We start from the raw sequence: 55424 nt of genomic DNA on the forward strand, positions 1-55424 counted from the left end.
CGGCCCGACCGGGACGCCGCGAAACAGGGCGACGCCGAGCACCGTACCGACCAACAGCCCGGCCACCAGATGCGGCTGGGAGCCCATCAGCGAGACGCCGCGTCCGCCAAGCCACGAGACAAACACCCCGACCGCAATCGCCAGCAGCGATTTCCAGTTCATAAAGGAGTGGATCAGCGTCGATGGCGGCAGCGTGCCGCTGGCGATGGGCGCCATCACGCCGATAGTCAGAATGATGATCCCGACGGTCAGGCCCTGCTTCTCAATCCAGGGAAAGAAGGCGTTCAGCGGCGTGACGCGCACGATAATCAGCACGAGGATGGAGATTGCTACGGTGGTGTTATGACTGATAAAGCCGAGCGCCGCCAGACCCAGCAGGATCAACAGGGTGGTATCAAACATGTACAGAGGTCCTTGCCAAAAAAAGAATGCCAAAAAATATCCTGCTGACTCTACGCATCGTGGCGTGAATAAACAGGATTTTTACGCCATGCGGCGGAAATCAGGGCCGATGCCCGGTTAGCTAAGACGGCGAAAGGTCGCGATCTCCGGTCGGGCGATATGTAAATAGTCTTCGGTATCGAGAATGATCGATCGGTCCAGGCGCCCGGCGTTAAAGGCGATTTGTGGGAAGCGCTCAAACAGCAGCGGGTCGGCCACCAGCCGCAGCGCCGGATGGAAACTGAAGGGGGGAATGGCGCCGAACGCGCAGGCGGTGAGCGCTTCCACTTCCGCCGGGCTGGCCAGCGAGGCTTTGCTGCCGCCGATATGCCGGGCCAGGCTGGCGAGGTCGGCCTGCCGATCGGCGGCGAGGATCGCCAGCACATGCTGGTTGACGCCGTTTCCTTTGACTTTACAGACTAACGCTTTCGCGCCCTGGCCAAGCGCGGTGCCGCGGATCGCCGAGACGGCTTCGCACTGGCCGACCGCCTCGTGCGCCATCACCCGATAGCGCGCCTGATGTTCGTCGAGCAGCGCGCACAGCCGCTGATGGATATTACCTTCTACTGCTTCAAGCATAGCGTCCTCCTGACTTCATAAAGCAGCCAGCTTAGCGCTGTTGCGCCGGCCTGCCAACGGTGGGCCGGCAAATTCACTATTCACTCATTATTGCTTCACAGTGCTGTGGTGCAATCCCGCAGGGCTGGATGAGTTTTGTAAATAAAAAAAAGAATGATTTTCATTTTCAATCGAACTTTTTTTATTTCGCTCAGTCTCTATCGGACGACACAGAATATTAATGATTGCCGTAATGAGGTTAGGATGATGCACGATGCAACCATGCAGGGCTCCCCACGCAAGAAGTTTAATAAAATAAGGGAGCTCAACAGACGGCGAAATTACTTTACTAAGAAAGTACGTAATGCCCTGCGGGTGGGCGTGGCGAAAGCGCTCTGGGATCGCCGACGCCGTCAGCCGGTGGATTTGTCGTCCGCGAAAACCGTCTTACTGATGCGCAATGAGGGGGCGGTCGGCGATGTGGTGGTGGATTCCGCGCTGGTGAAATGCCTGCATCAGTCAGGCTATATCGTTGATTTCCTGCTGACGACCTCTAATAGCCAGGTGATGCGTTATAACCCGCGGATCCGCTATATTTATGAAGCTGACCCGGTTACGTCAGCCGATTTTTTGCGAAAATTTAATCATAACGTTCCCCGCGATGTTATTAATGAACTGGCTAATAATAAGTACGATATTATTATTGACCCTTCGCTGTTCGATATTCCCGTGCATCGCCTGCGGCTTTTCCGACAAATAAAAGCGAAATCGGTGCTCGGGTTTAATAAATGGCCGTCGATTAAGCATTACTCCCACTCTTTTGATTTTGACTGCCAGCGCTGGCACGTGACGAAAACGTTCGAGCTGATCGCCGATTATCTCAAACTGGACACCCGCGGGCTGGACGCTTACGACCTGGCGGTGCCCGGGCCGATTATGCAGGAGGTGGCGCAGTATCTGGCGTCGCTGAGCAGAAAAGCGGTAGTGATTAATATTTTTGCCGGCCATGGCGACCGCAGTCTCTCGCAGACGCAGTTGGCCGAACTGCTCGACAAGCTGCTGGCTCGCCATCCGGGGATCGCGGTTATTCTGCTCGATCACCGGCGTGAGATCCGCATCCCGCTGCCGCCGGAGGTGGTGATTAACCCATTTAACACGTTACACCATGCGATGGCGCTGATCGCCCTGGCGGAGCTGATTATCTCCCCGGACACCTCGGTGGTGCACATGGCGGCGGCGTGGAACAAACCGCTGATCGCGGTCTACAAGGACGTTCTGCTTAATAATCGGCTGTGGGCCCCGGGCTATGACAACGCCAGACAGATTATTGTTAAATGCGGGAAGGTGCATGAGCATCGCGAACTGGCGGATAGAATTATAGCGGCGCTACCGGAGACGCTGTGAGGGCGATGAGGAAAGGCCGGCAGGCATGCCCGGGAAGCTCACCTGCTGGCCGTATGCAAGAGCCAGCAGGTGAGCGAAGGTTGCATTGCCAGTCTGCAACCGCCGCTATTGTACTGTTGCCCGTGGCTCTGCCACATCCGGGAAAGCTCTTAAAGAGGGGGGGCGCCGCGACTAACGGGCGGCATTACTCTTCAGTGAGCCACATGTCCGCCTCTTCAAACATCTCCTGCACCGTGCGGCTGATCAGCTCTTTTTCATGCTTGCTGGCGTCGGTGTTGATCGCCGGCAGCGTCATCATCGGCTTCACGCGCACTTCCGCCTCCGGGAAAATGCGCTGCATGCGTTTGGTCAGCTCGTTAAGAATGGTCTCTCTGGCGCCCGGCAGCCCGGCAAAATTGCGCTTGTCATAAATCAGTTCCACAAACATCTTCTGTCCTCTGTATGCTGATCGCGGGCGTTAGTTTTACTGTATTAATGTACAGTGTCAAGCGAATGCCGCGGCGCGGCGCATCTACCCCCTCGCGCGGCGGGCGGGCTGCGCGCAAAAGCAGCAAACGGTTCGCGGGCGCTGAAGAGGACCCCCATTGACATCAAGGAGTTATTTCAGTGCTGGCGATTGATAGCTGGAGCCGATATTGACCGGCAAAACAGGCAAAACTACTGTATATATATTCAGTATTATGTGGTGGGTTAAAAAATGAACTTTTACACGCCGGTTGAGCTACGTCAGATTGTCTCCTTTCCCTTTTTTGCCGACCTGGTGCAGTGCGGCTTTCCCAGCCCGGCCCAGGACTATGTCGAGAAGCGAATCGACCTCAACGAGCTGCTGGTGCAGCATCCCAGCGCGACCTATTTTGTCAAAGCCGCAGGCGACAGCATGATCAATGCCGGCATTGACGAAGGCGATCTGCTGGTGGTGGACAGCGCGCGTAAAGCGGAGCATGGCGATATCGTCATTGCCGCCGTCGGCGGCGAATTTACGGTAAAAAAGCTGCAACTTCTGCCCCGGGTGCAGCTTAACCCGATGAACCCGGCCTATTCGCCCATCGTGGTCGGCCGCGAGGAGACGCTCGATATTTTCGGCGTGGTGACCTACATCATCAAGGCGGCGGGTTGATCATGTTCGCGCACTGTGATGTGAACGCCTTTTATGCGAGCTGCCAGACTGCATTCCGGCCAGACCTGAAGGGGCGGCCGGTGGTGGTGCTGTCGAACAACGATGGCTGTGTGATCGCCCGCTCGGCGGAGGCGAAGCCGTTTGTGAAAATGGGCGAACCCTACTTTAAGCAGAAGGCGGCGTTTCTTCGCCACGGCGTCGTGGCGTTCAGCAGCAACTATGAGCTGTACGCCGACATGTCCAACCGGGTAATGACCACCCTGGAAGAGCTCGCCCCGCGCTGCGAAATTTACAGTATCGATGAAGCCTTTTGCGATGTCAGCGGCGTGCGCCACTGCAAAGATCTGACCGACTTTGGCCGGGAAATCCGCGCCACGGTGCAGCAGCGCACCCATCTGACGCTGGGCGTCGGGATCGCCCCGACCAAAACCCTGGCGAAGCTGGCCAACCACGCGGCGAAGCAGTGGCAGCGGCAGACGGGCGGGGTGGTGGATTTATCCTGCCCGCAGCGGCAGCGGAAGCTGATGGCGCTGTTGCCGGTGAGTGAGGTCTGGGGCATCGGGCGGCGGATCGGTAAAAAGCTCGAGGCAATGGGGATCGGCACGGTACTCCAGCTGGCGGAGAGCGATATCCGCTTTATCCGCAAGCACTTCACGGTGGTGCTTGAGCGAACGGTACGGGAGCTGCGCGGCGAGCCTTGCCTGGCGCTGGAGGAGTTTGCTCCCGCTAAGCAGGAAATTATCTGCAGCCGCTCGTTCGGGGATCGCATTACGGCCTATGAGGATATGCGCCAGGCGATCTGCAGCTATGCCGCGCGGGCAGCAGAAAAGCTGCGCGGTGAGCATCAGTACTGCCGGTTCGTCTCCGCCTTTGTCAAAACCAGCCCCTTCGCGCTGAATGAACCCTATTACGGCAACAGCGCCTCACTGAAGCTGCTGACGCCGACGCAGGATTCCCGGGATATTATCGCCGCGGCGACAAACTGCCTGGACGCCATCTGGAAAGCGGGGCATCGCTATCAGAAGGCCGGGGTGATGCTCGGCGATTTCTACAGCCAGGGCGTCGCCCAGCTGAACCTGTTCGACGAGCTTGCCCCGCGGCAGAACAGCGCCAGGCTGATGCAGGTGCTCGACCAGCTGAATGCGAAAAACGGCAGGGGGGCGCTCTATTTTGCCGGCCAGGGGGTCCAGCAGCAGTGGCAGATGAAGCGAGAGATGCTATCGCCGCGCTACACCACGCGATACGGCGACCTGCTCCGCGTCAGATAACGCGCGCTATCCCTGCACCGCAGACGGAAAAACCGCCGCCAGCCAGTCAATAAAGACGCGGAGCCGGGGCGGGACGTGCCGGTGCCGGGCATAGACAACGTGAAAAGGATAGGGGGCCGGGCGCCAGGCGCTGAGGATCTCCACCAGCTTGCCGCTCGCCAGCGCCGGTTTCAGCGAATAGGTAAAGGTCTGCACAATGCCTAAGCCCGCCTCGCCGGCGGCAATATGCGCGTTGCTCTCATTGATGCCGAGATGGTGCTCCGTCTTCAGCTCGGTGCTGACGCCGTGACGGGCAAAACGAAACGGAAACGCTCTGCCGCTGGCCGGCGACAGGTAGCTGATGAGCCGGTGGCCATGGTTCAGTTCATTCGGTGAGGCGGGCGTACCATAGCGCTGAAGATAGCCCGGGGTGGCGCAGGTAACCAGCGCCGCCTCGCCGATTTTACGGGCAATCAGCGTCGAGTCTTCCATCGGTCCGCCGCGGATGGCGCAGTCAATATTGCCGCCGATCAGGTCCGAGGGCTTATCGGCCACTTGCAAATCGATACGGATATCCGGCCAGGTGGTCATAAAGTCCGCCAGCAGCGGGATCAGCACATCGCGCGCGGTCGACCCGCCGATGGCGATCCGCAGATGGCCCTTTGGCTTATTGCGGGCGGTATTGAAGGCGGCGTCGATCTCTTCCAGGTCTTCCAGCAGGCGCCGGGCCTTTTCATAGTATTCCCGTCCTTCCGGCGTCACGGTGATACGCCGCGTAGTGCGCTGCAGGAGAGAAACCCCAAGATGCGCCTCCAGTTGCTGAATGGTTTTGCTGAGGGTGGCGTTGGGCATATTCAGCGAGTCCGCGGCGCGGGTAAAGCTGCCGGCTTCGACAACGCGGGTGAAGGCTTTAAGAGCTGAAAACCGGTCCATTATTCGCTTTATCCTGGTTACTGGAGGTGATTATCCACCGAGGGGAAGAGTGTTTTTCAGATTAGGCCATTTTTCCGCCTCGCCGGGACGATTACAGTGCTTTCCATACCCGGCGGGGCGCTTTCGCGAGCCTGGCCTGTTTATACTCTAACCAAGGAAATGCACCATGAGCAAAAAACTTGCGGATAAAGTGGCGTTAGTCACCGGCGGCAGCGCCGGGATTGGCCTGGCGTCGGCGAAAGCGCTGGCGGAGCAGGGCGCGAAGGTGTACATCACCGGCCGCCGTCAGGAGGAGCTGGATGCGGCGGTAAGATTCATCGGACCCGCCGCCCGCGGGATCCGCGCTGATGCCGGCGTGTTAAGCGACCTTGACGCGGTATTTGCGACCATTGCCGACGAGTCCGGCCGGCTGGATGTACTGTTCGCCAATGCCGGCGGCGGAGACATGCTGCCGCTCAGCGCCGTTACCGAAGCGCACGTTGACCGGATTTTTGCCACTAACGTGCGCGGGGTGGTGTTCACCGTGCAGAAAGCGCTGCCGCTGCTCACCGACGGCGCCTCGGTGATTTTGACCGGCTCTACGGCGGCGGTAAAAGGGACGGCTAACTTCAGCATCTATAGCGCCAGTAAGGCCGCAGTACGCAGCCTGGCGCGCTCCTGGGCGCTGGAGGTTAGCGACCGCGGGATCCGCATCAATGTGGTCAGCCCGGGGCCGGTACGTACCCCGGGTCTGGGAGGGCTGGTGGCGGAGGCGGATCGCCAGGGCTTGTTCGATGCTCTGGCCGCCGGCGTACCGCTCGGGCGGCTGGGCGAGCCGGAGGAGATTGGCCGGACGGTGGTGTTTTTAGCGTCGGATGAGTCGAGCTTTATTAACGCCGCAGAGATCTATGTCGACGGCGGGCTGGCGCAAATCTAAGCGCCGGCTGGCGCCAGGCGAGCCGTCCCAGCGGAGACCGGGGCGGCTCGCCGTGTTGGCGATCGCTGACGCACCCTCCGGGGGCGGCTTATTGCGCGCCCAGCTGTTTCATCAGCGTCAGGTTATCTTCAATATGCCAGTTGGCGGTAATTTTACCGCCGCGGATCTGATAGATATCGGTGGCGATAAAATCGATATTTTGTCCCTTACCCTGCCGGGTGCCGAAGGTCCCGGTAAAGCGGCCATGAAAATGTAAGTGTGAGACCACCCGGTCACCGGCCACGATCATTTGTTCGACATCACAGCGTAAATCCGGCACCGCCTGGCGAAACGCTCTGGAGGCGAGGATCGCCCCTTCCGGCCCCTGTCGGCGACCTTCCGGGGGCGTTTTATCGATAAAATTCTCCGCCAGCGCCGCCCGGGCCAGCGCGGCATCACCGGTATTCCAGAACGTGGCATACTGCCTGGCGACATATTCATTGGCGGCGCGTGTGGCTGCGGGAAGGCTGTCGTCAGCGATGAGTTGCGCCGGCTTCAGCAGATCCTGTTGGGCTGCATACGCGGAGCCGGACATTGCGACAAGCAGCAGCGCGGTGGCGCAGCGATGGCGCGTGAGGCCGCGTCTGGCCTGCGTGCGGGCAACCGCGACACCACGGCCGGCAGGTAACATTTTGCGGGTCATTTTCACTCTTTATGCTCCGTATAGAAGGGATAGTCGGTATAGCCCGCCGCCGTGCCGCCAAACAGCGTGCCGGGATCGCTGACGGTCGCCAGCGGCCAGCGGTGCAGAAGCCGCTGCGGCAGGTCGGGATTGGCAATAAACGGCCGGCCGAAAGCCACGAGGTCGGCGAGACCGGCGTCAAGAATGCGCTCCGCCTTCTGCTGATCGTAATTCCCGGCCACGATCAGCGTGCCGCTGAAGGTCGCGCGCAGCGTGTCGCGGAAGTGTCGGGGAACGGCTGGGGCATCGTCCCAGTCCGCCTCCGCCAGATGGATAAAGGCGATGCCCTGCTGTTCGCACCAGGCCGCCAGGGCAAGGATGGCGTCGATCACCTGCGGGTCATTCATCCCGCGCTGGGTAATGAAGGGGGAAAGGCGGATGCCCGTCCGCTCGCGGCCGATTGCGTCGCCGATGGCGGTCAGCACCTCCTGGGCAAAACGGATCCGGTTGTTCAGGCTGCCGCCGTACTCATCGGTACGCTGGTTGGCGGTCCGCCGCAGGAACTGGTCGATCAGATAGCCATTGCCGCCGTGTACTTCCACGCCGTCAAACCCCGCCGCGATCGCATTGCGCGCCGCCTGACGGTAATCGGCGACAATACGCTGGATATCCGACCGGGAGAGCGCCCGCGGCGGTGAACAGTCCACCATCTGGCCCCGGCCCTGCTCATCCACCACCCAGACCTGGGCGTCCGGCGCCAGCGCCGAGGGGGCCACGGGTTGACCATCCGCATGAAAACGGGCGTGCGACATGCGTCCCACGTGCCAGAGCTGAGAAAAAATAACGCCGCCGGCCTGATGTACGGCTCGGGTCGTCAACTGCCAGCCGGCAATCTGGTCTGCGGAATGCAGGCCGGGCGTCCAGGAATACCCCTGTCCCTCGGGAGAGATTTGCGTCGCTTCCGTAACGATCAATCCCGCGCTGGCGCGCTGGCGGTAATACTCCGCCATCAGCGCGGAGGGGATATTTCCCGGCTGCAGCGCGCGCGCCCGGGTCATGGGAGCCATGACGATACGGTTTTTCAGCGGCAGCGTACCGATGCGATGACGATCAAAAAGTGAGAGCGTGTTCATAGTGGTGTCCCTTGCGAAGTGGAATGGAAATCACTTTACAGTCGGGAGCTGATTTTGATAATTAGACGAAAAATAGATTCACTTTTCGGGATATACGAAAAATGGGCAAGCTGGAAGATATGGCGCTGCTGGTGGCAGTCGCCGAAGCGGGGGGACTCTCCGCCGCCGGCAGACGGTTGTCACTTTCGCCGGCCACCATGACGGCCCGCCTGAAGGCGATGGAAGAGCGTTACCAGACCCGCCTGTTCCATCGCTCGACGCGCGCTATCACCCTGACCAACGCGGGGGAAGATTTTTATCATGCCGCGCGGCGCGTACTGGAGGAGGCGCGCCACGCCGAGTCGTTGCTGACGCAAAAAGAGGGCGTCCTGAGCGGCGATATTCGCCTTTCCGCCCCCTCCGACTTTGGCCGACAATACCTTAGCCCGGCCATCGTCGACTTTACCCGCCGTCACCCGGAAGTGACCTTTTCCGTCTACTTAGGCGAGCGCGTGGAGGATCTGGTCGCCAACCGGCTGGATATGAGCATTCGCGTCGGTAATCTGCCGGACAGCAGCCTGGCCATCCGCCACATCCGTCCTAACCACCGGGTGCTGGTGGCCTCGACGGCTTACCTTGCCGCCCGTGGAACGCCGGCTTCGCCCGAGGCGCTGCATCATCACCGCTGCCTGGCGCTGGAGCGGCATGGTGTGGTGATGAACGAGTGGCGCTTTGAGGAGGCGGGAAAAGAGCAGATCATCCGGGTGACGCCGGCGATGGTCTGCGACGATGGGGCGCTGCTGCGGCAGTGGGCGCTCAGCGGGTCGGGGATCGCCGGTAAATCATGGTGGGATGTGAAGAGGGATGTCGAGGAGGGGAGGCTTCAGGTGCTGTTTGCCGATCGCTTCACCGGATTTAGCCCTTTAGACCGCAAGGAGGTTGGGCTGCAGTTTGTCTTTCCCCAGCGAAAGCTGCAACCGCCGCAGGTGTCGGCGTTTATGGCGTTTTTTATCGACTGGCTGGAGAAGTGACGGGCAGGCGGTTCGCCATGCTCAGGAGCGCAAAGGATGGCCCCCGGGTGTTAGACCAGCCTATAGAGTCTTGATCTCAAATATGATTAGATAGCTTTCACTTAAAACCAGTCAGTGGCTGCCATGAATCTCAGGGAAAAAATCATTAATGAATTCGGCGGGTTGTCGCCCGAGCTGCAACGCGCCGCCGAGTTCTCACTGCAAAATGCCAGTCAGCTGGTGGTGTTATCAATGCGTGCCTTCGCGGCGGAAGCCGGGGTAAAACCGGCGACGCTGCTGCGTCTGGCGCAGCGGCTGGGCTACCGCGGCTGGAGCGAGCTGAAAAGTGATTTCATTGACGATCTGGGGCTGCGCAATGATACATACGTATCAAAAGCGGAAAAAATGATGGCCCGCGGGACGCAAACGCAGCTGTATAAAGAGGTTTTTCAGGCGCATCAGGCGAATCTGACCTTTACGCAAAATGAAAATGCCCAGGAGATGGAGCAGGCGGTGACCTTGCTCGATAGCGCGGAGAATGTCTATATCTGCGGATTCCGCGCCAGCTTTCCGATCGCGTGGTCGCTGTTCTATGTCTATCGACTGTTTAACCGCCAGGTGTCATTGATCGATGGCCTGGCCAGCAATATCGAAGTTTTTACCCGCGAACTAACCGCCCGGGACTGCGTCTTACTCACCAGCTTTGCTCCCTATTCACGCGAATCACTGGATGTTTTACAGGCAGCCCGGCAGGCCGGGGCGAAGATCCTCGCCATTACCGACTCGCCGGTTTCCCCCTTAGCGCAGGCGGCAGACTGCACGCTGCTGTTCTCCATCGACAGTCCGTCATTTTTCCCTTCCGTGGTCTCCGGCATGGGCCTGGCGGAGTGCCTGCTGGCGATGCTGGTGGTGCGCCACGGTCGGGAGGCGGTGAGTAAAATTGAAAATGCCGAACGCTATCTTATTGAGTCTGGCGCCTACGTGATCCCCGGTAAGTCCTGATAAATGATTCAAATGTATCAATTATAAGAATAAAGGATGCATTTATATCTTTAATTCGTTGACGTGATCCAAATGGATCCTGCAAGATACGCTCAATTCATGTAGCGGATTCAGGAGCAGAACCCAGTATGAGTCATGTCATTCACCGCAGCCTGCGTAGCACGCCGATGGTGGCTTCACGTGCGCAAGGGGCCTATATCTTTGATGCCCAGGGAAAACCGTATCTTGATGCCTGCGGCGGGGCGGCGGTTTCCTGCCTCGGACACGCGCATCCTGATGTGCTGGCGGCGATGCACCGCCAGATCGATCGGCTGGCCTATGCGCATACCAGCTTTTTCACCAGCGATGCCGTCGAGCAGCTTGCCGAACATCTCACCCGCACGGCGCCCGGCGAGCTTAACTACGCCTACTTTGTCTCGGGCGGTTCTGAGGCGGTAGAGACAGCGCTGAAGATGGCGCGGCAGTACTTTGTGGAGATCGGCCAGCCATCGCGCACCCGCTTTATCGCCCGTAAACAGAGCTATCACGGCAATACGCTGGGCGCGCTGGCGGTGGGGGGGAACGAATGGCGCCGTCGTCAGTTTGCTCCCTTATTAATGGATGTTATCCGCGTCTCCGCCTGCAATGAGTACCGCGATCGTCGGGCTGACGAGACCCAACAGCAATATACCGAGCGCCTGCTTAATGAGCTGGAGCAAGCCATCCTTGAGGCCGGCCCGGAAACGATCATCGGTTTCTGTGCCGAAACCGTGGTGGGGGCGACGACGGGAGCCACGCCGCCGACGCCGGGCTATCTGCAAGGGGTCCGCCGCCTGTGCGACAAATACGGCATCCTGTACATCGCGGATGAGGTGATGTGCGGTATGGGGCGGACCGGGACGCTGCATGCGTTTGAACAGGATGACGTGGTGCCCGATTTAGTAACCATCGCCAAAGGACTCGGCGGAGGCTATCAGCCGATTGGGGCGGTGCTGGCGAGTGAGACTATCGTCTCCGCGCTAAAGGCGGGCAGCGGGTTGTTCCAGCATGGTCACACTTACATTTGTCATGCCACCGCCGCGTCGGCAGCCCTGGCGGTGCAGCAAGTGATCGCGCGGGATAATTTGCTGGACGCCGTCAAACAGCAGGGCGCCTATCTGCACAAGGCGCTGCGCGAGGTGCTGGGGGAGTTACCGCATGTCGGTGATACGCGCGGACGCGGCCTGTTTGCGGGGGTCGAGCTGGTGCGTGATAAAGACGACAAAACGCCGTTCGATCCTTCCCTGAAGCTGCACGCTGCGATCAAAGCAAACTGCATGGCGCGTGGACTGATGGTCTATCCCATGGGCGGCACCATCGATGGCCAGTCTGGCGACCACATTCTGATTGCACCGCCGTTTATCATCACCCCGGCGCAGCTCGATTTTGTGGTCGATACCCTGAACTGCGTGATCCGTGAAGAGACGGGGAAATTATGAGCAATCGTTTACCGCCCCTGGCGGAACAGGAATGGGACGTTCAGCAGCGTCAGTTAGCGGAAGAGATTATCAACGGACCGCGCGGCGCCTTGCTGCCGCCCTTTGAACCGCTGCTGCGGAGCCCCGAGCTGATGGCCCATGCCCAGCGTATGGGGGAGTACCTGCGCTATCGCAGCGCGCTGGGCCAGCGTCTTTCTGAACTGGCGATTTTGCTGACCGCGCGGCACTGGTCGCAGCCGGTTGAGTGGGCGATCCATGCGCCGATAGCACGCGAGAAAGGGATCGCTGCCGCGGCGGTGCAGGCGATTAAGGAAAGGCGCCGGCCCGTGGATCTCCGGCCCGATGAGCAGACGGTCTATGACTTCTGTCAGCAGCTGCATCAACAGCAAAAGGTCAGCGATGAGACCTGGCAGCAAGCCATTGAGTTATGGGGCGAGAAGGGCGTGGTGGATCTGATTGGAATAAACGGTTATTACAGTTTTCTCTCCATGGTGATGAACAGCGCCCAGACGCCAGCACCGGCTACCTCTGACTCTCTGTTTTCTGCATAAGTTATCGTTTTTATTCGGGCGCATAAAACTGCGCCCGGTATATCAGCTCTTGTTATTGGTTCTTCCGGCGAGATATTTCGCAGGGTGACGTTCGTTGTAGGCTATTTCACTGACGCTGAGGGTAATTATGAGTGGATTATTTAAGAAATTAAAGCTGACGCTGGCATTAGTTATTTGTTCAGCCAGTTTTGTTACAGCAGCAGAAGATAAAATAACGGTGGGTGTCGATACTGCCTTTGTTCCATTTGAATTTAAACAAGGCGATAAATATGTCGGCTTTGATATCGATCTGTGGGACGCGATTGCGAAGAAAATGCATATCAGCTACGAATTAAGGCCGATGGATTTCGGCGGCCTGATCCCCGGTCTGCAGTCGCGTAATCTGGACGTGGCGATGGCGGGAATAACGATTACCGATGCGCGCAAGCAGGTCGTGGACTTCAGTGAAGGATATTATAATGCCGACCTGTTAATAGCCGTGAAAAGTAATGATAATTCCATTGTTAAATTCAGTGATTTGACCGGGAAAAAAGTCGGCCTTAAGCAGGGGACGGCGGCGGCCAGCTTTATGAAAAGCAAATATAAAGCGAATTATATCGAGTTCCCGAATATTGATAACGCTTACCTTGACCTGCAGGCCGGTAATCTCGATGCCGTCGTTCATGATTCGCCGAATGTCCTTTACTACGTGAAGACGGCGGGTAATGGCAAGGTCAAATCCACTGGTGAGACGGACAGCATTCTGCCACAGCAGTATGGCTTTGCGATGCAGAAAAACAGCAGCCTGACGCCAAAAGTCAACCAGGCCCTGCAGGCCCTGCGCGCCGATGGTACCTACGACAAGATTTACGTAAAGTGGTTTGCTAAACAGCCGAAATAACCCTGCCAGGTCGGAGCGATCCGACCTCATATTTTCTTTACGGGTAGAAGCATGAACTTTGACAGTCGCTATATTTGGGATGCATTGCCGCTGCTGATGCAAGGCTTGCAGCTGACGCTAATTATTTCGTTATCAGGTTTGTTAGGTGGATTAATCATTGGCTTGCTGGCCGGGACCTGCCGCGCATTAGGCGGGACAATATCCAAAACGGTATCGCTGGTGTTTGTGGAATTAATCCGCGGGACGCCAATTATGGTGCAGGTGATGTTTATCTATTTCGCCCTGCCGATGGTGTTGCCGGTACGTATTGACCCGGTTCCCGCCGCCATTATCACCATTGTGATTAACTCCGGGGCTTATATAGCGGAGATCACCCGGGGCGCGATTCTGTCGATCAATAAAGGATTTAAAGAAGCCAGCCTCGCGATGGGGTTATCGCCGCGCAGCACCCTGTGGCATGTCATTATGCCGCTGGCTTTTCGGCGGATGATCCCGGCGTTAGGCAATCAGTGGATTATCAGTATTAAAGATACCTCGCTGTTTATTGTGATTGGCGTGGCAGAATTAACCCGTCAGGGACAAGAGATTATTGCCGGCAACTTTCGGGCGCTGGAGGTGTGGACGGCGGTGGCGATGATTTATCTGTTTTTGACGTTGTGCCTGAGCTTCCTGCTAAAACAAGTTGAGAAAAGGATCCATATTTTATGAGCATGGTTGAATTTAGCGCGGTGGCGAAAAACTTCGGCGCCACTCAGGTGCTGCACGATATCAATTTAAAGATTGAAGCGGGCGAGGTGGTGGTGATCATCGGTCCTTCCGGCTCGGGAAAATCGACCCTGCTGCGTTGTATTAACAAGCTGGAAGAGATCTCCTCGGGCACGCTGCTGGTGGCGGGCATGCATATTACGGATCCGCACGCGAATGAGTGTGATATTCGCCGCGAAGCCGGTATGGTGTTTCAACAGTTTCATTTGTTCCCGCATCTGACCGCCCTGGAGAATGTCATGTTCGGTCCGCTTCGCGTGCGCAAGCAGAGCAAGGCCACAGCGCGGGAGCAGGCGCTGGCGTTGCTGGATCGCGTGGGGCTGCGTGAACGCGCTAACCACTATCCTGCCGAGCTCTCGGGCGGTCAGCAGCAGCGTGTGGCGATAGCTCGCGCCCTGGCGGTGAAACCCAAAATGATGTTATTTGATGAGCCAACATCCGCCCTCGATCCTGAACTGCGGCATGAGGTGTTAAAGGTCATGCGCTCGCTGGCCGAAGAGGGCATGACGATGGTGATTGTGACCCATGAGATTGGCTTTGCCAGAGAGGTGGCTTCCCGGTTGATTTTTATTGATGGCGGCACTATTGCCGAAGATGGTTCACCTGAGGCGCTGCTCACGGCCAGCAGCAATCCGCGTCTGCAAGAGTTTTTGCAACACGTATCCTGAACATAAGTGAATAATGACAATATGAAAACAATCGCAATCCGAGGTTCCGCTTTTGCGGTCGGTCAGCAGCTTGGCGCGTTTGGTCGTGAGGCCTGGCAGACAAAAATCAGGCAAACGGCGCTGTGGCAAACGGTGGCCGCCCTGAAAACGACGGAACAGACCCAGCGCATGCGCGCAGCCGTGCAGGCTCAGTTCCCGCTGATCTGGCAGGAGCTGGAGGGCATGGCGGAGGGGCTGCAGGCGCCGGTGGATGAGGTGTTCGCCTGGAACTGTCGCGGCGATCTGGTGCGTTCGACGTCGGATGGCTGCACCACCCTGGCGGGGAGAAGCGCAGAGGGCGAGTTGATCATTGCGCACAATGAAGACGGCTTCCCGCAGCTGCGTGAAGACTGCGCCATCGTCAGCATAACCCCGGACGTGGGCCTCGCCTTTACCAGCTTCGCCTATCCCGGCTCCCTGTGCGGACATACCTTCGCAGTGAATGAGAAGGGGATAGTCAATACGGTCAACAATATTCGCGCCGTGCATCGTCCGGACGGGATGCCGCGCCAGATTCTGGCCCGTGCCTCACTGAACGCCACCACCTTAGAGGAAGCCGTCACTCTGCTGAGCGCCACGCCGCGCGCGGGCGCGTTTCACCACACCCTGGGCCAGATGGGCGATAGCCGTCTGTTTAGCGTGGAAGCCACCGGCTCCGGCAGCTCGGTGCTCGCGTTGTCCGCCACCAGCGGGCATGCCAACCATCTGATCCATCCCCAGCTTGCGGTCATTGAACAGATCGTGACCGGCAGCTCCGGCTCGCGCCAGCGGCGCCTGGACGCGTGGCTGGCGACGGACCCGCCGCTGGATGGCGTGACAGCGAAAGCGATGCTCTCCGACCAGCAGGATCCGTTGTTACCGATTTACCGGCTGTCTCCCGACGATCCGGATGAGGAAAATACGCTGGCGACGGCCATTTTTACCTTGAGCGCGACCCGCGTCGTGTGGCAGGTCTTCACGCTGGACCGTGAAAACGCGGTTTTACAGGGCAGCGTTTAGCGGCCCGAGGGCGCTTTCAGCAGAGCGATCAGCAGCGTACTGCCCACCATGGTCCCCGCCGCCAGCCACACCATTCCCGACAGGCCAGCTGAGGCGATCAGCTGGCCGCCGACAAGCGCCCCGGTGCCGATGGCGGCATTAAAAATGGCCACGTAAATGGCTGACGCCGGCTGGGCGACCGCGCCCGCGCTGCGCAGTAGCCAGGTCTGTAAGCCGACGAACACAATCGCGATGCCGGCGCCCCACAGGGCTAACAGTAGCCCGCTAAAACAGAATGGCAGTGGCGCAAAACGGGCGGTGCCAAGGATCGCCAGCGCGCCCCCGCTCAGCAGCAGCGCAGCGAAAATCAGCCCCTTCAGATGACGATCGATGAGCTTCCCCGCGATAACGTTACCCAGCAGCCCGGAAACCCCTGACAGCAGCAGCAGGCCGGAGAGGGCGGTCGCCGGGACTCCCTGCAGATTTATCAGCAGCGGTTCAATGTAGGTGAAGGCGGCAAAGTGAGCGGTAATGATGCAGGCCGTGGCGCCATACAGGCCACCGAGCAGCGGATTGCGGAAAATATCACGATAAACGCGCAGCCTGACGGGGGCTGGGGCGGCCAGCGCGGGCAGCGTCGAGCACAGCACCGCAGCGGCGGCCAGTGACAGCAAGGCCATCGCTATAAACGCGTATCGCCAGCCCGCCAGGGTGGCGATAAAGCTCGCCAGCGGCACCCCCACTACGCTTGCCGCCGACACGCCGCCAAAAATGATCGCCGTGGCCAGCCCCAGCCGGTGCGGCGGCACCAGCTGCGCGGCGACGATGCCAATTAAGGCCCAGAAGGCGCCATGCGCCACGGCGCCAATCATGCGGGCGCTCATCAGGGCGAACATCGAATAAGACCGGGTTGCGGCGAGGCAGGAAAGCGCGAGGATCAGCATCAGCCCGACCAGCAGCGCCTTGCGGGAAATACGCGCCGGCATTGCGCCGGAAAGCAGAGCCGCCAGGGCGCCCACCCAGCCATAGGCGGTGACGGCGAGACCCATGCCAGATTCAGTCTGGTGAAAATCCGCCGCCAGGGCGCTGAGCATGCCCACCGGCGCCAGTTCGCTGGTGACGATCGAAAAGGCGCAGATCCCGAGCGCTACGACGGCTATCCAGACGCGCGCCGGCGCCGGGTGGAGGGGTAAAGCAATCTCTTTCATATCAGGCGTATCCTTAGGAAAGGAGCGTTCCGCGCGGTACACGGACGTTCAGGTGAGGAGAGAGCAGGCGACCGGATGGCCTGGTTGTCTCCGCGAGTGGCGTGCAGTATCATCCCTGCGAAACTGATAAAAAATAGCGGAAAACGGAGAGTCGTTTTCCATAAATGGAAAACAGATGACCGCAGAATTTAACTGGGATGATGCGCGCATATTCCTCGCCATCGCCCGGGCGGGAACGCTGAGCGGCGCCGCCGACAAGATGAACATGGGGATAGCCACGGTCTCCCGCCGGCTGGATCGGCTGGAGCAGGCGTTGAACGTTCCGCTCTTCAGCCGCCATCAGAGCGGCTATCGCCTGACCGATGATGGCGAAGCCCTGCTCGCGCGGGCCGAGGCGCTGGAATACGCAGGCCTGGCGTTTGGCGAAGCGGCGCAACTGCAGGGGCATGTCGCCGGGGTTGTCCGCCTGGCCACCTCGGATAACCTGGCCACGCATTTTATTCTGCCCTCCCTGAAAGGGCTCCTGGACCATTATCCCGAGCTGCGGGTGGAGGTGCTGAGCGGCGTGCAGCCGGTGAACCTGCACCGTCGGGATGCCGATCTGGCGATCCGCATGGTCAAGCCTGAGGCCGGGCATTTGACGTTAAAGCGACTGGGGACGGTGGGGTTTGGCGTCTATGGCGCCGCCGGCTATCTGGCCGGTGCGGACGGCCTGTCGCTGAGCGAGGCGGACTTTGTGGGGTGGCCGGAAACTCACCAGCACCTGCCGGCCGCCCAATGGATCGCGCGCATCCTGAGAGGGCGGCCGTGTAAAGTCGAAGCCAATACGCTCGTGGCCCAGGTTTCCGCGGTATCCGCGGGCCTCGGACTGGGCGTTCTGCCGCACTTTATGGCACGGGCCAGCGGCCTGCAGTGCCTGCAGCCGGAGATCGGCGCGGATCAGACTCTCTGGCTGGTGATGCATTCCGACCTGGCCGGGTCCAGACGCGTGCGGGTTATCGCCGACCATCTCATCACCCTCTTTGCGGCCCATCAAGATCGGCTGGCGATGCCCTGAAGGGGCGCGGCTTGGGCGTGTAGCGATACGACTGCCCGAGGCTGACGAGCCACGATTTTTTTCCGCGCCAGCTAACAGCGATACTCGCCGCGCAATATTCGGCCCAATGCTGCTCCGCAGTCAAAAATAGTGCAGAGTGAGAGGATATCCCCGTCCGGCAAAATAATTTTGTGTTGTGGCCAGCGCCGCATTGTTGCGCTCCCCCAGAAATGCCTGTCGATGTTAGGGTGAGATGTTTATCACCACAGGAGAATGCAAATGATTGTCAGGACCTGGCACGGCTGTGTGCCATTGCAGCATGCTGAGGGGTTTGCCCGCCACCTCGAGCGGACCGGCGTGGAACACGCTCAGAGCATCGCCGGCAACAGAGGCGCCCTGGTGCGCCGGGAAAACCAGGGCGAATGGGCGCATTTCTTTCTCGCCACCTACTGGCAGGATCTCGCGGCGGTCAAAGCCTTCGCAGGCGAAGACTATCACGTCGCGGTCACCTATCCGGACGATGAAGTATTCGAACTCCTCTCCGACCCCTACGTGTTTCAGCATGAAGTTGAGGCCGTGTCGCCGCTGTAGACTGATGACCGGGCAGGTGGAAGATCGGCCAGCAACAGACGGTTGCTGGCCGCGTGAGATCGACTGACGTCACCGGTTAATTAACCCTGGACCGCTCAACTGCGCCAGCGTTTAACAGGTCGGGCTATGTCGAAACCGCCGATGCTCAGACGGCAAACGGCGTCAGGCGCATCAGCGGAAATCGTTTATTGTTACGTTAAGAGGTATCCTGCCTGTTCTGCGAAACGGCAAAGAGGATGTCATAAGATGCTGGCTTATATCACGATAGGTACCAATGATTTTCAGCGCTCAGTAGATTTTTATGACGCTATTTTTAATGTTCTTGGCTACTCACGTCTGCCTGCCTGGACAGACAGCTGGGCAATGTGGGGAGATAAAAATAATCCGGATAAGGCGTTCAGCTTTTGTATTTGCCCTCCTTTTGACGGACATTCCGCAACGGCGGGAAACGGGACAATGTTTGCATTCCAGGCTGATAACGCAGAGATTGTCAGACAGTTCCATGCCGCAGGCCTTCTTGCAGGAGGGCAAAATGAAGGCGCACCGGGCACACGCCCCGCCTATGGCCCCGACTTTTATGTGGCCTACCTGCGCGATCCTGACGGGAATAAGCTGGCATGCGTTTGTCAGCATTATTCTCCCGCAACTGATAAGTTCGTCAACCAGAAACAGGCGCTTCGCATATAGCATCTTACGGTTTTGCGCGTTTACAGCCCCTGACGTGAAATGGGGCGTTCCGGCGACAGCTGGCGCGGTCGGCTACAGGCCAGGAACCAATATCTATCTTGTATGGGCAGACAGCCACCGTTGGGTGAACGTGGAATGACTGCACACTCAGCGCTTGAGGGCGGCAACAATGGAGGCCTCCATTTTCTCCGGCGTCGTGAACGGCGCAAAACGCGTGAGGGGTGTGCCGTCGCGACCGATGAGGAACTTGGTGAAATTCCACTTGATCCGTCCGCCGAGCACGCCGGGCAACGCTTGTTTCAAATAACGAAACAGCGGGTGTGCAGCGGGGCCGTTGACGTCCACTTTCGCAAACATCGGGAAGCTCACGCCGTAGTTAACGTGACAGGTCTGCTCGATTTCATCCGCACCGCCGGGTTCCTGCTTGCCAAACTGGTTGCACGGAAAACCAAGCACCACCAGCCCCTGAGCCGCGTACTTTTTGTAGAGCGCTTCCAGGCCAGCATACTGTGACGTGAAGCCACAATGGCTGGCCGTATTCACCACCAGAACCACCTTGCCAGCATAGTCAGCCATGGAGAGAGGTTGGCCGCGCAGGCGGGTGGCGGTCAATTGATAAAAAGGGGTCATAGCAGGCTCCTGAGAGTGGAAACAGTGCAACGCTGACGATCGCGTGAATGTTTGAAGCAGATTAGGCAGTTATAATACACAGGGTTAGGGATTTGTACCTGGAATGTACAACATGGGGGAAAGAAGCATTTTGCGATGAGGCAGCTGCATCTATTCTGCACAAAAAATGGGCGTATTGATTAATAGAGAAATAAAAGCATTTAAAAAATAAATCAGCCAGCAGGTGACGCTAACTGGCTGATTTTATTTAACTACGCTTCACTTTTAGAGGACTGCTTGTGAAACAGTTCGCGGAATACCGGGTAGATATCCTCCTGGTCGCGAATATGCTGCATGGCGAAATTATCAAAGGTCGCCTGCAGGTGTTCATACTCGCGCCACAGGGTCTGGTGCGCCCGGCGGGTAATTTCGATATAGCTGTAATAACGCACCACCGGCAGAATTTTCTTCGCCAGCAGTTCGTGGCACAGTGGGGAGTCATCGGCCCAGTTGTCGCCATCCGACGCCTGGGCGGCGTAGATGTTCCACTGCGCCGGGTCATAACGCGCCTGCACCACCTCATCCATCAGCTTGAGGGCGCTGGAAACGATGGTGCCGCCGGTTTCCTGAGAATAGAAGAATTCGTGTTCATCCACCTCTTTCGCCTGGGTATGGTGGCGGATATAGACCACATCGACGTTTTTATAGGTCCGGCTGAGGAACAGATACAGCAGGATATAAAAGCGCTTGGCCATGTCTTTGGTGGCCTGGTCCATCGAGCCTGAGACGTCCATCAGGCAGAACATTACCGCCTGGCTGGAGGGCTCCGGCCGTTTTTCGTAATTTTTGTAGCGTAAGTCAAAGGTGTCGATAAACGGCACCCGTTCAATTTTAGCCCGCAGCTCGGCAATCTCTTTGCGCAGGCGCTCCTCCTCCAGCAGCTGCACCGGCTCGCTGCGGCTGATGGTCTCCAGATCCTCCTCCAGAGCGCGCAGTTCACGGCGCTTGCCGGCGGTCATCGCCGTCCGACGGGCCAGCGAGTTCTGCAGCGAACGCACCACGCTGATGTTGGCCGGCACCCCGTTAGAGGTAAAACCCGCGCGATGGGTTTTAAACTCGTTTAGCTGCCGGTGCTGATTTTTCTTCAGGTTCGGCAGGGCGAGATCTTCAAACAGCAGATCCAGGTACTCATCTTTTGAAATCTGGAAGACAAACTCATCCTTCCCTTCGCCATCGGCGCTGGCTTGCCCCTGACCGCTGCCACCGCCGCCGCCGCCCCCTTGCGGGCGTTCGATCCGATCGTTTTGCACGAAATGGTCATTACCCGGGTGGACGCGGTTGCGTAGTCCGCCGCGACCCTGATGAAACATCGGCTCGTTGATATCGTCCGTCGGGATCGAGACGGATTCTCCGCTCTCAATATCGGTCACCGAGCGCTTGTTGATGGCCTCGGAGATTGATTGTTTAATCTGCGCCTTATAACGGCGCAAAAAGCGCTGACGATTGACGGCGCTTTTGTTTTTCCCGTTCAGGCGTCGGTCTATGAACCAGGTCATATGCCCTCCTGTACTGCATTAGCCAACTTTACTTATCATCATTCAGCTGCAGTTGACCCGGCGGCGCACCGCCGGGCTGGACGCATCAGGACGATTTACGAACCCGCAGGTACCACTCGCACAGCAGGCGAACCTGTTTGCGGGTGTAGCCTTTCTCCATCATGCGGTCGACAAAGTCGTCGTGTTTTTTCTGCTCATCGGTTGAGGTTTTGGCGTTAAACGAAATGACCGGCAACAGCTCTTCGGTATTGGAGAACATTTTCTTCTCAATAACCGTGCGCAGTTTCTCATAGCTGGTCCAGTTCGGATTACGTCCGCTGTTGTTGGCTCTGGCGCGCAGCACAAAGTTGACGATTTCATTACGGAAGTCTTTCGGGTTGCTGATCCCGGCCGGCTTCTCAATTTTCTCCAGCTCGGCATTCAATGATTCACGGTCAAACAGCTGGCCGGTGTCCGGATCGCGATATTCCTGATCCTGGATCCAGAAGTCAGCGTAGGTGACATAGCGATCGAAAATGTTCTGCCCATACTCGGAGTAGGATTCCAGATAGGCGGTCTGGATCTCTTTGCCGATAAACTCGGCGTATTTCGGGATCAGATAGCCTTTGAGGAACTCCAGATAGCGCTCGGCCTGCTCCTGCGGGAACTGTTCGCGCTCAATCTGCTGCTCCAGGACATAGAACAGATGCACCGGGTTGGCCGCCACTTCAACATGGTCGAAGTTAAACACCCTTGAGAGGATCTTAAAGGCAAAGCGGGTGGAGAGCCCGTTCATCCCTTCATCCACCCCGGCGTAGTCGCGATACTCCTGATAGGATTTCGCTTTCGGGTCGGTATCTTTCAGGCTCTCGCCGTCATAGACCCGCATTTTCGAGTAGATACTCGAGTTTTCCGGCTCTTTCAGGCGCGACAGAATCGAGAAGCGCGCCAGCGTTTCCAGAGTGCCCGGGGCGCATGGCGCATGAGTCAACTCGCTGCTGTTGAGCAGTTTTTCATAGATACGGATCTCTTCGGAGATCCGCAGGCAATAAGGCACTTTGACGATATAGACGCGGTCGAGGAAGGCCTCATTGTTTTTGTTATTACGGAAGGTCACCCATTCCGATTCGTTGGAGTGGGCAAGGATGATCCCGTTAAACGGCAGGGCGGAGATCCCTTCGGTCCCGTTGTAGTTACCCTCCTGAGTCGCGGTCAGCAGCGGATGCAGCACCTTGATCGGCGCTTTAAACATCTCGACGAACTCCATGATCCCCTGGTTGGCGCGGCACAGCGCACCGGAGTAGCCGTAGGCGTCCGGGTCGTTCTGCGCATAGTGTTCCAGCTTGCGGATATCCACTTTACCCACCAGCGCCGAAATATCCTGGTTGTTTTCATCGCCCGGTTCGGTTTTGGCGATGGCGACCTGTTCGAGAATCGATGGCCAGACTTTGACCACGCGGAATTTCGTGATATCGCCGCCAAACTCATGCAGGCGTTTGGCCGCCCATGGCGACATAATAGTGCCGAGATAGCGGGTAGGGACGCCATACTCTTTCTGAAGGATCTGCGCATCCTCCTGCGGATTGAACAGACACAGCGGGTGATCGTTAACCGGGCTGCGCTCGCCGTTGGCGCTCAGCACATAGATAGGCACGCGCTGCATCAGGGCTTTCAGCCGTTCAGCCAGCGATGATTTACCCCCGCCCACCGGTCCCAGCAGATAGAGGATCTGTTTCTTCTCTTCCAGCCCCTGGGCGGCATGCTTGAGGTAGGAAACGATCTGCTCAATGGCGTCTTCCATACCGTAAAACTCTTCAAACGCCGGATAGCGTGCGATAACCCGGTTTGAAAAGAGACGGGATAGCCGCGGCTCGAGAGCCGTATCAACCATGACGGGTTCACCAATGGCCATCAACAGACGTTCTGCCGCATTGGCATAGGCACTGCGATCTTGCCGGCAGATGGTAAGAAACTCCTGCAGTGTGAACTCTTCGTCCTTGGCAGCTTCATAGCGCTGGCGATAGTGATCGAATATATTCATGGCATGCCGTCCTTTCGTTTTTTAGCACAGGTTGAGAGCCGTTCATATGAATAGTGGGGGCCCCCGGAAGACATAAGCTGAACATCGCTCTCCTGGTATCCAGCAACCCTTATGCCAGGTTGCGGGTGGGGTAGCGTGAATGTGCCCTGCAATTACACCTTCTAAATTTAAGCGTAGATGCATTTAGAAATCTTGCATGACGCAGAAAATCAATTTCAATGACATATCAATAACTCATCCTGAAAAAGACGCTTTTTGCTTCGCCGGGACGTGAAGCTGTCATCGGGCTGTCACCAGATGGTAAGAGAAGGGTGGGAAAGTGAACGATTTGTGTCATATCGGGTAAAGAATTTGAGGCATGAGACCTACGACGGTAAACTGCACGGGCTGATTATTTGACAACGGGAATATGGATTGTGACTAAAATCAAACTTCTGGCACTCGGCGTGCTGATTGCGACCTCCGCCAGCGCGGCGCATGCCGATGGGAAGTTCACGCTTGGCGCTGGCGTCGGCATCGTTGAGCATCCGTACAAGCAGTATGATGCGGATGTTTATCCGGTGCCGGTCATTAGTTATGAGAGCGATAACTTCTGGTTCCACGGTCTGGGTGGGGGTTACTACCTGTGGAATGACACCAATGATAAGCTGTCGATAACGGCTTACTGGTCGCCGATGTACTTCAAGCCGGGCGACAGCGATAGCGAACAAATGCGTCGCCTGGATAAACGTAAATCAACCGTGATGGCCGGTCTTTCTTATGTCCACAACACGCCCTATGGTTTCCTGCGCACGACGATTGCCGGCGATACGCTGGATAACAGCAACGGCATCAACTGGGATCTCGCCTGGCTGTACCGCTACACCAACGGGAACCTGACGCTGACGCCGGGCATCGGCGTGGAGTGGAACAGCGACAATCAGAACGAATACTATTATGGCGTCTCGCAGCATGAGTCCCGTCGCAGCGGCATGCGCAGCTACGATCCGGACAGCAGCTGGAACCCGTATCTGGAGCTGTCGGCCAACTATCGCTTCCTCGGCGACTGGAGCGTATACGGTATTGCGCGCTACACCCGTCTGTCGGATGAAATTACCGATAGCCCGATGGTGGACAAATCCTGGAGCGGTCTGATCTCAACCGGGATCACTTACACCTTCTGATTGTGCATTATTACAGTGCGCTTTATGCATCAAAACAGGGCTTCGTGCCCTGTTTTGCTTTATGGTGGTGCAGGGCGCTAAGTAGGAGACGATGGTGAAAAAAACAGTATGCTTTGGCGAGCAGGCGGCAGTTCCGGCCATCGGGCTGGGGACCTGGTATATGGGCGAGAACGCGGCGCAGCGTCAGCAGGAGGTGGCTGCACTGCGCGCGGGCATCGACCATGGCCTGACGGTAATCGATACCGCTGAGATGTATGCCGACGGCGGGGCGGAGGAGGTGGTGGGCCAGGCGGTCCGCGGCCTGCGCGACCGGGTGGTGCTGGTCTCCAAAGTCTATCCCTGGCACGCCGGCGGCGCGGCGATGCCCCGCGCCTGTGAAAACAGTCTGCGCCGGCTGCAGACCGACTATCTGGATATGTATCTCCTGCACTGGCGGGGCGATATCCCGCTAGAGGAGACGGTCGAGGCGATGGAAAGGCTGGTGGCCGAGGGTAAAATCCGCCGCTGGGGCGTCTCCAATCTGGACACCGACGATATGCAGGCGCTGTGGCGCACGGCGGGTGGCGAACGCTGCGCCACCAATCAGGTGCTCTATCATCTCGCGTCGCGGGGCATTGAATACGATCTCCTGCCCTGGTGCCAGCAGCACACCCTGCCGGTGATGGCCTATTGTCCGCTGGCGCAGGCGGGGCGCTTACGTGATGGACTTTTTCAGCATACCGATATCATCAAAATGGCTAACGAGCGGGGCGTGACGGTGGCGCAGCTGCTGCTGGCCTGGGTGATTCGTCATCCGGGAATGCTGGCGATCCCGAAAGCGGCCAGTATTGAACATGTGGTGCAGAATGCCGCCGCGCTTGATCTCGTTCTCAGCCCGCAAGAGCTTGCGCAGCTGGACCGCCTCTATCCACCGCCGCCGCGGAAAACCCGGTTGGATATGGTTTAACCCACAGCGCATCCTGGTGGAGAAGAGAAAAAGCCCCGTGATAAACGGGGCTTTTTGCGCTTAGCGTTTTTTCACGCTGATGGTTTGCGCCAGGCGAGACGGGGTCTCTTCACTGGCTTTCTGCGGCTGGGTCACGCAGCAGGTTTCGACGCACACGAAGGTTTTGTAGCCATCGTCCGGCATGTCGCCCATGCTGACGGACAGCGCCGGGCCCGGGTTCCAGGCCACCACGTTGTGCTGATGATGATGCACCACGTCGATAGTGCGACTGAGCGCGTCGTCGTGGATCACGCTGCAGCCTTCGGCGTCGAGATAGACGCGGTCGGTACGATCCGGGAAGGTCTGCACGCCGTTGCTCAGAACGCCTTCTTCGGCATTTTTCACTTTATCGATATAGCGCTCGCCAAGACCGCTCACTTTCACCGCCGCGATATCGCCGACGTTGAAGTAGCTGTGCAGGGCAGAGGTGGTCTCAAATTCGCCGTGGGCTTCCAGTTCGATTTCGCAGGTCTTGCCCAGCTTGAAGCGGGCATAGAGGGTGAACTCATGCGGCCACAGCTTCATGGTTTCGGCGCTGTTCTGCAGCGCAAAGGTCAACATCACGCCGCCGTCGTCTTCATCATGGCCTTCCAGGGTCCACGGCAGGTTGCGGGCAAAGCCGTGCGACGGCAGGCCCTGCTGCGCCGATGGGCCAAACCAGGGCCAGCAAATCGGCACGCCGCCGCGCAGGGCGACGCCCTGTTTAAACGGGGTGTTGTTGCTCAGCCACAGGACTTCTTCTTCACCGGCGGGTTTCCAGGAGAGCAGATGCGCCCCCTGCAGCGCCACAGAGGCTTTCACCTGCGGATGGTCGATGACAATCAGCTCCAGGTCGTCCAGCTGGCGACGGGAGATAACGGGCGAAATGGTTTCATTCACCGGGAGAGCAAAAATTTTATTTATCATTGTGCAATCCTATCTCTGCAGACAAAAAAAAGAGCGACCGAAGTCGCTCTTACAGATTACTTTTTCATCTCAACTTATTTGGAGATGTGGGCAATCAGATCCAGAACTTTGTTGGAGTAGCCAGTTTCGTTGTCGTACCAGGAAACCAGTTTAACGAAGTTGTCGTTCAGTGCGATACCCGCTTTAGCATCGAACACGGAAGTGCAAACTTCGCCGTTGAAGTCGGTAGAAACAACGTCGTCTTCGGTGTAACCCAGAACGCCTTTCATTGCGCCTTCAGAAGCGGCTTTGATAGCTTTCTTGATTTCTTCGTAGGACGCTGCTTTTTCCAGACGAACGGTCAGGTCAACAACGGATACGTTCGGAGTCGGAACGCGGAACGCCATACCGGTCAGTTTGCCGTTCAGTTCTGGCAGTACTTTACCTACTGCTTTAGCAGCGCCGGTAGAGGACGGGATGATGTTCTGAGCTGCGCCGCGGCCGCCGCGCCAGTCTTTGTGAGACGGGCCATCAACGGTTTTCTGGGTAGCGGTGGTGGCGTGGACGGTGGTCATCAGGCCTTCAACGATACCGAAGTTGTCGTTGATGACTTTAGCCAGCGGCGCCAGGCAGTTGGTGGTGCAGGATGCGTTGGAAACGATGTCCTGGCCAGCGTAAGTGTCGAAGTTAGCGCCGCGAACGAACATCGGGGTGTTGTCTTTGGACGGGCCAGTCAGAACGACTTTTTTCGCGCCAGCGGTGATGTGTTTACGAGCGGTTTCGTCGGTCAGGAAGATACCGGTTGCTTCAGCAACAACGTCAACACCAACTTCGTCCCACTTCAGGTTAGCCGGGTCACGTTCAGCGGTAACACGGATTTTTTTACCGTTAACGACCAGATGACCGTCTTTCACTTCAACGGTGCCGTCGAAACGACCGTGAGTGGAGTCATACTTCAGCATGTAAGCCATGTACTCTGCGTCTAACAGGTCGTTGATTGCAACGATCTCGATGTCAGAACGTTTCTGAGCAGCACGGAAAACAATGCGACCGATACGGCCAAAACCGTTGATACCTACTTTGATAGTCATATATTCCACCAGCTATTTGTTAGTGAATAAAAGGTTGCCTGTAAAATTACAAAAACCTTACGCAGCGTCAAGCGGAATCGTGTCAATCATTGCGACAAATCAATCCTGAGCAGACCTTTGCGCGATTGATTTGCCTCACTCTCCCTTTGAGCCCAATTCCATATGGGGGCTGCGCGCGGAATTTTAAAGGGCATTTAAGATAAAAACGTGATTTAAGTCACAATTATCTGGCTGCCTGTGGGCACCGGATAAGTTTAGAACAAAAGTGTACGCTTCATTGTTAATGTTTTGTTAGAATTGGGGCGAAAGTTGTCCATTGCAAAGCGAGATGTAAGCCCATGGCAAATAAACCCTCCCCGGAAGAGCTGAAAAACGGCTTGAGCGAAATGCAGTTTTACGTGACCCAACATCATGGTACCGAACCGCCTTTCACCGGACGGCTGCTGCACAACAAGAAAAATGGCGTATATCACTGCCTGGTGTGCGATGCGCCGCTGTTCAACTCCCAGACCAAGTACGACTCCGGCTGCGGCTGGCCGAGCTTCTACGAGCCGGTAAGCGAAGAGGCCATTCGCTATCTGGACGACAGCTCCCACGGCATGCAGCGCATAGAGATCCGCTGCGGAAATTGTGATGCCCACCTCGGTCACGTGTTTCCGGATGGCCCGCAGCCGACCGGCGAGCGCTATTGTGTGAATTCGGCGTCGCTCAGCTTCACCGATGAGCAGAACGGCGAGCAGATCAAGGGTTGAAGAAACGATTCAGCAAATTATTCCAGGTGGAGGTGAGCGGAAGATGGATATTGAGCAAATTATCGACAGCATGACCCCGGAAGTGTATCAGCGTCTGGCGACGGCGGTGGAGCTGGGAAAATGGCCGGATGGCGTGGCGCTGACGCCGGAGCAGAAGGAAAATAGCCTGCAGCTGGTGATGCTGTGGCAGGCCCGGTATAACACCGACGCCCAGCATATGACCATCGATACTCGCGGGCAGATGGTGATGAAGAGCAAACAGCAGCTGAAGGAAGATTTCGGTATCGTGCCGAAGCCGATCGCCACCGTGAAGCTGCAATAAACCGCCGGCCGGCGGGGAGTCGTTCCGGCGTCAGGTGATCCGGCGCCGGAAGGGTCAGCGTCTACGACCGCGCCCGGCGGTCAGCCGCTTCGCTTACTTTTTGTTCATCATCGCTTTCAGGTCGGCAAACGGATTGTAGGTGGCCTCGCCGACGCTCTTTTGCGCATCTTCGCCGGCCACCACCGTGGAGCCATACTGATCGGCTTCGGTGTACTTGGAGTGTTCGTGATCGTGACAGTAGAGGCACAACATCTCCCAGTTACTGCCATCTTCCGGGTTATTGGAGTGGTCGTGATCGATATGGTGCACCGTCAGCTCGCGCAGATTGGAGTAGACAAACTCCCGCGAGCAGCGTCCGCATACCCAGGGAAAGAGCTTGAGCGCCTTTTCGCGATAACCCACTTCCAGACGTGCGTAATTTTTGGGGATATAGGCCATGGCCCCCTGCCTCCTGTCAAACGGTTAAGCTGCGCCAGCCCCTGGCGCAGCGGATAACAGGCATCATAACCTATCCCGGGCGGCGCGATATACCTGCATTGCAGGCGATGCTGCCTGCGTCACGCCGCCCGGCGGCGACGATGCGGCGGAGGAACAGCCGCGATTAGTGTTTGATCCCCAGGGATTCCGCCAGCTGGCGGGCCAGCTGGTTCTGGTCATCGGCGCCATACTCCCAGAACATCGCCCCGGCGAGGCCCTTCGCCTTGATGTAGTCCGCCTTGATGGCTACCGAGCGCGGGTTCTCATAGGAGAGGGCGAACAGCGGCTTGCCCTCCGTGGACTGCACCGACAGCCACGGCACTTTCGCCTCATCGTCCCAGTGCTCGGTAAAGCGTTTCTGCGGATCGTTGAGCAATTTGCCCACGATATCATTGTATTTCACGTAGGTGTCTTTGCTCAGGTCATAGCCCAGCGAGGCAAACAGCGCGATCTGCTGTGGACCAAAATAGGGTTGGGTGACCGGGTTCTTTTGCGCATCCGCTTTACTCCAGTCGATCCCCGGCTCGACCGCCCGTTTTGGTACCCGGCCATAAAAACCAATCCCGAGGTTCATCTGGCTGGGTTTAAGCCCGGCGGCCAGGTAATTGTTGACCACAAAATCGGCGCTGTATTTATCCGCCGCGGCGACCGTCGGCCAGTGGCTGGAGTCATACAGGTTCGAGTTGAAGTACTGCGTGCCGTAGGCCATGTCGTAGGTCATCAGGTTGATGTAGTTCAGCACCGGGGCCACCGCTTTGACATCCACCCAGCTTTTCGGGCTTTCGGCGTTGGCGCCCACGGCAATAGTAACCAGTTTCTTCGTACCAAACGCTGCGCGCAGCTCTTTTAACAGCGCGGTAAAGTTATCGCGATCGGCCGGTTGACTGGCAACCAGCCCCCACGCACCGTTGACCGGAAACTCCCAGTCGAGGTCAATCCCATCCAGACCATATTTTTCAACAATTTCCTGCGCAGACTGAATAAACACCTTACGGGTTTCTTTGCTTGCCGCCGCGCCGGAGAAACCGCGCGCCCCCCAGCCGCCGACCGACAGCAGGACCTTGAGGTCCGGGTTCTGTTTACGCAGGGCAGGGAGCTTTTGCAGATCCGCCTGCACCTTTGGCGACAGCCAGATCTCGTGCAGATGGTCAGGATCCTTCAGGGCCGCATTGGTCTCGTCTTTTTCATCGTTATAGATAAGGCCAAACGAGTAGTTGAGATGGGTGATCTGCCGGACGTCCAGCTTGTCGATATCCCCGCCCGGCCCGGCAGTGACGTCGCCGCCGCCGTTGAAATAGCCGACGGACATCAGCGGTTGGGCAGAGAGCGCGGAAGCGCAAAGCAGGGGCAAGGCTGCCAGCAAGGGCAAACGTTTCATAGTGGTTCCTCTTTGACATAAAAAAATAACCGCGCCACGGAAATGGCGTGGCGAAAAAACAGCCTTGCCAGACTACCAGCAATAACTTGTTGAAACTGCGAGAGAGTTCAATTTATGGACGATAACGAAGCGGCAGAAGAAGACCCGGCGCGGAAGCGCCGGGTGAAGGATCAGGCGTGGGTTTCCCGCCAGTCATCAAGGGTATAGAGCGTGGCGCCTGCGGCGGCCATCTCCATAAACGCCTGGCTGCTGTCCTGCGGCTGAAGGTTCACCCCGCGGCAGCCGTCGGTAATGACGTTGACCGCGTAGCCGAGCGCCAGAGCATCCAGCACGGTAAACTTCACGCAATAATCAGTGGCGAGGCCGAGAACGGTCAGCTCCACGATCCCCTGACCACGCAGCCAGCCGTCCAGTTCGGTTTTCTGCCGGTGACCGTTGTCAAAAAAAGCGCTGTAGCTGTCGATGCTCCGGTTTTGCCCTTTGTGGAACACGGCGGCGATCGCCTGCTGCTTGAGCAGGGGATGCAGCGCCGCGCCTTCGCTGTGCTGAACGCAGTGATCCGGCCAGAAAGTTTGCGCCAGGCCGTCCAGGTCGCCCACGGTGTAGGGCTCCACCTGGTGCTGGCTGGCGAAGCTGCCGTGATCCGCCGGATGCCAGTCCTGACTGGCGACGATGGGCTCGCCGCGCGCCAGGCTCCAGTCGATAAGCGCGTTGGCCACCTCGACGGTGCTGTCGCCTTCGGGAACCGCCAGCGCGCCGCCGGCGCAGAAGTCGTTCTGCAAATCAACCAGTAACAGCGCTCGATGTGCCATACGTCCTCCTTAAGCTTCGTCAGGGGTCAGTTCGCCACGCAGATTCTGCTGCATCGCCGCGCGAATGGCGTCAACGTCCAGCTGCTGGCTCAGCAGATAGTGTAGCTTGGTCAGCGTCGCTTCCACCGTCATATCGAAACCACTGATGACTCCCGCCTGGGCGAGGGCATTGCCGGTGGCATAGCCGCCCATGTTCACTTTGCCGGACATACACTGCGTCAGATTGACCACCACAATGCCGCGCTGGCTGGCTTCCGCCAGCACCTGAATAAACTCGCCATTCTGCGGGGCATTGCCGACGCCGTAGGAGCGGAGGATCAGCGCTTTCACCGGCTGGCGCAGGAAATTACGCACCACGTCGGCGGAGATGCCGGGGTAAATCGTCACCACGCCAATCGGCTGCGGGGTGATGGGGTGGACAATCAGCTCCCCACGGCCCTGCGGCGCCGGCGGGGTACCGAGACGGCGAATATGGATCCCGGCCTCCAGCAGCGGCGCGAGGTTGGGCGAGGCGAAGGCGTCAAAGCCGTCGGCATGGGCTTTAGTGGTACGGTTGCCGCGGAACAGTCGATTGTTGAAGAACAGCGCCACTTCGTTAATCGGATAGTTGGCGGCGACGTACAGGGCATTGAGCAGGTTGATCTGGCCGTCGGAACGCAGCTCGGCCAGCGGGATTTGTGACCCTGTCACAATCACCGGTTTGCCGAGATTTTCCAGCATGAACGACAGCGCTGAGGCGGTAAACGCCATGGTGTCGGTACCGTGGAGGATCACAAAGCCATCATACTCCGCGTAATGGCTGCGGATATCGTCGGCGATGTGCTGCCAGTCCTCAGGGGTCATATCGGATGAATCCATCAGCGGATGGTATTCATGGATCGTGAAGTCCGGCATCTCCGGACGATGGAACTCCGGCATCAGCGCCAGCTGACGCTGCAGATGGCCGGAAACGGGTACATAGCCGTGTTCGGAGCGCTGCATACCGATGGTCCCACCGGTGTAGGCAACGTAAATCGATTTTTTTTGCATAGCATCGCTTAGGTTGGTCGTAGACAGGCGCAGTATAAAGAGACGGAGGAAAAAATACAGTGTTGGCCGCTCGCTTTGTGGCGACGCTGGCAGGTGCGGAAAAAAGGCTGCCCCGTGATACGGGGCAGCCGCTGCGTATTAACGAATGTTGGCGCAGGTCAGGCAGAAGGCATAGCGGTTCTGCGGGTCGTTGAACGCCGCCAGCTTGTCGCTTTCCGCTTTCACCGTCTCGGCCGCCGCGGCCACCGGCGCAGGCAGCCAGGCCTGAATGGCGGCCGGCAGCGAGGCGCGTACCGAGCCGGTCAGGCTGTCCAGCACCATCGAGAAGAAGGTTGGCTCTTCCTGATAGTAGTTAAGGTGCCAGGTTTTCAGCTTCGCCAGCTCGGCGGCCTTGGCCACCGCGTCGTCAAAATCGCCGAGGCTGTCGACAAGACCGTTGGCTTTGGCATCTTCCCCAGTCCAGACGTGGCCCTGGGCTATCTGGTCGATTTTCTCCGGCGTGCTCTTACGGGCGTTAGCCACCAGGGTGATAAAGCGCTGATAGCCGTTCTCAATGCTCAACTGCATCAGCTGCTGCACTTCCGGCGGCAGCGCTTTGGTGCTGGAGATATCCGCCAGCGGCGACGTGGCGACGCCGTCGGTGTGGACGCCAATCGACCCGAGGGTATTTTCCACGGTGTTGATCACCCCAAAGATGCCAATGGAGCCGGTGAGGGTGCTTGGGTTCGCCACGATGTAATCCGCGGGGGTGGAGATCCAGTAGCCGCCGGACGCCGCCATGCCGCCCATTGAAACGACCACCGGTTTACCCGCGGCTTTGGCTGCCGCCAGCTCTTCACGAATGATTTCCGAGGCGGTCACGCTGCCGCCAGGGCTGTTCACGCGAAGAACGATGGCCTTAATTTTCGGGTCGAGGCGCGCATCGCGAATTTGCGCTGCGGTGGTGTCGCCGCCGACGTTGCCCGGGGTCTCCTCGCCGTCCATGATGGCGCCGTTGGCGAAGATCACCGCGATAGCGGAACCCTGGTCAGACGGCGTCTTCACGTTGTAGTCGTAATAGCTAATCGCCCGATAATTGTTATCCGCTTTGCTCCAGCCAAACTGTTTGGTCAGCGCTTTTTCCACTTCCGTGGAGGTCGCCAGCTCATCCACCAGCTTATTGTCCAGCGCATATTTCGCCGTATCGCCGCCCACTTTACGCAGGCCATCGATAATGCCCTGGGCGCCCGGGAAGAGCTGCTGGGCGGTGATTTGCCGGTTGGCGGCAATGGTGTTGAGGTAGTTCTGCCACAGTTCGCCAATCCAGCGGCTGTCCGCTTCGCGGGCGGCAGGGGACATGTCATCGCGAATGAAAGGCTCGACGGCGGATTTATAGGTGCCGACGCGGAAGACATGGGTGGAGACTTTCAGCTTATCCAGCAGCGACTTGTAATACAGCCCGTTGGTGGCGAAGCCGTGGAGGTCTACCTCGCCCTGCGGCGAGAGCCAGATTTTGTTGGCAAAGCTCGCCAGGTAGTACTGGCCCTGGCTGTAGCTGCTGCCGACGGCATAGACCGGTTTGCCGCTGTCGCGGAATTCGCGCAGCGCTTTACCGATGTACTGCATGGACGGCTGATCGCCGCCGACGAAGTTTTTCAGATCCAGCACAATACCGGTGATATTACGATCATCCTTCGCCTGACGGATGGTCTGCACGATATCGAACAGAGAATTCTCCTGCAAACGGTCTGAGCTGGCGCCAAACAGCTGGCGGCCTATCACGCCGAGTTTGCTGCTGGCGGAAGGTTTATCCACCACCACGCCGGTAATATCCAGGAGCAGCGCGCCGCGCGCGGCATGTTCGCTGGTGGTGCTGCTGAACTGGCTCCAGATACCGATACACACCAGCACCAGCACCAGGAAGATCGCATTGAGGGCCAGTTTGCGAATAAAGTTGAGTATCCGCCACGTCCATTTAAAAAAGCTGGCAATCAGTCGCCAAAGGGTTCGCATGTCTTCTCCCTAACGTTATCTAAAAATGGGCAGGCCGCAGGGGCCGCCGCGTCTGGCTATCCTAAAGAGTGAGCCGTCGGTTGTCAGCAGGAATCACCGACCGTGCTGTAACAAAATCCTTGTGCATGTTAATTTTATGAAAAATGACATCACAGGAGTTATACAGATGGATGCTCTCGACCTACTGCTTAATCGCCGCAGCGCTTCCCGCCTGGCGGAACCGGCCCCGGCCGGCGAACAGCTGGAAAACATTCTGCGCGCCGGGCTGCGCGCCCCGGATCATGGCACCCTGCAGCCGTGGCGCTTTTTCATTATCGCCGATGACGGCCGCGAACGCTTCAGTCAGTTGCTGGAAAAGGGGGCCAGGGAGGCCGGTCAGGATGAGAAGGGCATAGAGAAAGCCCGAAATGCGCCGTTCCGCGCGCCGCTAATCATTACCGTCGTGGCGCGTTGTGAAGACCACCCGAAGGTGCCGCGCTGGGAGCAGGAGATGTCCGCTGGCTGCGCGGTGATGGCGATGCAGATGGCGGCCCTGGCTCAGGGATTCAACGGCATCTGGCGCAGCGGAGCATTGACCGAGAGCCCGGTGGTGCGCGCCGGCTTCGAGTGCCGCGAGCAGGATAAAATCGTCGGTTTCCTCTATCTGGGCACGCCGCAGCTGAAAGCCTCAACCACCATTGCCCTGCCGGATACCGCGCCGTTTGTGACGCGATTCTGAGTCAGCGGGTGTTATGCCGGGCTGCGGCTTGCGCCTTACCCGGCCAACGCATCCGGCTCTGACTGTCTGTAGGCCCGCGCAAGCGCAGCGCCGCCGGGCAAGGACAGCGGGTACGGAGCCGATTTTGTGCCGGGTGGCGGCTGTCGCCTTACCCGGCCTACGTTCGTACGACCTGTCGTTAATTTATTCACTTTTCTTGCTGAAACTGCCGGTGCTGGCGGCCTCAAAATCGCTGAGACGTTCCCGGCAGGCCGGGGCAGCCCGCATGGATGCGGGCTGAGGGCCGTGTTTTGCATGGACGCTGCCTCGGCCCGACCCGAAGCCTGCAGGGATAAGTCGAAGGGACCGCGCAGCGGCGATTTTGCTGGCCGGAGCCCGGGGGTACAGGGGGCGGCGACTGGCCGCCCCCTGTGCGCTCCCGGCGCCATGAGTGACATAACGCAGACGATTAACCGGGAGCGCAAACTACGCTGAAGCCACAGATAACATAAACAACCACACTGCAGTGCTTCCCCTCACCCTGGCCCTCTCCCGGAGGGAGAGGGAACCGTCCGGCTGGCCGCGCAAGCGCAGCGCCGCCGGGCGACGGCAGCAAGCTCGGAGCCGCATCTATGCCGGGCGGCGGCTGGCGCCTGACCCGGCCTTCAAACCCTACCCTTCGAATCAATCGCGATTTGTCGCCCGGACAAGGCGCGCCAGGCGCCGTATCCGGGAGTTCAGCGGCGATGACGTTACTTCTGCGTTTTGGCGAATTCGTCTTTGGCTTTCTGCAATTGCTGCTGGAAGGCCGGGTTGGTGTGCAGCGTGGCGACCACCGCGGAGCCGACGATGCGCGCCGCATCGACATCGCTCTGCCAGTGATAGCCGCAGATCACCCGGCTCTCGCCAAGCTCATAGCCGCGCTTCAAAATTTCGTTCTGCCGCTGCGGGTTGATCTCCGCCAGCACCAGGGCGGTGGCCCAGCCGATGGAGGTATGCCCGGACGGGTAAGAGCCGTTTTTCGCCAGCTTGTCCTGCTCGGTGGTGTTGCAGGTGGAGACGCCGTAGAAGGCAAACGGGCGAATGCGCATATACTTCTCTTTCGCGCCGCGGGTCGCCAGATCGCCGGCGTCTTCAATCATATTGGTCAGCAGCTTATGGAGCTGCGGCGCGTCTTTTTCGGTGATCGGCGAACCAAAGGCGCTGGAGAAGGCGTTAGCCACGCCGCCCGCGCTGAGGTTGGCATCCTCTGCCGCCAGCTTCCCGCGCTCGGTGTTGCGCAGCAGGCGCCCCTGCTCATACATCGCCTGATCGTTTAAGAACGCGATACTGCCCACCGCCGGCGGCGGCGGCAACAGCGCCAGGCTGTCGATGGCCTGGGCATTGGTCAGATAGTAGAGATCGGGCTTGGTGGTGACATCGTTACCGGGGGGAACCAGTGCGAAGGCGTTAACGGAGAAGAAACTGGCCAGGCAAAGGGCAAGAACACGCTTTTTCATTAGAATTTCCTTACGTCATAATCATTCCAGAGAAGACAGTCCTGTGTTGTCACATTTCTGTCATCTTTAAGTAAAAGTGAAAATGGTCGGGAAAAAATTGCCGCGTCTCGCAAAAACGGCTTTTTGTCTGCTTAATGAGCAACCATACGCGATTTCAGACTGTCGTACTTACCACCCTGGCGTTTGGGCGCTAACATAGCGGGATTGCAATGACAGGAGATGTCCATGAGCGAGCAAGCCATTCGTTTAACGCAATACAGCCACGGAGCCGGTTGTGGTTGTAAAATTTCCCCGAAAGTGCTGGAAACCATCCTGCATAGCGAGCAGGCGAAGTTCGTCGACCCGAACCTGCTTGTCGGCAACGAAACCAGCGATGATGCCGCCGTTTACGATCTCGGTAATGGCACGTCAATCGTCAGCACCACCGACTTTTTTATGCCGATTGTCGATAATCCGTTCGACTTTGGCCGCATTGCCGCCACCAACGCCATCAGCGATATTTTCGCCATGGGCGGGAAACCGATTATGGCGATTGCCATTCTCGGCTGGCCGATCAACACCCTGGCGCCGGAAATCGCCCGCGAGGTGGTGGAGGGCGGGCGCTTTGCCTGCCAGCAGGCCGGGATCGCGCTGGCGGGCGGCCACTCCATTGACGCCCCGGAGCCGATCTTCGGTCTGGCGGTCACCGGCGTGGTGCCCACCGAGCGCATCAAGAAAAACAGCACCGCGCAGGCGGGCTGCAAACTGTATCTCACCAAACCGCTGGGGATCGGCGTGCTGACCACCGCAGAGAAAAAATCGCTGCTCAAGCCGGAGCATCAGGGGCTGGCGACGGAGACCATGTGCCAGATGAACCTCGCCGGCGCCGCGTTTGCCGCTATCGACGGGGTGAAGGCGATGACCGACGTCACCGGCTTTGGCCTGCTCGGCCACCTCAGCGAGGTTTGTCGCGGAGCCGGCGTGCAGGCGCAACTGCGCTATGCCGATATCCCGAAACTGCCGGGGGTGGAGGAGTATATCGCCGCCGGCGCGGTGCCGGGCGGCACCGGGCGCAACTTTGCCAGCTACGGCCATCTGATGGGCGAGATGCCGACGGAGTGGCGCGATCTGCTCTGCGACCCGCAGACCTCCGGCGGTCTGCTGCTGGCGGTGACCCCGGAGGCGGAGGCGGAAGTGCAGGCTGCCGCGGCGGAGTTCGGTATTAAGCTGGCCGCCATCGGCGAGCTGGTGACCGCCCGCGGCGGACGACCCATGATCGAGATCCGTTGATTCGATGCGGTTGTTTATTGCAGAAAAACCGAGTCTCGGTCGGGCTATCGCCGATGTGTTGCCTAAACCGCATCGCAAAGGCGATGGCTTTATTGAGTGCGGCAACGGGCAGGTGGTCACCTGGTGTATCGGTCACCTGCTGGAGCAGGCGCAGCCGGACGTCTATGACAGCCGCTATGCCCGCTGGAATCTCACCGATCTGCCGATTGTGCCGGAGAAATGGCAGCTGCAGCCAAAACCTTCGGTCACCAAACAGCTGAATGTCATCAAGCGCCTGCTCGGCGAGGCCGAGGAGGTTATCCACGCCGGCGACCCCGACCGTGAGGGGCAGCTGCTGGTGGATGAGGTGCTCGACTACCTGCAGCTGGCGCCGGAGAAGCGTCAGCAGGTGCAGCGCTGTTTGATAAACGATCTTAACCCGCAGGCGGTTGAGCGGGCGATCAACCGCCTGCGCGCTAACAGCGAGTTTGTGCCGCTTTGCGTGTCGGCGCTGGCGCGGGCGCGCGCCGACTGGTTGTACGGCATCAATATGACCCGGGCCTATACCCTGCTGGGGCGCAACGCCGGCTATCAGGGGGTGCTCTCCGTGGGGCGGGTGCAGACCCCGGTGCTCGGCCTGGTGGTGCGCCGCGATGAAGAGATTGAAAACTTCGTCGCCAAAGACTTCTTCGATGTCAAAGCGCATATCGTCACGCCGCAGGAGGAGCGCTTTGTCGCGACCTGGGTGCCGAGTGAAGCCTGCGAACCTTACCAGGATGAAGAAGGGCGCCTGCTGCATCGTCCGCTGGCCGAGCACGTGGTTAAGCGTATTGAAGGCCAGCCGGCGCTGGTGACCGGCTATAACGATAAGCGCGATTCCGAACCCGCGCCGCTGCCGTTTTCGCTGTCGGCGCTGCAGATTGAGGCGGCCAAACGTTTCGGCTTCAGCGCGCAAAACGTGCTGGATATCTGCCAGAAGCTGTATGAAACCCACAAGCTCATCACCTATCCGCGTTCGGACAGCCGCTACCTGCCGGAAGAACATTTCGCCGGCCGCCATGCGGTGCTGAATGCGATTGCCGTCCATGCGGCGGATCTGCTGCCGCAGCCGGTGGTGGATCCGGAGATCCGCAACCGCTGCTGGGATGATAAAAAGGTCGACGCGCACCATGCGATTATCCCGACCGCCCGCAGCAGCCAGGTCAAACTCACCGATAACGAAGCGAAGGTCTATACCCTGATCGCCCGCCAGTATCTGATGCAGTTCTGCCCGGACGCGGTGTTCCGTAAATGCCAGATTGACCTCGAGATCGCCAACGGTAAGTTTGTCGCCAAAGCGCGTTTTCTGGCCGAGGCGGGCTGGCGGACGCTGCTTGGCAGCAAAGAGCGCGATGAAGAGAACGACGGCACGCCGCTGCCGGTGGTGGCCAAAGGCGATGAACTGCTGTGCGAGAGGGGCGAAGTGGTGGAGCGCCAGACGCAGCCGCCGCGCCACTTTACCGACGCCACGCTGCTGTCGGCGATGACCGGGATTGCCCGCTTCGTGCAGGATAAAGATCTGAAGAAGATCCTCCGCGCCACCGACGGCCTCGGCACCGAAGCAACCCGCGCCGGGATTATCGAGCTGCTGTTTAAGCGCGGTTTCCTGACTAAAAAGGGGCGCTATATCCACTCCTCGGAGGCCGGAAGGGCGCTGATTCATTCCCTGCCGGAGATGGCCGGTCGACCGGACATGACCGCCCACTGGGAGTCGGTATTGACGCAAATCAGCGAGAAACAGTGCCGCTATCAGGACTTTATGCAGCCGCTGGTGGGCACGCTGTATCAGCTAATCGAGCAGGCGCGCAGCACGCCGGTGCGCCAGTTCCGCGGTCTGGTGGCGCCGGGCGGGGCGAAAAAATCGTTCAGTAAAGGCAAAGGCAAAGCGAAAGGCAAAAAAGCGGCAGAGGATGCCGCGCCGCCGCCGCAATAACCCGCCCGGCGGCCGTGAGGAGGTCATTCCCCACGGCCGCCGTTTCTCCGCCAGACTGGTCAATGGTCTACACTAAACAGCCGGGAAGGGGGGGACGATCGCCCCGCAGAACGGGGGGCGCCCATTGCCCTTCCCGATGCCTTGCTTAATTCTCTCACAGGCGATAAGGAGGACCCGTGAAATATATCGCTATCAGCCAACCGGGTGGCCCGGAGGTTTTACAGATCCGCGAAGGTGAGATCCCCACTATCGGGGAGCATGAGGTGCTCATCGAGGTGAAAGCGGCGGGCGTCAACCGGCCGGATATTCTGCAGCGCCAGGGTCTGTATCCCATGCCTGAGGGGGTTACCCCCGTGCCCGGCCTCGAGGTGGCGGGCGTGGTCGTGAAGGTTGGTGCGCAGGTCGCGGCCTTTGCCCCCGGGGATCGCGTCTGCGCGCTGACCAACGGCGGCGGGTATGCCGAATACTGCGCCGTCCCGGCAGGCCAGACGCTGCCGATCCCGGCGGGCCTCAGCTTTAGCGAAGCGGCCGCCATTCCGGAAACCTTCTTCACGGTGTGGGCGAACGTTTTCCAGCTCGGTAAGCTGCAGCCCGGCGAGAGCATTCTGATCCACGGCGGCGCCAGCGGGATTGGCACCACCGCGATCCTGTTGTGTCACGCGCTGGGGATGACCGTCTATGCCACCGTTGGCCAGGACGAAAAAATTGCCGCGCTGCGGCCCTACGCCACGGCGATCAACTACAAAACCGAAGATTTCGCTGAGAAAATTCATCAGCTGACCAACGATGAAGGGGTGGATGTCATTCTGGATATCGTGGGCGGCCCTTACTTTAACCGCAACCTGGGGCTGCTGAAAAAGGACGGGCGGCTGGTCATCATCGGCTTTATGGGCGGGCGAATGGCCCATGAGGTCGACATTCAGACCCTGATGCTCAAGCGGGCCACCGTCACCGGCTCCACCATGCGCGGCCGGACGGCGGCGGAGAAACAGGAGATTGCCGAGGCGCTGCGGCGCCACGTCTGGCCGCTGCTTGAGGCTGGGAAATGCAAGCCGATGATCTACGCCAGCTACCCTATGGCGGAAATTGCCGAGGCGCATGCCTGTCTGGACAGTGGTCAACATCTGGGGAAAGTGGTGATCACGATGTCATCGTGAGAGACATCCCGGCGGGCAGCCGCCGGGATGGTGTGAGGGGAGGTTAAATCACGCCCTGGGCCAGCATGGCGTCCGCCACCTTGACGAAACCAGCGATATTGGCGCCGCGCACGTAGTTGGTCTGCTTCGCTTCACCGCCGTACTGCACGCAGGCGTGGTGGATATCCAGCATGATATGATGCAGACGGGCATCCACTTTTTCCGCTTTCCAGCCCATGCGCGCGGCGTTCTGCGCCATCTCCAGACCGGACGTCGCCACGCCGCCGGCGTTGGCCGCTTTGCCCGGGGCAAACAGCACGCCAGCTTCAAGGAACAGATCGGTCGCGGCGATGGTGGTTGGCATGTTGGCGCCTTCCGCCACGGCCTTCACGCCGTTGGCAATCAGCTGGCGAGCGGCGTCGGCATCCAGTTCGTTCTGGGTGGCGCAAGGCAGAGCGATATCCACCGGCACTGACCACGGCTGCTGGCCTTCGAGATAGGTGAGGCCAAATTCGCGGGCGTAGTCGGCCACCCGGCCGTGGGCACGCTCTTTTATGTCGATCAGGCGGGCCAGTTTTTCTTTGGTGAAGCCCGCTTCGTCAACGACGGTGCCGTTGGAGTCGGAGGCGGTGACCACCCGCGCGCCAAGCTCCATCGCTTTCTCAATGGCGTATTGCGCGACGTTGCCGGAGCCGGAAACCGCCACGCGAGCGCCTTCGAAGCCGAGGCCGTGACGTTTGAGCATCGCTTCGGTGAAGTAGATCAGGCCGTAACCGGTGGCTTCCGGACGGATCAAGCTGCCGCCGAATGAGAGGCCTTTACCGGTGAAGACGCAGGCGCTGTTGTTGGAGAGCTTACGCATCATTCCGGCCATAAAGCCGACCTCGCGGCCGCCGACGCCGATATCGCCCGCCGGTACGTCGGTATCCGGGCCCAGATGGCGATAAAGCTCGGTCATCAGCGCCTGGCAGAAGCGCATCACTTCGCCATCGCTCTTGCCTTTAGGATCGAAATCGCTGCCGCCTTTCCCGCCACCCATCGGCAGCGTGGTCAGGGCGTTTTTGAAGGTCTGCTCGAAGCCAAGGAATTTGAGAATCGACAGGTTTACCGACGGGTGGAAGCGCATTCCGCCCTTATACGGGCCGATGGCCGAGTTGAACTGCACGCGCCACGCGCGGTTGACCTGGACCTGATTGCGGTCGTCCACCCACACCACGCGGAACTGGATCACGCGCTCCGGTTCCACCAGACGTTCCAGCAAAGCAAGCTGACGATAGCGCGGATTTTCCTCAAGGAAAGGCCACAGGGTGGTCATGACCTCCCGGACGGCTTGAGCAAATTCGGTTTGATGAGGATCGCGCTGTTGAACGCGGGTGAGAAAGCCTTCCAGAGTGCACGTCTGATCCATAGATATAAGTTCCCCTTATGGTTGTGGTTGCATGTATTTATTATGATTCGGTCCTTGAAAAAACCGATTTTCCGACTATAACACCGCTAATCCTTAGGCAAGCAAGGAAAAATTAAGCCGTCAGCAAAATTTATAATTGCCCGCCCGTCATAACTAAAAACGATGACGAGGCGGCGAGCGGATCAGCGGAGGGAAAGGGACGGGCGCCGGGCGATAAAGGCGTGCAGGAGGGGGATATCGGCCGGGGCGAGATCGAGGGTTAAGGCGTCGGCAGGAAGGCACCAGCGCAGCTGGCTGTGATAGTGGGCCAGCGGCACGCCCTGAAAATCCGGCACCCACCAGGCGTGCAGATGGATCTGACGACCGGAGACTTCCCGCTGATGGCTGGCGATATAGCATGCCGGGTGGGCGATGATGCCCATTTCCTCCTGCAGTTCCCGGGTCAGCGCCTGCGGTTGGCTTTCACCTGGCTCCACTTTGCCGCCGGCGAACTCCCACATTCCCGGCTGGTCGGCGTGGGGCGGGCGCTGCGCCAGCAGAATTTTGCCATCCTGTTCAATAATGGCGGCGACAACTTCAATCATTTTTAGCATAAGCATCAACGTTAATAAGGCCAAACTGGCCTATTATCACCGCCATAGACCTTCACTGACAACCGCCAACTCTGCTGGAGATCCTCGTGCTTGATAGCCACCTGCATCCTCGCCTCAAACCCCTCCTTAACGCTGTCGCCGGCGCGCTTGACCGCCCGGGTATTTCACCAGACAGGCTGACGCTGCTCGGTTTTGCCATCGGCGTGCTGGCTCTGCCATTTCTGGCATTAGGGTGGTATGGCGCGGCGCTGGCGGCCATTCTTCTCAACCGCCTGCTGGACGGCCTGGACGGCGCCCTGGCGCGGCGGCGCGGGCTGAGCGACGCCGGCGGTTTTCTCGATATCTCACTGGATTTTCTCTTCTATGCCCTGGTGCCGTTCGGTTTTATCCTGGCGGATCCGCAGAATAACGCCCTGGCGGGCGGCTGGCTGCTGTTTGCCTTTATCGGCACCGGCAGCAGCTTTCTCGCCTTTGCCGCGCTGGCGGCAAAGCACCAGATCGCCAATCCCGGCTATGCCCATAAATCGCTGCACTACCTCGGGGGGCTGACGGAGGGGACGGAAACCATCCTGCTGTTTGTCCTCAGCTGCCTGTTTCCGGCACATTTTGCCTGGCTGGCGTGGCTGTTTGGCGCGCTATGCTGGCTGACGACGGCGACGCGTATCGCCAGCGGCTACGAGACCTTAAAGCGGGTGGCGTGAGCGGGAAAGCGCGCGTCGCCGGCTGGGGACGCGCGCTGGTGGGGTGTGTTACTGACTGCTTTCCGGGCCGCGCTCGCCGCGGGCGACCGGATTGTGCGGGTTGCTGCTCCATTCGTACCAGCCGCCGTCATAGACAGCGACGTGCGGCCAGCCCATGGCCCGGGCATACATGAAGGTTTCCGAGGCCCGCCAGCCGGTCCCGCAATAGAACGCCACCTGCTGGTTCGGCAGGATGTTCCACTGGCGCCACAGGGCAGCGATATCGTCGGCGCTGCGCATGGTGCCGTCCGGGTTATGGAAGTCTTCCATGTGCGTGGAGTCGCTTCCGGCATGGCCCCAGCGGGCGCCGGCGATGTCGCCCTTCGGTTTGATATAGCTGTAGCCGCTGGTTGTGCCGATAAACTCCGGCCACGAGCGGACACTGACCAGCGAGGCGTCCTGACGGTGGAGCAGGCCGCGGGCCTGCTCGGTATCCAGCATCAGCTGCGGCTGGCCGGGGATCGGCGCGCCAAAATCTGGCGCCGGCTGCGGCGTCGGCGGCATGCCGCGCTCCACCGGCAGACCGGCGTCGGACCAGGTCTGCCAGCCGCCGTCCAGCAGGCGCACGTCTTTGACGCCGGCGTACAGCATGATCTGCGCCACACGCGCCGCGGCGTAAACGTCGCGACCGTAGAGGATCACCGTGGTGTCATGGCGGATGCCGTGCTTCGCCAGCATCGCCTTCAGCTGCGCATCGGACACTTTATTCCACAGCGGTTCGCTCTCCACCTCATTGGTATCGATATAGCCCGCGCCCGGGATATGGCTCAGCAGATAGAGCTTCGGCGCCCCCCAGGCGGCCTCAACTACTTTCCAGTCGCCGGCCGGGGCGGCGGCCACGCTTTTCCCTTGCTGCAGGTCGTGCAGCCATTGCGGATAAACCAGCTGTTCAAAGTGCGGCAGCTTTTGCAGACGGTCTCCCTGGCTCAGGGCGTCGCTCAGGGTGTTGAGCCGGGTGAAGCCCGCTTGTTTCAGTCGCGCCGCGACGCTGGCGTTATCCTCAGGACTGCCGTACAGCGCGAGGGGGGTATCGGCCTGGAGCTGGTGCTGCTTAGCCCAGCCGCGGAGCTGCTCGTCGCTCATGGCGCCGAGCCAGCGGGCGGAAAGATTCAGCGCCTGCGGCTCATGCCCTTCCGGGCCGTTGGCGCGCTGCGGCCAGCCGTTGTAATAAGCGCTCAGGCGCGTGTCGATGGCCACGCCGTGCTGCTGTTGCAGGTGGGAAAGAGTGAGCGCTGGCATGGTTTCAGCGGCGAAGGTGGTGGAAGCAGCAAGCCCCATGAACAGGGCGAGTGCGGTCAATTGAGAAACACGTTTCATCGAAATGCCCGACGGTAAAAAGTGGAGGGCGTATTCTCCGCTTGCCAGGCGTTGATTTCTTTGCGGTAACGCAGGTTTGCACGCTATTGCTCTTCATTGCCAGCGCTCCATCGTCAGGCAGCGCCCCGTCGGCGGACAGTCCTCGCGATCGTGGGTCACCAGGATCGCCGGAATGGCCTGGCGGGCCAGTTCCTCAAATACCCAGCGGCGGAACGCGGCGCGCAGGGCGGCATCCAGGCGGCTGAAGGGTTCATCCAGCAGCAGCGCTTCGGGGCGCGCCAGCAGGGCGCGCAGCAGACTCACCCGCGCCCGCTGTCCGCCGGAGAGCGTGGCCGGATCGCGCGCGGCGAAGCCATGCAGCCCGGCGCGACTGAGCGCCTGCTCCACCGCGGCTTTTCGCGCCTCGCCGCGCACGCTTTCCGGTAGCGCCAGCTGTAAATTTTGCCCGACGCTGAAATGGTCGAACAGCAACGGGTCCTGAAACAGGATGCCGATGCGCCGGCGCTCCGTGGGCAGCGTATCGCACCGCCGCCCGTTGAGCCACAGCTCGCCCTCGGCGCGGAAGTCGCCGGCCAGGGCGCCAATCATCCACGCAAACAGCGTCGATTTTCCGCTGCCGGAAGGGCCCATCAGCGTCAGCACTTCACCCGGGGCCACCGAAAAGTCGACCTCCCGCAGCAGCGGCTGACGGTTCACGCTCAGGGTCAGATGGTTTACGGTTAGCACTAGCGAAGTCCTCGTCGATAGCGGCCTGCCAGCCAGGCCAGCAGGGCCGTCAGGATAAAGCATACCGCCGGCAGCAGTAATTGCCACAGCGCCTGGGCGGCAAGCGTCTGCGCCTCGCCGCCGCTGCTGAGCGCCACCGCCTGGCTGGTGAGCGTCGGGATACGGCCTGCCCCCAGCCATAGCGTTGGCAGATACTGCGCGATGCTCACCGAGAAGCCCACCGCCAGGGCGGTCAGCAGCGGGCGGGTCAGCGAGGGCAGAGTCAACAGCCAGAAAATACGCGTGGGTCCCCAGCCGAGCGTGCGGGCGATCACCGTCATCCGCGGATCGCGCTGGCGCCAGGCCGGGCGCAAAATAAATAGCATCCACGGCACCACCCACAGCAGATGGCCCCACAGGACGGTCCACCATTCGCCGTCTAGCCAGGCGTACAGCGCCAGCCGGTACTGGCCATCGGCCAGCGGCAGGGCCGGCAGCACCAGCGGCAGCCAGACCCAGCCATCTCCCCGCTTCGGGCCGCAGGCCAGCCACAGCAGGCAGACGGCCGCGCCGAGGGCGCAAGCCATCAGCGCGAGGCCAAGGCTGTTGCCCAGGGCATCCATCTGCGGCGGCGCCGAGCGCGCCAGCCCCGCCAGCAATAGCGCGCACAGCAGGCCGCTCAGCGGCAGGGCACTCGCCAGCAGGCGGCCGGGCAGGGCGTGGGGATGGGGATGCCGAATGCCGCGCAGATCGGGCAGACGCCGACGCTGTAGCCGCCATCCGCCCCAGGCGACCAGCGCCAGCCCGCCGAGGATCGCCAGCAGCAGCAGGTTGGCCAGTGCCCCTTTCGCCTGCTGCATGTCATCGCCCTGGCTTAACCACTGCCACGCCAGCACGGCGAGGGTGGGCGGATTGCCGGGCCCCAGCACCAGGGCGACGTCTACCGCCGACAGGCTCCAGGCGGTGGTGGCCAGCAGCACCATGCCGAGGGCGGGCAGCAGGGCGGGCAGCACCAGCCAGCGCAGGCACTGCCAGCGGCCGTAGCCGAGGCTCTTCAGGGCGGTCGCCTGGTCGGCGAGGCGTTTCTCTCCCAGCAGGCCATAGATCACCCACAGCACAAAGGCGCTCTCTTTCAGGGCCATCGTCAGGCCAAGCCCGATGCCGTACCGGTCGACCGGCGGCGTCAGAAACGGCAACTGCTGCCAGAGCCAGCCCCCTTCGGCGAACAGCAGCAGCGCCGCCGTCGCCAGGGCGAGATGGGGCACCGCCAGCAGCAGCGGCAGACGGGAAGCCAGCCGCCGCCAGCGGGCCGAAGGCCAGAGGGCGGCGACGATGGTCAGGGCGATCAGCTGCGCGCCGCCGACGGATAACAGCGTGGAGACGAGGGTGGCGGCCAGCGCCTGGCCCAGCTGCGGGTCGGCGAACAGCGCCCGCCAGTGGGCCGGGGAGCGCGCCGGCCACATCAGCCCTGCAGCGGCGGGGAATAAGGGCAGATAGATGGCCGCCATCGTCCCCCAGGCCAGCAGGATCAGTGGGTACCGTAGCGGCGCAGCCATTCCTGCTCCAGCGCGTCAACCCACGCCGCATGTGGCTCGGCAAGCACCGGCGGCAGATCCTGCGGCAGGGTGGCCGCCAGCGCCTGACGCTGTTTGTCAGGCAGACGCTGCGGGTCCAGTACGCTTGGATCGCCCCAGACGGCGGCATCCGCCTTGCGCAATTGCGCCTCAGGGGAAAGCAGGAAATTGGCGACCACTTTGGCCGCGGCGACGGCGCGTGCGTTGGCCGGGATGGTAACGAAATGGACGTTGCCGAGGGTCCCTCCGGTAAAGCCGAAGCTGTAGCTGTCCGCCGGTAACTCCCCGCTGACGGCCTTCTGGCGGGCATGGAGCGGGTTAAACGTCAGCGACAGGCGGAGGGTGCCCTGGTTGAACATGGCGTCCATCCGCGCCGGCGACGCCGGGAAATCCTTACCCGCCCGCCACAGCGTCGGGTGCAGCGCATCGAGATAGCGCCACAGCGGGGCGGTGACCGCCGAGAAGGTCGCCGTCTCCGGCGGCTGGCGCAGGGCGGCAGGCTGGTCGGTGAGGGCGATCAGCAGCTGCTCCAGCAGGGCGGTACCCGTAAAGTCCGGCGGCCGCGGGTAGGTTACGCTGCCGGGATGGGCTCTGGCGAAGGCCAGCAGCGCCTGCGGGCTGGTGGGTGGCTGCGGCGTTTGCCCGCGGCGGGCGATAAACGTCAGCTGGGCGCTGCCCCACGGCGACTCCGCGCCCTCGGTGGCGACAGAAAAATCTTCCTGAACCGGTTTTTGCAGATCGACATAGCGCCAGTTGGCCAGCGATTCTGCCCAGCCGGTGAGCAGCAGGTTGGCCTGTTTTAGGGTGTGAAAGTTCTCGCCGTTGATCCACAGGAGATCCACCGACCCGCCGCGGCGACGGCCGGCCTGCGCCTCAGTCTGGATGCGTTTCACCGCGTCGGCGGCATCGGCGATAGGGACAATACGCAGGTCGATCGCGTAGTGGCGTTTGACCTCCTCGCTGACCCACGCCAGATAGCGGTTGACGGCCGGGTCTCCACCCCAGGCGTTAAACCAGACGGTCTGGCCGCGGGCTTCCGTCTGGGTCTGCCGCCAGCTGTCGTCGGCTTGAACCACCAGCGGCCAGAGCAGCAGCAGGCACAGACAGAGGCTGAAATCACGCAAACGGCGCATCGTTACTCCTTATGGTGCGGGGAAGAACCAGGTATCTTGCACAGCCCCTGGGCAGGGATCGCCATCGCGGCATTGAACCGCGCCGATAAATTTTGCAGGCCAATCAGGGCGGTCAGCTCGGTGAGCGCCCGGGCGTCAAAATGCGCGGCCATCGCGCTACGCAGGGCATCATCCACCTCCGGCGGCGTCTGGGTGGCGGCTTCGGCATAGGCCAGCGCCAGACGCTCTTTTTCGCTGAACAGCTTACTGCTGCGCCAGTCGGCGACCGTCAGCAGCTTGTCCTGGCTCCCGCTCCGCGCCGCGAGGGTCATGCTGGTGATATCGATGCAGAATTCGCAGTGGCACAGCTGGGCGATACGGGCGCTGACCAGCGAGCGCAGCACCGGATCCAACGGCGAGCGGCGGCGTTCAATATAGCCCACGAACAGCGAAACCAGGTAAAACAGCCACGGGATCCGTCCCCACCAGCGAATGGGGCTCAGCACCTGGCCGTAATGCCGGCGGTGCAGCCAGGCCTGCGGACGAAGGATCAGGGGGACAGTATCCAGCGGGGGTAAGCTCATGGCGACGATCTCTTATGACGTTCACGGTAAATATTTTTGGCGATGGAGATGACCACCGCCAGGGCCAAAAGCAGCGAAAGGCCGGTGGCCAGCCAGAAGGCGCCTCCGGTCAGCAGGCTCCCGGCCCAGGAATAGACGATGGTCGCCGGCAGCTGGCCCACGCCGGTGGCCAGCATAAAGGGCCAGAAGCGCAGCGAGGTCAGTCCGGCGGCATAGCTGACCGGATCAAAAGGGACAAACGGCAGCAGGCGGCAGACCAGGATCGTCTGCGCGCCATAGCGGGCGAAATAGCCGTCGACGCTGCGCAGCACCGTGCGGCCGGTGAGCTTCTCCACCATCTCGCGCCCCAGCGCTCTGGCGATGCAAAAGCAGAGCCCGGCCCCGACCATGGCGCTGAACCACGACAGCATGCCTCCCCAGAAGGCGCCGAACAGCGCGGCGTTCGCCAGGGTGATCAGGAAGGCCGGCAGCGGGGCGACGATCGCCTGGAGGATCATTAGCGCAAAAGAGACCAGCGCCGCCTGCGTCCCCCAGGCGGCGATAAAGTCTTTGACATACTGGGGATCCAGCGACGCTAACGCCGTCAGGCTGTGTTGCAGAAAGGCTCGCCCGTCGGGGAACCACAGCCAGGCGGTCAGCCCGGCGACAGCCACCACGGCAAGGGCCAGCCTGGCGCGGCGCAGGTGACGGCGATCAGGTCGGGTCATGGCGCACCTCCTCGCCGGGCGTTGCCACACGGCGGGCGCGGGCAAACCGTTTGCCCATCTGCACCAGGGCAAACAGCAGCCCGCCGGCGAGGCTCAACTTGAGCGCGAAAGCGAGGGTCGCTCCTTCGCGAGCCAGTTCGCTGGCCATCACCGAATAGATGACCAGGCCCGGCAGAGTGGTCACGGCGGAGATCACGGTAAAAGGCCAGAAGGGGATCGCCGTCAGGCCGTAGGCGTAATTCTGAATGTTGTAGGGAAAGAGTGGCACCAGGCGGGTGAGGATCAGGAAATCGCTGCCGCTGCGGGCGATACCGCGCTCAATGGCCTGGAAGACGGCGGTATGGCCCACATAGCGCTGCAGCAGATCGCGCCCCAGCCAGCGGGCGATCAAAAACGACAACGAAGAGGCGACGGTGGCGGCGGCAAACGAGAGCAGAGAGCCGGTCAGCGGGCCGAAAAGCACCCCGCCGGCGATCACCAGCAGGCTGCCGGGGATCAGGCACAGGGTGGCAATGATAAATAGCGCAACATAGACCAGATAGCCCCAGGCGCCATGATGGCGGAGGGTCTCCTGCAACAGATGCAGGTGAGTCAGCAGATCGTGGAGACCAACGCGGTGGCTGATAACGGCCAGCGTGGTCGCCAGCGCGAGAAGTACCAGCCCTTTACCAATGGCCGGATGATGGCTTCTTTTTCATGAAGGGGTCTCCTGTACAGCCTGGACGCGGTGGACGTCAAAAAGTGCGCGCGACAGTATCCTGTTCCGACGACGGTCACAATGGTTTACCGTCGCTTTGTTGATTTTGCTCAGGAAATTCTGCCCCCCGCGCGGCGGGAGGCGAGAGAAGGACGTGACTTACGGCCGGAAGGTGGCCCACACCGGCGCGTGGTCGGATGGTTTTTCCATCCCGCGGATCTCATAATCGATCCCGGTCTCCACGCAGCGCTGGGCCAGAGGCTGACTGGCCAGCAGCAGGTCGATGCGCAGCCCACGGTTATCGTCAAAGCCTTTGGAGCGGTAATCAAACCACGAGAAGTGCTCATGATTGTCAGGGTTAGCCTGACGCCAGGTATCTACCAGGCCCCAGCCCAGCAGGCGATCCATCCATTCCCGTTCTTCCGGCAGGAAGGAACATTTGCCGGTGCGCAGCCAGCGTTTGCGGTTCTCTTCACCGATACCGATGTCGAGATCGGTAGGGCTGATGTTCATATCGCCCATGATCAGTACCGGATTCTCTTTGTTGAGCTCGCTCTCCAGGTAGTTCTGCAGATTCTGATAGAATGCCGCTTTGGCCGGGAATTTGGTCTCATGATCGCGGCTTTCACCCTGCGGGAAATAACCGTTAATCACCGTGACGTTACCGAAGGGCGACGGGATCTCCGCCATGATGATGCGGCGCTGAGCCTCTTCGCCATCGTTAGGGAAACCGCGGCGGACGGCAATCGGCGTCTCTTTGGTCAGCAGCGCGACGCCATAATGGCCTTTCTGGCCGTGATAAAAGACGTTATAGCCGAGTCTGGCGACCTCTTCGAGAGGGAACATGTCGTCGTGAACTTTGGTTTCCTGCAGGCCAATCACGTCCGGCTGGTGTTTTTCGACGATGGCGGCCAGTTGGTGTGGGCGGGCGCGCAGGCCGTTGATATTAAAAGAGACGAATTTCATAGTCGCTGCCACTGTGCAAGGTGAATAGTGCAGGGATGGTAGCAGAAATTCGCCAGGCTGGCTGCCATCCGATGCGTCATTCTGCCAATCGCTGCGCATGATCGTGCCGTGGGTGCCCCTTTTGCGGGCACGCCGCGCCAAAAAAGGGCAAATATCTACGATAAATTTCGCAGAAGATCACAATTACAGAATTATATCTTACCGTTGCATAACTTATCTTCTTTAATCACTGTTCATCCCCCTTTATCGGATAGTTATTCACTAAATATGCATTTTATATGAATAGCGTTAGGTTGTAACTCGTTGATATTGCGTTATCTCATCCGGTTTATGCATTTTTATCGCTGGCTGGCACGAACCGTGCAATCTACATTTACAGCGTAATAACTCATGTTTATTAACATTATTGCTACTTTTAATTTACCGGAAGAGGTCGATATGTCTCAGTCAATTACGCGTAACCACTTTGATGAATGGATGATGCCGGTCTACGCGCCAGCGGCGTTTATTCCGGTGCGGGGCGCCGGGTCGCGGCTGTGGGATCAGCAGGGCAAAGAGTATATCGATTTTGCCGGCGGTATCGCCGTGAACGCGCTGGGGCATGCGCATCCGCGTCTGGTGCAGGCCCTCACCGAGCAGGCGGGCAAGTTCTGGCATACCGGCAACGGCTATACGAATGAGCCGATCCTGCGGCTGGCCAAAATGCTTATTGATGCCACTTTCGCCGATCGGGTCTTCTTCTGTAACTCCGGGGCCGAGGCTAATGAGGCGGCGCTCAAGCTGGCGCGTAAATATGCCCACGATCGCTTTGGCAGCGAGAAAAGCGGCATCGTCGCCTTTCAGAACGCTTTCCACGGGCGGACGCTGTTCACCGTTTCGGCGGGCGGTCAGCCAGCCTACTCCCGGGATTTTGCCCCGCTGCCGCCGCAGATCCAGCATGCGGTGTTTAACGATCTCGAGTCGGCAAAGGCCTTGATCAATGACCAAACCTGCGCGGTGATCGTCGAGCCGGTGCAGGGTGAAGGGGGCGTGGTGCCGGCCAGCGTCGAGTTTTTACGCGGCCTGCGTCAGCTTTGCGACCAGCACAACGCCCTGCTGATTTTCGATGAAGTGCAGACTGGGGTCGGGCGCACCGGCGAGCTGTACGCCTATATGCACTACGGCGTGACGCCCGATGTGCTGACTACCGCCAAAGCGCTGGGCGGCGGCTTCCCCATCGGCGCGCTGCTGGCCACAGAGGCCTGCGCCAGCGTGATGACCGTCGGCACCCACGGCACCACCTACGGCGGCAACCCGCTGGCGGGGGCGGTGGCCGGCGAGCTGCTGTCGATCGTCAACACCCCGGAAGTGCTCTCCGGCGTCAGACAGCGCCATCAGTGGTTTTGCGAACGTCTGCAGGCGATCAACGCCCGCTATGGCCTGTTCAAGGAGATCCGCGGCCTGGGGCTGTTGCTCGGCTGCGTGCTGAACGACGCCTGGGCCGGGAAGGCGAAAGCCCTCAGCAACCTGGCGGCGGAAGAGGGGGTGATGATCTTGATCGCCGGCGCCAACGTGGTGCGTTTCGCTCCGGCGCTGAACGTCAGTGAAGAAGAGGTGAACAGCGGTCTGGATCGCGTCGAGCGGGCCTGCGCGCGTTTCCTGGCGGGAGTCTCATCATGATGGTTATTCGACCGGTGGAGCCGGGCGATCTGCCCGGGCTGCTGAAGCTGGCAGCGGAGACCGGCGGCGGGCTGACCTCGCTGCCGGTGGATGAAGCGACCCTCGCGGCGCGGATCGCCCGCTCGCAGCAAACCTGGCGCGGCGAGCTGCCGAAAAGCGAGCAGGGCTATGTCTTTGTGCTGGAGGAGAGCGAGAGCGGCACGGTGGTGGGCATCTGCGCGATAGAGGTGGCGGTGGGCCTCAACGATCCCTGGTACAACTACCGGGTCGGCACTCAGGTCCATGCCTCGAAGGAGCTTAACGTCTACCAGGCGCTGCCGACGCTGTTTCTCAGCAACGACCACACCGGCAGCAGTGAGCTGTGCACCCTGTTCCTCGACCCGCAGTGGCGCAAAGAGGGCAATGGCTATCTGCTGTCGAAATCGCGCTTCTTATTTATGGCCGCTTTTCGCGAGCGCTTCAATGAGAAGGTGGTCGCCGAGATGCGCGGGGTGATTGACGAGCGCGGCTATTCCCCGTTCTGGGAGAGCCTGGGCAAACGCTTTTTCGCCATGGAGTTTTCCCGCGCCGACTACCTGTGCGGCACCGGACAAAAGGCTTTCATTGCCGCCCTGATGCCCAAGCATCCGCTGTATATCGATTTCCTCACCCCCGAGGCGCAGGCGGTGATCGGCAAGGTCCATCCGCAGACCGCCCCGGCCCGGACGGTGCTGGAGAAAGAGGGATTCCGCTACCTGAACTACATCGATATTTTCGACGGAGGCCCGACCCTGGAGTGCGATATCGACCGGGTGCGGGCGATCCGCAAAAGCCGTCTGGTGACCACCGAGGCCGGCGAAACGCCACCCGGCGACTGGCCGTTGTGCCTGGTGGCGAACGAACAGTATCACCAGTTCCGCGCCCTGCTGGTGCATGCCGACCCGGATGGCGACACCCTGACCCTCAGCGCCCGCGAGCTGGATATGCTGAAGTGTCATGCTGGCGACCAGGTGCGCATGGTGCGCTTGATCCCTGAGGAGAAAACCGCATGAGTCTGTGGATTAACGGTGAATGGCGGCCCGGCGATGGGCCGCGCTTCAGCAAACAGGATCCGGTCAACCTGAAGATTGTCTGGCAGGGCGAGGCGGCGGATGCCGGGCAGGTTGCCGAGGCGGTCGCGGCTGCCCGCCAGGCGTTCCCGGCCTGGGCGCGGCTGCCGTTTGCCGACCGCCAGGCCATCGTCGAAAAGTTTGCCAGCCTGCTGGAGGCCAGCAAGGCGGAGCTGACGGCGATTATCGGCGCCGAGACCGGAAAGCCGCGCTGGGAGGCGGCCGGGGAAGTGACGGCGATGATCAACAAGGTGGCGATCTCGGTGAAGGCGTATCACACCCGCACTGGTGAACAGCACAGCGATCTGCCCGATGGCGCCGCGACGCTGCGTCACCGGCCGCATGGCGTGCTGGCGGTCTTTGGTCCCTATAACTTTCCGGGCCATCTGCCGAACGGGCATATCGTGCCGGCGTTGCTGGCGGGCAATACCGTGGTCTTTAAACCCAGCGAATTAACCCCGCACAGCGGCGAAGCGGTGGTGAAGCTGTGGGAGCAAGCTGGCCTGCCCGCCGGCGTGCTCAACCTGCTGCAGGGCGGTCGGGAAACCGGCGAGGCGCTCAGCGGCCAGGCGGACATCGACGGGCTGTTGTTTACCGGCAGCTCGACCACCGGTTTTCATCTGCATCGCCAGCTGGCCGGGCAGCCGCAAAAGATCCTCGCGCTGGAGATGGGCGGCAATAATCCGCTGATCGTTGACGACCCACGGGACGTCGATGCCGCGGTGCATCTGACCATCCAGTCCGCCTTTATTACCGCCGGCCAGCGCTGCACCTGCGCCCGACGTCTGCTGGTCCGGCGCGGAGAGGCGGGGGATGCCTTCCTCTCCAGGCTGGTGACGGTCAGCCAACGGCTGATCCCCGCGGCGTGGGACGCTGAGCCGCAGCCGTTTCTCGGCGGGCTTATCTCTGAACAGGCCGCGCAGAAAGTGCATCAGGCCTGGCTGCAGCGGGTCGCTGCTGGCGCGGTCACCCTGCTGGAGCCGCGGTTATTGCAGGCCGGGACGTCGCTGCTGACGCCGGGGATTGTCAACATGAGCGACATGGCCCAGGTCGAGGATGAAGAGGTGTTCGGCCCGCTGCTTGGGGTCTGGCGCTACGATACTTTCGAAGAGGCGATTGCCCTGGCCAACGCCACCCGCTTCGGCCTCTCCTGCGGGTTAATCTCCCCGGAACGAGAGAAGTTCGATCGGCTGCTGCTTGAGGCGCGGGCCGGGATAGTCAACTGGAACAAACCCCTGACCGGGGCGGCGAGTACCGCGCCGTTCGGCGGCACCGGAGCCTCAGGCAATCATCGCCCCGGGGCCTGGTATGCCGCAGATTATTGCGCCTGGCCGATGGCCAGTCTCGAATCGCCGACCCTGACGCTGCCCGCCAGTCTCAATCCGGGGCT

57 protein-coding genes and 1 pseudogene (2 of these 58 only partly in view) are annotated in these 55424 nt (G+C 60.0%); 28 read left to right on the plus strand and 30 right to left on the minus strand.

The annotated features are described in order from the left end of the window. The 3 genes and pseudogenes from ACLEXF_RS00870 to ACLEXF_RS00880 all read right to left on the minus strand — a co-directional run. A protein-coding gene (locus tag ACLEXF_RS00870) for a DUF441 domain-containing protein (RefSeq protein ID WP_004203746.1) crosses the window boundary here: on the minus strand, window positions 1-402 show its 5' portion. Its footprint begins 45 nt before the window's first position; only the first 402 of its 447 coding nucleotides appear in the window; it begins with the start codon at window positions 400-402; its stop codon lies off the left edge, out of view. A gap of 117 nt (window positions 403-519) precedes the next feature. Further along, complete coding sequence (locus ACLEXF_RS00875; protein WP_004203748.1) at window positions 520-1020, minus strand: YbaK/prolyl-tRNA synthetase associated domain-containing protein; 501 nt, start codon at window positions 1018-1020, stop codon at window positions 520-522. A 95-nt stretch (window positions 1021-1115) separates the two neighbouring features. After that, window positions 1116-1272: pseudogene (locus tag ACLEXF_RS00880) on the minus strand (hypothetical protein). Between ACLEXF_RS00880 and ACLEXF_RS00885 the strand changes: the two are divergent. Then, the gene (locus ACLEXF_RS00885) at window positions 1267-2403 is read left to right on the plus strand and encodes a glycosyltransferase family 9 protein (protein ID WP_216556100.1); all 1137 of its coding nucleotides are present in this window, start codon (window positions 1267-1269) and stop codon (window positions 2401-2403) included. The pseudogene ACLEXF_RS00880 and the gene ACLEXF_RS00885 sit on opposite strands and share 6 nt — an antisense overlap. A 184-nt stretch (window positions 2404-2587) precedes the next feature. On the opposite strand, the gene ACLEXF_RS00890 is transcribed toward ACLEXF_RS00885, so the two are convergent. Continuing rightward, entirely contained in the window at window positions 2588-2830 is a 243-nt protein-coding gene (locus ACLEXF_RS00890; protein ID WP_004203750.1) for a DinI family protein, read from the minus strand. Between the two features lie 270 nt (window positions 2831-3100). On the opposite strand from ACLEXF_RS00890, the gene ACLEXF_RS00895 reads away from it, so the two are divergent. Both ACLEXF_RS00895 and ACLEXF_RS00900 read left to right on the plus strand, forming a co-directional pair. Next, entirely contained in the window at window positions 3101-3520 is a 420-nt protein-coding gene (locus tag ACLEXF_RS00895; RefSeq protein WP_004203751.1) for a translesion error-prone DNA polymerase V autoproteolytic subunit, read from the plus strand. Window positions 3521-3522: 2 nt separating this feature from the next. Beyond that, a complete protein-coding gene (locus tag ACLEXF_RS00900) occupies window positions 3523-4788 on the plus strand; it encodes a Y-family DNA polymerase (protein WP_004203752.1) in 1266 nt (421 codons plus the stop codon). Window positions 4789-4794: 6 nt separating this feature from the next. Here the strand turns inward: ACLEXF_RS00900 and ACLEXF_RS00905 are convergent, their stop codons facing one another. Then, window positions 4795-5700 (minus strand): LysR family transcriptional regulator, encoded by a 906-nt coding sequence (locus ACLEXF_RS00905; protein WP_017898609.1) that lies wholly within the window; start codon window positions 5698-5700, stop codon window positions 4795-4797. 166 nt (window positions 5701-5866) lie between these two features. On the opposite strand from ACLEXF_RS00905, the gene ACLEXF_RS00910 reads away from it, so the two are divergent. Further along, window positions 5867-6616 (plus strand): SDR family oxidoreductase, encoded by a 750-nt coding sequence (locus tag ACLEXF_RS00910; protein WP_023317977.1) that lies wholly within the window; start codon window positions 5867-5869, stop codon window positions 6614-6616. Between the two features lie 88 nt (window positions 6617-6704). Here the strand turns inward: ACLEXF_RS00910 and ACLEXF_RS00915 are convergent, their stop codons facing one another. Next, window positions 6705-7298 carry an ester cyclase gene (locus ACLEXF_RS00915; protein WP_049092539.1) on the minus strand — a complete coding sequence of 198 codons (594 nt, stop codon included), beginning with the start codon at window positions 7296-7298 and terminating at the stop codon, window positions 6705-6707. Between the two features lie 2 nt (window positions 7299-7300). Further along, on the minus strand, window positions 7301-8410 hold the full coding sequence (locus ACLEXF_RS00920; protein ID WP_049092540.1) for an alkene reductase: 1110 nt from the start codon (window positions 8408-8410) through the stop codon (window positions 7301-7303). A gap of 101 nt (window positions 8411-8511) precedes the next feature. Here ACLEXF_RS00920 and ACLEXF_RS00925 point away from each other — a divergent pair, with 101 nt between their 5' ends. The 8 genes from ACLEXF_RS00925 to ACLEXF_RS00960 all read left to right on the plus strand — a co-directional run bounded on the left by ACLEXF_RS00925 (window position 8512) and on the right by ACLEXF_RS00960 (window position 15760). Next, the gene (locus ACLEXF_RS00925) at window positions 8512-9420 is read left to right on the plus strand and encodes a LysR family transcriptional regulator (protein WP_004203758.1); all 909 of its coding nucleotides are present in this window, start codon (window positions 8512-8514) and stop codon (window positions 9418-9420) included. Window positions 9421-9543: 123 nt separating this feature from the next. Beyond that, complete coding sequence (locus ACLEXF_RS00930; protein WP_004203760.1) at window positions 9544-10401, plus strand: MurR/RpiR family transcriptional regulator; 858 nt, start codon at window positions 9544-9546, stop codon at window positions 10399-10401. A 128-nt stretch (window positions 10402-10529) separates the two neighbouring features. Then, a complete protein-coding gene (locus ACLEXF_RS00935; RefSeq protein ID WP_017898604.1) occupies window positions 10530-11858 on the plus strand; it encodes an aspartate aminotransferase family protein in 1329 nt (442 codons plus the stop codon). Beyond that, window positions 11855-12409, plus strand: coding sequence for a carboxymuconolactone decarboxylase family protein (locus tag ACLEXF_RS00940; protein ID WP_023317981.1), 555 nt, complete (start codon window positions 11855-11857; stop codon window positions 12407-12409). The genes ACLEXF_RS00935 and ACLEXF_RS00940 overlap by 4 nt, the downstream gene beginning before the upstream one ends. 127 nt (window positions 12410-12536) lie before the next feature. Then, window positions 12537-13289, plus strand: coding sequence for a glutamine ABC transporter substrate-binding protein GlnH (glnH, locus tag ACLEXF_RS00945; RefSeq protein WP_048294509.1), 753 nt, complete (start codon window positions 12537-12539; stop codon window positions 13287-13289). Window positions 13290-13340: 51 nt separating this feature from the next. Further along, window positions 13341-13997 (plus strand): glutamine ABC transporter permease GlnP, encoded by a 657-nt coding sequence (glnP, locus tag ACLEXF_RS00950; protein ID WP_004203767.1) that lies wholly within the window; start codon window positions 13341-13343, stop codon window positions 13995-13997. Window positions 13998-13999: 2 nt separating this feature from the next. Beyond that, window positions 14000-14722: a glutamine ABC transporter ATP-binding protein GlnQ gene (glnQ, locus tag ACLEXF_RS00955; protein ID WP_004203768.1), complete on the plus strand. Its 723-nt coding sequence runs from the start codon at window positions 14000-14002 to the stop codon at window positions 14720-14722. A gap of 21 nt (window positions 14723-14743) precedes the next feature. Beyond that, window positions 14744-15760, plus strand: coding sequence for an acyl-CoA--6-aminopenicillanic acid acyl-transferase (locus ACLEXF_RS00960; protein ID WP_048295789.1), 1017 nt, complete (start codon window positions 14744-14746; stop codon window positions 15758-15760). On the opposite strand, the gene ACLEXF_RS00965 is transcribed toward ACLEXF_RS00960, so the two are convergent. After that, the gene (locus ACLEXF_RS00965) at window positions 15757-16947 is read right to left on the minus strand and encodes an MFS transporter (protein WP_335895186.1); all 1191 of its coding nucleotides are present in this window, start codon (window positions 16945-16947) and stop codon (window positions 15757-15759) included. The genes ACLEXF_RS00960 and ACLEXF_RS00965 overlap by 4 nt on opposite strands. A 175-nt stretch (window positions 16948-17122) precedes the next feature. Here ACLEXF_RS00965 and ACLEXF_RS00970 point away from each other — a divergent pair, with 175 nt between their 5' ends. Continuing rightward, complete coding sequence (locus ACLEXF_RS00970) at window positions 17123-18004, plus strand: LysR family transcriptional regulator (RefSeq protein WP_407259843.1); 882 nt, start codon at window positions 17123-17125, stop codon at window positions 18002-18004. A gap of 71 nt (window positions 18005-18075) precedes the next feature. Here the strand turns inward: ACLEXF_RS00970 and ACLEXF_RS00975 are convergent, their stop codons facing one another. Continuing rightward, a complete protein-coding gene (locus ACLEXF_RS00975) occupies window positions 18076-18195 on the minus strand; it encodes a hypothetical protein (protein WP_032425956.1) in 120 nt (39 codons plus the stop codon). Window positions 18196-18262: 67 nt separating this feature from the next. On the opposite strand from ACLEXF_RS00975, the gene ACLEXF_RS00980 reads away from it, so the two are divergent. Beyond that, a complete protein-coding gene (locus ACLEXF_RS00980) occupies window positions 18263-18574 on the plus strand; it encodes a hypothetical protein (RefSeq protein WP_004203773.1) in 312 nt (103 codons plus the stop codon). Window positions 18575-18820: 246 nt separating this feature from the next. Continuing rightward, entirely contained in the window at window positions 18821-19261 is a 441-nt protein-coding gene (locus ACLEXF_RS00985; protein WP_004203774.1) for a VOC family protein, read from the plus strand. 147 nt (window positions 19262-19408) lie between these two features. Here the strand turns inward: ACLEXF_RS00985 and ACLEXF_RS00990 are convergent, their stop codons facing one another. From ACLEXF_RS00990 to yeaG, 3 genes are all read right to left on the minus strand, one after another. Then, a complete protein-coding gene (locus tag ACLEXF_RS00990) occupies window positions 19409-19891 on the minus strand; it encodes a glutathione peroxidase (RefSeq protein WP_004203776.1) in 483 nt (160 codons plus the stop codon). 251 nt (window positions 19892-20142) lie between these two features. Beyond that, window positions 20143-21426, minus strand: a complete 1284-nt coding sequence (locus ACLEXF_RS00995; RefSeq protein WP_049115129.1) for a YeaH/YhbH family protein — start codon at window positions 21424-21426, stop codon at window positions 20143-20145. A gap of 85 nt (window positions 21427-21511) precedes the next feature. Next, complete coding sequence (gene yeaG, locus ACLEXF_RS01000) at window positions 21512-23446, minus strand: protein kinase YeaG (RefSeq protein ID WP_004203779.1); 1935 nt, start codon at window positions 23444-23446, stop codon at window positions 21512-21514. Window positions 23447-23862: 416 nt separating this feature from the next. Between yeaG and ACLEXF_RS01005 the strand changes: the two genes are divergently transcribed. Both ACLEXF_RS01005 and ACLEXF_RS01010 read left to right on the plus strand, forming a co-directional pair. After that, window positions 23863-24609 (plus strand): MipA/OmpV family protein, encoded by a 747-nt coding sequence (locus ACLEXF_RS01005; RefSeq protein ID WP_004203780.1) that lies wholly within the window; start codon window positions 23863-23865, stop codon window positions 24607-24609. 91 nt (window positions 24610-24700) lie between these two features. After that, window positions 24701-25555, plus strand: a complete 855-nt coding sequence (locus ACLEXF_RS01010) for an aldo/keto reductase (protein ID WP_032455845.1) — start codon at window positions 24701-24703, stop codon at window positions 25553-25555. Between the two features lie 60 nt (window positions 25556-25615). Here ACLEXF_RS01010 and ACLEXF_RS01015 read toward each other — a convergent pair whose 3' ends face one another. Both ACLEXF_RS01015 and gapA read right to left on the minus strand, forming a co-directional pair. Continuing rightward, window positions 25616-26500, minus strand: a complete 885-nt coding sequence (locus tag ACLEXF_RS01015) for a D-hexose-6-phosphate mutarotase (protein WP_004203783.1) — start codon at window positions 26498-26500, stop codon at window positions 25616-25618. Between the two features lie 74 nt (window positions 26501-26574). After that, on the minus strand, window positions 26575-27570 hold the full coding sequence (gene gapA / locus ACLEXF_RS01020; protein ID WP_004203784.1) for a glyceraldehyde-3-phosphate dehydrogenase: 996 nt from the start codon (window positions 27568-27570) through the stop codon (window positions 26575-26577). A gap of 338 nt (window positions 27571-27908) precedes the next feature. Between gapA and msrB the strand changes: the two genes are divergently transcribed. Beyond that, complete coding sequence (gene msrB / locus ACLEXF_RS01025) at window positions 27909-28322, plus strand: peptide-methionine (R)-S-oxide reductase MsrB (RefSeq protein ID WP_004203786.1); 414 nt, start codon at window positions 27909-27911, stop codon at window positions 28320-28322. Between the two features lie 43 nt (window positions 28323-28365). Beyond that, complete coding sequence (locus tag ACLEXF_RS01030; RefSeq protein WP_004203787.1) at window positions 28366-28644, plus strand: YeaC family protein; 279 nt, start codon at window positions 28366-28368, stop codon at window positions 28642-28644. A 93-nt stretch (window positions 28645-28737) separates the two neighbouring features. On the opposite strand, the gene yajD is transcribed toward ACLEXF_RS01030, so the two are convergent. From yajD to sppA, 5 genes are all read right to left on the minus strand, one after another. Then, window positions 28738-29082 (minus strand): HNH nuclease YajD, encoded by a 345-nt coding sequence (yajD, locus tag ACLEXF_RS01035; RefSeq protein ID WP_002901254.1) that lies wholly within the window; start codon window positions 29080-29082, stop codon window positions 28738-28740. A gap of 163 nt (window positions 29083-29245) precedes the next feature. Then, entirely contained in the window at window positions 29246-30499 is a 1254-nt protein-coding gene (locus ACLEXF_RS01040; RefSeq protein ID WP_192080071.1) for a glycoside hydrolase family 18 protein, read from the minus strand. A gap of 170 nt (window positions 30500-30669) precedes the next feature. Next, complete coding sequence (gene pncA / locus ACLEXF_RS01045; RefSeq protein WP_108450509.1) at window positions 30670-31311, minus strand: bifunctional nicotinamidase/pyrazinamidase; 642 nt, start codon at window positions 31309-31311, stop codon at window positions 30670-30672. A 9-nt stretch (window positions 31312-31320) separates the two neighbouring features. Then, window positions 31321-32340: an asparaginase gene (gene ansA, locus ACLEXF_RS01050; protein WP_004203791.1), complete on the minus strand. Its 1020-nt coding sequence runs from the start codon at window positions 32338-32340 to the stop codon at window positions 31321-31323. A 138-nt stretch (window positions 32341-32478) separates the two neighbouring features. Continuing rightward, on the minus strand, window positions 32479-34332 hold the full coding sequence (gene sppA / locus ACLEXF_RS01055; protein WP_004203792.1) for a signal peptide peptidase SppA: 1854 nt from the start codon (window positions 34330-34332) through the stop codon (window positions 32479-32481). A 166-nt stretch (window positions 34333-34498) separates the two neighbouring features. On the opposite strand from sppA, the gene ACLEXF_RS01060 reads away from it, so the two are divergent. Next, window positions 34499-35050: an NAD(P)H nitroreductase gene (locus ACLEXF_RS01060; protein WP_004176531.1), complete on the plus strand. Its 552-nt coding sequence runs from the start codon at window positions 34499-34501 to the stop codon at window positions 35048-35050. Window positions 35051-35781: 731 nt separating this feature from the next. On the opposite strand, the gene phoC is transcribed toward ACLEXF_RS01060, so the two are convergent. Further along, window positions 35782-36528 carry an acid phosphatase PhoC gene (gene phoC, locus ACLEXF_RS01065; protein WP_004203793.1) on the minus strand — a complete coding sequence of 249 codons (747 nt, stop codon included), beginning with the start codon at window positions 36526-36528 and terminating at the stop codon, window positions 35782-35784. Window positions 36529-36753: 225 nt separating this feature from the next. On the opposite strand from phoC, the gene selD reads away from it, so the two are divergent. From selD to ACLEXF_RS01080, 3 genes are all read left to right on the plus strand, one after another. Then, the gene (gene selD, locus ACLEXF_RS01070) at window positions 36754-37797 is read left to right on the plus strand and encodes a selenide, water dikinase SelD (RefSeq protein WP_023318002.1); all 1044 of its coding nucleotides are present in this window, start codon (window positions 36754-36756) and stop codon (window positions 37795-37797) included. Between the two features lie 4 nt (window positions 37798-37801). Beyond that, window positions 37802-39748, plus strand: coding sequence for a DNA topoisomerase III (locus ACLEXF_RS01075; protein ID WP_023318003.1), 1947 nt, complete (start codon window positions 37802-37804; stop codon window positions 39746-39748). Between the two features lie 176 nt (window positions 39749-39924). Next, window positions 39925-40905 carry an NAD(P)H-quinone oxidoreductase gene (locus tag ACLEXF_RS01080; RefSeq protein WP_004203796.1) on the plus strand — a complete coding sequence of 327 codons (981 nt, stop codon included), beginning with the start codon at window positions 39925-39927 and terminating at the stop codon, window positions 40903-40905. A 43-nt stretch (window positions 40906-40948) separates the two neighbouring features. Here the strand turns inward: ACLEXF_RS01080 and gdhA are convergent, their stop codons facing one another. Both gdhA and ACLEXF_RS01090 read right to left on the minus strand, forming a co-directional pair. Then, on the minus strand, window positions 40949-42292 hold the full coding sequence (gdhA, locus tag ACLEXF_RS01085) for an NADP-specific glutamate dehydrogenase (protein ID WP_004203797.1): 1344 nt from the start codon (window positions 42290-42292) through the stop codon (window positions 40949-40951). 182 nt (window positions 42293-42474) lie between these two features. Beyond that, entirely contained in the window at window positions 42475-42885 is a 411-nt protein-coding gene (locus ACLEXF_RS01090; RefSeq protein ID WP_025999077.1) for a pyrimidine (deoxy)nucleoside triphosphate diphosphatase, read from the minus strand. Window positions 42886-42971: 86 nt separating this feature from the next. Between ACLEXF_RS01090 and ACLEXF_RS01095 the strand changes: the two genes are divergently transcribed. Continuing rightward, on the plus strand, window positions 42972-43586 hold the full coding sequence (locus tag ACLEXF_RS01095; RefSeq protein ID WP_032455852.1) for a CDP-alcohol phosphatidyltransferase family protein: 615 nt from the start codon (window positions 42972-42974) through the stop codon (window positions 43584-43586). Between the two features lie 48 nt (window positions 43587-43634). Here ACLEXF_RS01095 and ACLEXF_RS01100 read toward each other — a convergent pair whose 3' ends face one another. The 7 genes from ACLEXF_RS01100 to ACLEXF_RS01130 all read right to left on the minus strand — a co-directional run bounded on the left by ACLEXF_RS01100 (window position 43635) and on the right by ACLEXF_RS01130 (window position 50249). Next, window positions 43635-44942 (minus strand): sulfurtransferase, encoded by a 1308-nt coding sequence (locus ACLEXF_RS01100; protein ID WP_004203802.1) that lies wholly within the window; start codon window positions 44940-44942, stop codon window positions 43635-43637. Between the two features lie 93 nt (window positions 44943-45035). Then, window positions 45036-45668 (minus strand): ATP-binding cassette domain-containing protein, encoded by a 633-nt coding sequence (locus tag ACLEXF_RS01105; protein WP_004203804.1) that lies wholly within the window; start codon window positions 45666-45668, stop codon window positions 45036-45038. Next, a complete protein-coding gene (locus ACLEXF_RS01110) occupies window positions 45668-47203 on the minus strand; it encodes an ABC transporter permease subunit (protein WP_407259841.1) in 1536 nt (511 codons plus the stop codon). Before ACLEXF_RS01110 ends, ACLEXF_RS01105 begins: the two co-directional genes overlap by 1 nt. Further along, the gene (locus ACLEXF_RS01115; RefSeq protein ID WP_407259840.1) at window positions 47176-48354 is read right to left on the minus strand and encodes an ABC transporter substrate-binding protein; all 1179 of its coding nucleotides are present in this window, start codon (window positions 48352-48354) and stop codon (window positions 47176-47178) included. The genes ACLEXF_RS01110 and ACLEXF_RS01115 overlap by 28 nt, the downstream gene beginning before the upstream one ends. Before the next feature lie 2 nt (window positions 48355-48356). Beyond that, the gene (locus ACLEXF_RS01120; RefSeq protein ID WP_117130110.1) at window positions 48357-48917 is read right to left on the minus strand and encodes a carboxymuconolactone decarboxylase family protein; all 561 of its coding nucleotides are present in this window, start codon (window positions 48915-48917) and stop codon (window positions 48357-48359) included. Further along, on the minus strand, window positions 48914-49624 hold the full coding sequence (locus ACLEXF_RS01125) for a TVP38/TMEM64 family protein (protein ID WP_065802431.1): 711 nt from the start codon (window positions 49622-49624) through the stop codon (window positions 48914-48916). Before ACLEXF_RS01125 ends, ACLEXF_RS01120 begins: the two co-directional genes overlap by 4 nt. Next, window positions 49611-50249, minus strand: a complete 639-nt coding sequence (locus ACLEXF_RS01130; protein ID WP_226680448.1) for a TVP38/TMEM64 family protein — start codon at window positions 50247-50249, stop codon at window positions 49611-49613. The genes ACLEXF_RS01125 and ACLEXF_RS01130 overlap by 14 nt, the downstream gene beginning before the upstream one ends. On the opposite strand from ACLEXF_RS01130, the gene ACLEXF_RS01135 reads away from it, so the two are divergent. Next, window positions 50181-50324: a hypothetical protein gene (locus ACLEXF_RS01135; protein WP_224222643.1), complete on the plus strand. Its 144-nt coding sequence runs from the start codon at window positions 50181-50183 to the stop codon at window positions 50322-50324. The two genes, ACLEXF_RS01130 and ACLEXF_RS01135, sit on opposite strands and share 69 nt — an antisense overlap. A 156-nt stretch (window positions 50325-50480) precedes the next feature. Here ACLEXF_RS01135 and xthA read toward each other — a convergent pair whose 3' ends face one another. Next, complete coding sequence (gene xthA, locus ACLEXF_RS01140) at window positions 50481-51287, minus strand: exodeoxyribonuclease III (protein ID WP_004203811.1); 807 nt, start codon at window positions 51285-51287, stop codon at window positions 50481-50483. A gap of 438 nt (window positions 51288-51725) precedes the next feature. On the opposite strand from xthA, the gene astC reads away from it, so the two are divergent. The 3 genes in view from astC to astD are tightly spaced (each overlapping or abutting the next) and all read left to right on the plus strand, a layout consistent with a single transcriptional unit that may run on beyond the window. Next, window positions 51726-52946, plus strand: a complete 1221-nt coding sequence (gene astC / locus ACLEXF_RS01145) for a succinylornithine/acetylornithine transaminase (protein ID WP_004203812.1) — start codon at window positions 51726-51728, stop codon at window positions 52944-52946. Continuing rightward, the gene (gene astA / locus ACLEXF_RS01150) at window positions 52943-53977 is read left to right on the plus strand and encodes an arginine N-succinyltransferase (RefSeq protein WP_194007442.1); all 1035 of its coding nucleotides are present in this window, start codon (window positions 52943-52945) and stop codon (window positions 53975-53977) included. Before astC ends, astA begins: the two co-directional genes overlap by 4 nt. After that, window positions 53974-55424: the 5' portion of a succinylglutamate-semialdehyde dehydrogenase gene (astD, locus tag ACLEXF_RS01155; RefSeq protein WP_017898661.1), read on the plus strand. The gene runs 28 nt beyond the window's last position; the window shows 1451 of its 1479 coding nt (coding positions 1-1451); its start codon is at window positions 53974-53976; its stop codon lies beyond the right edge, outside the window. The genes astA and astD overlap by 4 nt, the downstream gene beginning before the upstream one ends.

Source organism: Klebsiella pneumoniae complex sp. WS1778 (assembly GCF_049472055.1).
GTDB classification, from domain to species: Bacteria; Pseudomonadota; Gammaproteobacteria; order Enterobacterales; family Enterobacteriaceae; genus Klebsiella; species Klebsiella quasipneumoniae.

Coding starts and splice junctions, on each gene's coding strand:
- ACLEXF_RS00875 (WP_004203748.1), bottom strand. CDS start 1,020: ATGCTTGAAGCAGTAGAAGGTAATATCCATCAGCGGCTGTGCGCGCTG.
- ACLEXF_RS00885 (WP_216556100.1), top strand. CDS start 1,267: ATGCACGATGCAACCATGCAGGGCTCCCCACGCAAGAAGTTTAATAAA.
- ACLEXF_RS00890 (WP_004203750.1), bottom strand. CDS start 2,830: ATGTTTGTGGAACTGATTTATGACAAGCGCAATTTTGCCGGGCTGCCG.
- ACLEXF_RS00895 (WP_004203751.1), top strand. CDS start 3,101: ATGAACTTTTACACGCCGGTTGAGCTACGTCAGATTGTCTCCTTTCCC.
- ACLEXF_RS00900 (WP_004203752.1), top strand. CDS start 3,523: ATGTTCGCGCACTGTGATGTGAACGCCTTTTATGCGAGCTGCCAGACT.
- ACLEXF_RS00905 (WP_017898609.1), bottom strand. CDS start 5,700: ATGGACCGGTTTTCAGCTCTTAAAGCCTTCACCCGCGTTGTCGAAGCC.
- ACLEXF_RS00910 (WP_023317977.1), top strand. CDS start 5,867: ATGAGCAAAAAACTTGCGGATAAAGTGGCGTTAGTCACCGGCGGCAGC.
- ACLEXF_RS00915 (WP_049092539.1), bottom strand. CDS start 7,298: ATGACCCGCAAAATGTTACCTGCCGGCCGTGGTGTCGCGGTTGCCCGC.
- ACLEXF_RS00920 (WP_049092540.1), bottom strand. CDS start 8,410: ATGAACACGCTCTCACTTTTTGATCGTCATCGCATCGGTACGCTGCCG.
- ACLEXF_RS00925 (WP_004203758.1), top strand. CDS start 8,512: ATGGGCAAGCTGGAAGATATGGCGCTGCTGGTGGCAGTCGCCGAAGCG.
- ACLEXF_RS00930 (WP_004203760.1), top strand. CDS start 9,544: ATGAATCTCAGGGAAAAAATCATTAATGAATTCGGCGGGTTGTCGCCC.
- ACLEXF_RS00935 (WP_017898604.1), top strand. CDS start 10,530: ATGAGTCATGTCATTCACCGCAGCCTGCGTAGCACGCCGATGGTGGCT.
- ACLEXF_RS00940 (WP_023317981.1), top strand. CDS start 11,855: ATGAGCAATCGTTTACCGCCCCTGGCGGAACAGGAATGGGACGTTCAG.
- glnH (WP_048294509.1), top strand. CDS start 12,537: ATGAGTGGATTATTTAAGAAATTAAAGCTGACGCTGGCATTAGTTATT.
- glnP (WP_004203767.1), top strand. CDS start 13,341: ATGAACTTTGACAGTCGCTATATTTGGGATGCATTGCCGCTGCTGATG.
- glnQ (WP_004203768.1), top strand. CDS start 14,000: ATGGTTGAATTTAGCGCGGTGGCGAAAAACTTCGGCGCCACTCAGGTG.
- ACLEXF_RS00960 (WP_048295789.1), top strand. CDS start 14,744: ATGAAAACAATCGCAATCCGAGGTTCCGCTTTTGCGGTCGGTCAGCAG.
- ACLEXF_RS00965 (WP_335895186.1), bottom strand. CDS start 16,947: ATGAAAGAGATTGCTTTACCCCTCCACCCGGCGCCGGCGCGCGTCTGG.
- ACLEXF_RS00970 (WP_407259843.1), top strand. CDS start 17,123: ATGACCGCAGAATTTAACTGGGATGATGCGCGCATATTCCTCGCCATC.
- ACLEXF_RS00975 (WP_032425956.1), bottom strand. CDS start 18,195: ATGCGGCGCTGGCCACAACACAAAATTATTTTGCCGGACGGGGATATC.
- ACLEXF_RS00980 (WP_004203773.1), top strand. CDS start 18,263: ATGATTGTCAGGACCTGGCACGGCTGTGTGCCATTGCAGCATGCTGAG.
- ACLEXF_RS00985 (WP_004203774.1), top strand. CDS start 18,821: ATGCTGGCTTATATCACGATAGGTACCAATGATTTTCAGCGCTCAGTA.
- ACLEXF_RS00990 (WP_004203776.1), bottom strand. CDS start 19,891: ATGACCCCTTTTTATCAATTGACCGCCACCCGCCTGCGCGGCCAACCT.
- ACLEXF_RS00995 (WP_049115129.1), bottom strand. CDS start 21,426: ATGACCTGGTTCATAGACCGACGCCTGAACGGGAAAAACAAAAGCGCC.
- yeaG (WP_004203779.1), bottom strand. CDS start 23,446: ATGAATATATTCGATCACTATCGCCAGCGCTATGAAGCTGCCAAGGAC.
- ACLEXF_RS01010 (WP_032455845.1), top strand. CDS start 24,701: ATGGTGAAAAAAACAGTATGCTTTGGCGAGCAGGCGGCAGTTCCGGCC.
- ACLEXF_RS01015 (WP_004203783.1), bottom strand. CDS start 26,500: ATGATAAATAAAATTTTTGCTCTCCCGGTGAATGAAACCATTTCGCCC.
- gapA (WP_004203784.1), bottom strand. CDS start 27,570: ATGACTATCAAAGTAGGTATCAACGGTTTTGGCCGTATCGGTCGCATT.
- msrB (WP_004203786.1), top strand. CDS start 27,909: ATGGCAAATAAACCCTCCCCGGAAGAGCTGAAAAACGGCTTGAGCGAA.
- ACLEXF_RS01030 (WP_004203787.1), top strand. CDS start 28,366: ATGGATATTGAGCAAATTATCGACAGCATGACCCCGGAAGTGTATCAG.
- yajD (WP_002901254.1), bottom strand. CDS start 29,082: ATGGCCTATATCCCCAAAAATTACGCACGTCTGGAAGTGGGTTATCGC.
- ACLEXF_RS01040 (WP_192080071.1), bottom strand. CDS start 30,499: ATGAAACGTTTGCCCTTGCTGGCAGCCTTGCCCCTGCTTTGCGCTTCC.
- pncA (WP_108450509.1), bottom strand. CDS start 31,311: ATGGCACATCGAGCGCTGTTACTGGTTGATTTGCAGAACGACTTCTGC.
- ansA (WP_004203791.1), bottom strand. CDS start 32,340: ATGCAAAAAAAATCGATTTACGTTGCCTACACCGGTGGGACCATCGGT.
- sppA (WP_004203792.1), bottom strand. CDS start 34,332: ATGCGAACCCTTTGGCGACTGATTGCCAGCTTTTTTAAATGGACGTGG.
- ACLEXF_RS01060 (WP_004176531.1), top strand. CDS start 34,499: ATGGATGCTCTCGACCTACTGCTTAATCGCCGCAGCGCTTCCCGCCTG.
- phoC (WP_004203793.1), bottom strand. CDS start 36,528: ATGAAAAAGCGTGTTCTTGCCCTTTGCCTGGCCAGTTTCTTCTCCGTT.
- selD (WP_023318002.1), top strand. CDS start 36,754: ATGAGCGAGCAAGCCATTCGTTTAACGCAATACAGCCACGGAGCCGGT.
- ACLEXF_RS01075 (WP_023318003.1), top strand. CDS start 37,802: ATGCGGTTGTTTATTGCAGAAAAACCGAGTCTCGGTCGGGCTATCGCC.
- gdhA (WP_004203797.1), bottom strand. CDS start 42,292: ATGGATCAGACGTGCACTCTGGAAGGCTTTCTCACCCGCGTTCAACAG.
- ACLEXF_RS01090 (WP_025999077.1), bottom strand. CDS start 42,885: ATGCTAAAAATGATTGAAGTTGTCGCCGCCATTATTGAACAGGATGGC.
- ACLEXF_RS01100 (WP_004203802.1), bottom strand. CDS start 44,942: ATGAAACGTGTTTCTCAATTGACCGCACTCGCCCTGTTCATGGGGCTT.
- ACLEXF_RS01110 (WP_407259841.1), bottom strand. CDS start 47,203: ATGGCTGCGCCGCTACGGTACCCACTGATCCTGCTGGCCTGGGGGACG.
- ACLEXF_RS01115 (WP_407259840.1), bottom strand. CDS start 48,354: ATGCGCCGTTTGCGTGATTTCAGCCTCTGTCTGTGCCTGCTGCTGCTC.
- ACLEXF_RS01120 (WP_117130110.1), bottom strand. CDS start 48,917: ATGAGCTTACCCCCGCTGGATACTGTCCCCCTGATCCTTCGTCCGCAG.
- ACLEXF_RS01125 (WP_065802431.1), bottom strand. CDS start 49,624: ATGACCCGACCTGATCGCCGTCACCTGCGCCGCGCCAGGCTGGCCCTT.
- ACLEXF_RS01135 (WP_224222643.1), top strand. CDS start 50,181: ATGGCGGAGGGTCTCCTGCAACAGATGCAGGTGAGTCAGCAGATCGTG.
- xthA (WP_004203811.1), bottom strand. CDS start 51,287: ATGAAATTCGTCTCTTTTAATATCAACGGCCTGCGCGCCCGCCCACAC.
- astC (WP_004203812.1), top strand. CDS start 51,726: ATGTCTCAGTCAATTACGCGTAACCACTTTGATGAATGGATGATGCCG.
- astA (WP_194007442.1), top strand. CDS start 52,943: ATGATGGTTATTCGACCGGTGGAGCCGGGCGATCTGCCCGGGCTGCTG.